Below are 48119 nucleotides of genomic sequence, written 5' to 3'. Positions count from 1 at the left end.
GATCTGTCGAAGCGCATCGACGCCGTTGGGCCTACTGTCGGCTTGGGGCACGCAAATCCTCCGAACGGCGAACGCGAATTCGCTTCCGGAGCCTTGTCCCGAACGCGGTGCACCGCTACCTTCGCCGCGATGTGAAGCGCTTCGATAGTTCGTCCGCATCGACTCGCCAACCGGAAGGACGACACGTGAAGGACACCGGGAACACGAGACAGAGCGTGCACCGGCACATACGAAGTTCCTGGCAGCCGGCCGCGCTGCTGCTGGCGCTGCTCGTCGTCCTGGGGCTGCCGGGCGGCGCCGCGTTCGCCACGGCCCCGGGCGCCACGCACCCGGTCCGGTCGGCGGTCGCCGTACCGGCCGGCGCGGCGGACGCCGTCGCCGCCATGCAGCCCGGCTGGAACGTCGGGAACACGCTCGACGCCATTCCGGACGAGACGTCCTGGGGCAACCCGCCCATCACCAAGGCACTGTTCGACACCGTCCGCGACAAGGGCTTTCGCAGTGTCCGCATCCCGGTGACATGGACCGACCATCAGTCCGCCGCCTCGCCGTACACCATCGACGCCGCCTTCATGACCCGCGTCAGGCAGGTGGTCGACTGGGCGCTCGCCGACGGTCTCTACGTCGTGCTCAACGCCCACCACGACTCGTGGCAGTGGATCGCGAACATGCCCACCGACCACGACCAGGTCCTCGCCCGCTTCAGGGCGACCTGGTCGCAGATCTCCACTACGTTCCGGGACGAGCCGCGCACCCTGTTGTTCGAGAGCGTCAACGAGCCGCAGTTCAACAACGCCACGGACACACAGAAGTCCGAGCTCCTGAACGAGCTGAACACCTCTTTCCACGGCATCGTCCGCTCCTCGGGCGGCGGGAACGCCAACCGTCTGCTGGTCCTGCCCACGCTGGGCACCACGCCCTCGCAGGACCTGATGGACGACCTGGCCGGCACGATGAGTTCGCTCCACGACGGCAACCTGGTCGCCACCGTGCACTACTACGGCTACTGGCCGTTCAGCGTGAACATCGCCGGCGGCACCACGTACGACGCCACCTCGCAGAAGGACATGGCCGACGCCTTCACGCGCATGCACGACACGTTCGTCGCCAAGGGCATCTCCGTCTACCTCGGCGAGTACGGCCTGCTCAGCTATCCCGACTACACGCACACCGACTCCGTCGAGCGGGGTGAGGCGCTGAAGTACTTCGAGGACCTCGGCCATCAGGCCCGCTGCAACGGCGTCACCACCGCTCTGTGGGACGCGGGCTCCTTCCTGAACCGCACCACGCTTCAGTGGCGGGACCCCGGCATGATGGACCTGATCAAGGCGAGTTGGACCACCCGCTCGGGCACGGCCTCCTCCGACACCCTCTACGTGCTTCGGTCCGTCCCGATCACCGCCCAGTCGCTCACACTGAACCCCAACGGGACCGGTTTCCTGGGCCTGTGGAAGGGCAGCACTCCTCTGGTCGGCGGCAAGGACTACACCCTCTCGGGCAACCGGCTGACCCTGACGGCGGACGCTCTCACCCGACTGGCCGGCGATAGGGCGTACGGGGTGAACGCTGTGATGCAGGCACGGTTCTCGCGAGGCACCCCCTGGCAGATCAGCGTCATCAGCTACGACTCACCGGTGCTCTCGGACGCGACCGGTACGGCGGCCTCCCTCACCGTCCCGACGCGGTTCCGCGGCGACCGGCTGGCGACCATGGAGGCCAAATACGCCGACGGCAGCAACGCGGGCCCGGCGAGCTGGACTCCCTACCAGGAGTTCAACAGTTCCTTCACGCCCGACTACCAGGGCGGCTCCATCGTCCTGACGTCCGCCTTCCTGGGCTCGCTCACCGACGGTGCCCCGGTGACGCTCACCCTCCACTTCTGGAGCGGCACCACCGTCACGTATCACGTCACGAAGTCGGGCACTTCGGTCACCGGGACGGCCTCCTGACCGGCCTGCTCTCGCCCTGGCCACTTACCGGAGCGCGGACAGATCGATGGCGTTGGCCATGGCCTGCATCCCGGCGTCGTTGGGATGCAGGTGGTCGTCGCTGCCGTAGGCGGGGAGCACCTGGGCGGGGTTGTTCGGGCCCCGCAAGACGGCGTCGAAGTCGACGACCGCGTCGAACGCGCCACTCGTGCGGATCCAGTCGTTCACCGCGGTCCGGATGCCGGACTGGGTGCTGTTCAGCAGGGAGTACGGCAGCATGGTGCCGGCGATGATCCGCACGCCGGCCGCGTGCGCCTGCGCGATGATGTCCTGGTACCCGGCGATCAGCTGGTCAGCGGTGAGGGAGGGATCGTTGTTGATGTCGTTGATGCCCTCCATGAAGATCACATCTGGTACGCCCGGCTGCCCGAGGGCGTCATGGGCGAACCAAGTTCTGGCGGCCAGTCCCTGGGGTGCCCAGCCGGCGTCCCAGCGCACCATGTTGCCCCCTATGCTCGCGTTGACGACGGAGAGCCGCTGGCCGCCGCTTGCCGACTGAAGCCGGGCGGCCAGACGGTCCGGCCAGCGCCGGTTGGCGTCGAAGGTGGTGTTGTAACCGTCGGTGATGGAGTCGCCGAAGGTCACCACGGTTCCGGTGGTGACGGCGGCCGGGACGACGTCGACGCCGGACAGGTAGTACCAACTCCACATGGAGGTGGTGAAGTTGGCGGCGGTGTCCTCGCCCGCGTGGTTGCCGGAGCCGGCTGCCGACTCGTACGAGGTCTGGTAGGCGTCCCGGTGGAAGGTGGAGGCGCCGGTCGCGCCGGGCAGGTACTGGCTCGCCAGGAGGTCCTGCCCAGCTGAACAGACATCGGGAGGACATCGCTGGTGAGTTCCGCACCGGCGCCGACGGTCGGATTACCGACGCCACCGAAGGTCACCGAGTGGTGGGTGCCGGGTACAGCGGCAGCGCCGCCGGACCGGACGGCGACGTCCACCGCACCGACGGACAGCGCGGTGGTGCTGCGCAGGTTGGACACACGGATCCGCACCCCGGAACCGGCAGCGCTGGTGTGGACGACCATGCGCAGCGCCTGCTCGGAGAAGCTGTCACCACCGGCGGTCACGGCAGGGGCGAAAGCTCCCACCCGAGGGCGTTCGGTGAGGCTCCACTGCTGGTTCTTGCCCGTGCCGCAGGGCCACTGGATGAGCGGTGCGTCGTCACCGCTGGAGCCGCCGTACACGTCGAGGCACAAGCCGCTGTTGACGGAGGTGATGGCCGAGCCGTTGAAGGTCCAGCGCTGGTTGGGCCTGCCGCTGCAGGGCCACTGGATGACGGGCTCCCCCGCCGAGGCAGAGGCGCCCCTGACGTCCATGCACTTGCCGCTGTTGATGTTCACCAGCGAGAACGAGCCGTCTTGCTGGGCGACGGCCTGCCACAACTGGTTCGGGTCGTCAGCGGGAGCGTTCTGCACCACGTCCGCCGCGTCGGCCGACGAGGCCGACTCGACCTGTGCGTTCTTGCCGCTGTGCGCCGCGGTCAGCGCCTACCCGTGGCCGTCCTGCGGTCCGGTGGCGGCGGTGGCCGCCGCCACCGGTACGAGCGACAGCCCCAGAAGTGCGAGAGCCACGGCTGCCATGGCGGCCGCTCTGTTCCGAGCCCCTCTCATGAGCCCTTGGTTCATGTGGTCCTGCTCCTCTGCGTCGGGGTGGACATCGAACCCGGGGCCGTGGTGACACGGTCCCGGCAGCTGGGGGGGGCGGATCAGCTGCGCGTCCACTGCTGGTTGGCACCGGTGCCGCACGTGTAGAGCTGAAGCCCGGTGCCGTTGGCGGTGCGTCCGTCGACCGCGTCGAGGCAGAGGCCGGACTCGACGCCGACAATGGTGCCGTTCGCGTTGAGGGTCCACTGCTGGTCGCCGCCGCCGTTGCAGGACCAGATCTCCACGGGCGTGCCGTTGTAGGTGCCGTGGCCCGTCGCGTCCAGGCACTTGTCGCCGTACACCCGCAGTTCCCTGGCCGAGGTCAGGGTCCACTGCTGGTTGACGCCGGCGTTGCAGTCCCAGATCTCCGTCGGGGTGCCGTTGCTCTCGTTGAGGCCCGGCACGTCCAGGCAGCGGCCGGAGCCGGCGCTGACGACCTTCGTGGTCGACCCGATCGACAGGTTGTCGAACTGTCCCGTCTCTCCCTGGCTGTTGCCGATGCCGGCCTGCCCCGCGGAGTAGGTGCTGCCGTGGACCGACCCCGCCTTCACACCGTCGATCCACGCCGAGATCGTGTCGCCGTAGAAGCCCAGCCTCAGGTTGTTCCAGGAGTTGGTGCCCAGAGCGGTGACCGTACCGCTGGCCAGCGTCACGAAGGTGTCGTCGGTGTTGTTGCGCTGAATGGACCAGGCACCGGTGTCGCTGACCCGCAGGTAGTAGGCGTCCAGGCCCTCCGGCCCGAAGGAGTGCTGCCAGGTCGCACGGCCGATGAGTTCCGTGTAGCCCGCGCTCTCCAGCAGGACGCCGCTGGAGACCTGGTAGTCCTTCCAACCCACGTCACCGACGAGAGCGTAGGGGTGCGACAGCGGGGCCCAGGTGATCGGCGCCTGTGCCGACATCTGGCGCACGCACTGTCCGCCACGCCCCCCTCCGCAGCCGACGACCTCGTACGCGCCCTGCTGGTCCTGGAGTTACTTGGCCTCACGGCCGGTGGCGTAGCTGTCGTAGGAGTCGGCGTACGACAGTGTGAGGGAGCCCTTGACGGGGCTGACAGCGGTGCCCTTGCCCTGCCCTGTCGTCGTGGTGACGGTGTAGACGTATCCGGGCTGGACGGTGAGCGAGTAGGTGCCCCCGGAAGGTGTGATGTCGGTGGCGTGCACCATGCCAGTCGCCGAGTCGGTCGAGTTGACGTTGGTCGACCAGACGTGCACGGCCCCGGTGGACAGTCCGCCGGTCACCGAGAAGGTGAGTGTCTGCGCGGACGAGGCCTGAGTGGTCTGGATGACGGTGCTGTAGTCGCTGTTGTTGGCCGACTTCAAAGTCACGTGGCTGCCGTGGAGGCGCTGCCGCCGATGTATCCGGTGGAGCGGTCGAGGTAGCGCCAGCCGGGTGCGGTGAACTGGGTGGTCTGGGCGGTGACCCACAGGCTCTGTCCCAGGGAGTACGCGCCGGACCACGGCTGGTCGGCGACGACCAGGCCGGCCGTCGGCCAGGGGAGGTTGGGCGTCATGGCCGCCACCACGGGCCAGTTGATGGTCGCCGTCATCTTGCCGTCGATGTAGTCACGGTTGTTGGCGCGGGCCATCGCCGCGGCGCCGTCGTTGTAGTCCTGCGAGCCGTTCTCGCTGGCCCACAACTGGCTACCGGTGGCCAGGGCGTTGGGGGTGCTAGGTGTGCTGTCCGGGCAGGTTGGTGACACGACTGGCTGGGGGTTGACCGCCGAGGCCGGTGTGGGGTCGGTGGTAGTTGTACCAGTCCAGCCAGTCGGGAAACGCCGCCTGGCGTTCGGCTTCTGAGGTGTAGGGCCGCTGGTAGGCCCACTCGTCGAGCAGGGTGCGGTGGAAGCGTTCGACCTTGCCGTTCGTCTGAGGCCGCCAGGGCCGCGTCCAGCGCGGGCTGATGCCCAGGTCGCGGCGAAGGAGGAGTCCTTCACCATGTCGTCGACGATCCCCCAGCCGCCGTCGGCCCCCACGATCTTGATCATGGAGTAGCCGTTGCTGTTCAGTGCGGACCGCAGGCCCTTGTACCAGGAGGCGCTGTAGCCGCGTTCGTTCCAGCCGCCGAGATAGCTGATGGTCAGCCCGTGCGTCTTGGCGCAACCGAGCAAGGAGAGCAGGTAGTTGGTCATGTCGTCGGACCAGAAGTTGCCGTTGCCGATCCAGCCCGGCGCGCCCCAGGCCAGGCCGTAGAGCTTGATGTTCGGATTGCGGGCTACGGCCTGCTCCATCAGCCACCACTCGTAGCCTCTGTTGCAATTGAGGTCGCCGCGTGTGTGCTGGTGGCTCGGCTCGGCCCCGCTGGTGGAGTTGGTGTCGCCGCCTATCTCCGCCTTGAGGATCTGAAGGGCGGCTCCGTAGCCGGGCTTGAAGAGGTAGTCCAGGATCTGGCTGCGCTGCGGCTCGGGGTAGTCGATCAGGAGTCTGCTGTTCCTGCCGCCACCGCTGATGGCGCCGACGCCTCGTAGGTGCGGCCGGACGAGGTGCCGTCGAGGGTGATCGACGTCGTCGCCTGGGCCGGGGCGGCGACGAGCAGGGATCCCATCATTGCGAAGACGAGTGCACACACCGCGGAAAAGATCCGATGTATAGCTGCGGAGCGATGTGGCGGCACAGGCTCCCGGTGACGGATTCCCCACCCGGCGGGCGGGTGTCTGTGGATCAGCATCCTGTTCTCCTGGCTTGTTGGAGGATGATGGATCCGTTGAGGAAGGGTGAGGGGCAACTCGGTGGACGGACAAAGTCAACATGTGAACCGAGCTGGGCAGTTATCGCATTCACCGGATCGTTTGATCCGTCACCCGGACGCTGTTTCAGCGCTTCGACGCTTGAAGGTATGTGCGACTCTGTTCGGCGTCAATGGTTCTGACGCACCGGTGAGCGGTTGATCGGCGTCGGGCGGGCTTCGGGACGAGCGAGCAGGACGGGCGCTGGCTCACCGGACTCGCACCTGACGATACATCCCACCTATGTCAAAGTGAGCAGTCCGCGCGGACCACGCGGATGTGCTGGTCCAGGAGCAGCGTCAGGACTCGGCGCCCCTGGCCGGAGCCGTGGTCGAGGATGACGGTGCCGGTGAGGGCGATAGCCGTGGCGCTGGTGGCGACCACGGCGTCGGCGGGACCAGCGAGCGTGCTCCGGTGCGTGGCAGCAGCCCGGGCGGCCGGAAGGCGGACCACCATGGCGCCGTATTCGGCGGTGCGTTCACCGAAGAGCGCGACGACATCCGGGCCCGAGTACCGTCGTACCGTCTGCTGTGGTGTCCACGGCCTTCGTGCGGCCACCACGCGCACAGTGACTCCCGCGCTTGGTGCGGGTGTCCCGGGTGGCGGTCCAGCGGGTCACCCGGCGACCCGCACGCAGCCGCCGCGGGGGGCGGTCGCCGACGCGCAGCATGCGCAGCGAGTGGCAGGTCGGGTGGTAGGTCACGCGGCGCGGGAAGTAGGCGCCGACGTAGGTGACGCCGAGGACGCCTGTCCCCGTACCGGGCGGCGATGACCCCGTGGTCGTCGCGTACCATGCCCGCGACGACGGCATCTTAGCCCGCGAAGGCCTCCGCGAAGCGGCGCACCGCCGGCAGGGAGTCGGGCCGGTAGCCTGTGTTGCAGTGCACCTGGCCGCAGCACGTCTGAGCCTGGGGGAACTCCACGGTGCGGCCCAGCGTTCGAGCAGTGCGGTGACCGCCTTGCCGGTGTCCGGGAACCGCGCTATGTGCATGCCTGGTTCCCGGTCGACGCTGCCTGGGCGGTGGGGGTCGGGCTGTCCGGGGTGAGCAGTCCCTCGGCGCGCAGGTCGTCCCACATGGCTGTCGGGAGCGGGTGCCGTAGCTGCTCCACTGTGTCGCGCACCTCGTCGGCGCTGCGCGCGCCGGTCAGGACGCTCGCGACCTCCGAGTGGCCGAAGGGGTAGTGCAGGGCGGCGGCGCGCAGCGGGACGCCGTTGCGTTCGGTGACACTTTTCAGTCGCAGGGCGCGGTCCAGGACCGGGCGCGGGGTGGGTGCGTAGTCGTACGTCGCTCCGGGGCTGGGGTCCGTCAGCAGTCCGGATTCACTCCAGGAGTAGCGGCTCAGGCGTTGTTCGGGTTCGGTCCTATGGCCCGAACTAACACCTCCCGAAAATGCAACGCTGACGAGGCAGCGCCCAGGAACTGCTCAGCTTGGCGTTTATGCTCGGCGGGCTTGGTGTTCCTTGATCGACTCAGCACGTTTGACCGTCTGATCGTCTCTGCGGCGGGGGCGGTGGGCGTGGTCATCTGGTGGTCTTCCGGTTCCGACGGGCTCCCGGGGTGAAGCGCGTCATTTCTCGGCTGGAGTGGGGGCTCGGGGGAGGCGTAGTTGGAAGCATGCTCCGAGGGTCCGGGGGGTGAGGGTGAGGGTGCCTTGGTGGCGGTGGGCCAGGTCGCGGGCGATGGCGAGCCCCAGGCCGGTGCCGCCCCGATCGCGGGAGCGGGCGTCGTCGAGCCGGACGAAGCGTTCGAAGATGCGCTCGGCGTCCTTGGGCGGCACGCCCGGTCCGTCGTCGTGCACCGTGAGGACGACCCGGTCGTCCTCGTTCCGGACGGTGATCTGGATGCGGTGTGCGGCGTGCCGGGCGGCGTTGTCGAGGAGGTTGCGCAGCAGCCGTTCGAGTTCGTCGTGGTTCCCGTGGACGAGTGCGGGTGTGGTGCCGTCGCAGGTGAAAGTCAACGGCCTTTCACCGAGCGGGTATTGCTCGGTCAGCCGAGCGCCCAGGGCGGTCAGGTCGACGGTTTCGGGGTCCGCTGCCGGGGCGCGGGTGTCGAGGCGGGCGAGGAGCAGGAGGTCTTCGGCGAGTGCCTGGAGACGGCGGGTCTGCCGTGCGGCGGTGGTGGCCGTGGCGGGCCAGTCCGTGCGGTCCGGGTAGGCGAGCGCGACCTCCAGGCTGGCCAGCAGGGTGGTGAGGGGGCTGCGCAGTTCGTGGGCGGCGTCCGCGACGAAGCGGCGCTGCTGGGCGGCGGCGTCGTCGAGACGCTGGAGGGTGGTGTTGATGGTGGTGGCCAGGGCGGTGATCTCGTGTCCCGTGGCGGGGACGGTGACGCGTTGGCGCGGATCGCTCGGCGTGACCGAGGCGGTGAGGACACGGATGGCCTCGACCGGCCGCAGTGCGATGCGGACGGTGACGTAGGCGATGGCGGCGATCAGCACAAGGCCTACGAGACCGGCCCGCAGCAGCAAGTCGTCGGTGGTGCCGGCGATCTCCTCCGCGGTGTCCGGGAGCACCAGCACATAGGCCCGCAGCGTGGCGTCCACGGTGACGCCCAGGGCAGCGGCCTTGTCCTTGCCCAGTTCACCGGCCCAGATGTCGTTGTACAGGACCGTGTAGGTCTTGCCGGCCAGGTCGTATCCGTACTGGGGTTTGTAGTCGCGGCGCTCCGGTATGCGCAGGGGCCGCATCGTATAACCGAAGCCGTCACCGTCATGTGGTGTCGGGGTGGAGAGCGCGGGTGGGGCAGGCAGGACATGGCGGTGGCGGGGGTCGAAGTCCTGCATGGCTCCGCCGGTGGCGACGGCGGTGCGTCGGCCGGTCGCGACGACTTCGTACGGCGCGGCGCTTCTGGGACCGGGAACCGAACCGTCCCGCAGTTGATCGACGAGAGCGGCGAGGTTCCGTTCGGCACGTTGTTCGGCGATGGACATGCTCTGGCGGTAGACCTCCTGGTGCATCCACCAGCCGATGCCGACCAGGACAACGGCGGCGGCCAGGGCGGCCGCCAGGGCCGTGCGGGCTCGTACCGAACGCGGCCACCAGCGCCGTCGCCACTCAGTCGCGTTCACGGTCATCCACCAGTCGGTAGCCGGTGCCCCGCACGGTCTGCAGAGACTGCCGGCCGAACGCGGCGTCCACCTTCTTGCGAAGGGAACTGACGCGCGCTTCCACCAGGTTGGGGTCCTCGGCCTCGTCGGGCCACGCGTGATAGAGCAGATCCGTCTTGGACACCGCCTGGCCCGCCCGGCGGGCCAGCAGTTCCAGCACGGCGAACTCCCGGGGTGTGAGATCCACCCGGGTCCCGGCCCGGCGGCAGACCCGGCCGGCGACGTCCAACGAGAGATCGCCCACGGCGAGGACGGGCGGGGCGATCGTGGCGGCGCGTCTGACCAGGGCCCGCAGCCGTGCGACGAGCACCGTGTAGGAAAAGGGCTTGGCCAGGTAGTCGTCAGCCCCTGTGTCCAGGGCCTCGGCCTGGTCCCAGTCCCCGTCCTTGGCGGTGAGGACCAGGATGGGGGTCGCGTTGCCCTCCCGACGCAACTGGGAGCAGACCTTGTAGCCGTTGAGTCCGGGCAGCATCAAGTCCAGTACGACGAGGGCGTATTCGCCGGTCCGGGCCATCCACAGTCCCTGTCGCCCGTCGTGGGCGAGGTCGACGCTGTAGCCCTCGGCGGTCAGCCCGGTGTGCAGGGTGTGGGCGAGGTCCGCCTCGTCTTCGATCACCAGGATGCGCATGGGGTGCAGCCTGGCACAGCGCCGGCCCGGTTTCCTGATCGGCCGGTCAGGTTGGATCAGCAACCGGTCAACGGGGTCTCGGCACGCTGGCGGAGGAGTTCTCTTCGCCGCTGCTGAAAGGTCCTGCCGCCGATGTCCGTTGATGAACGCGCCCTCGCCGTCGCCAGGACGCTCTCCCCTCGCGCACCGGTCCTGCACCCCTCACCGGGCCCGGCCCGATCCGTTGTCGTCGTCGCGCCCTTGATGCTGGCCATCGCTGTGGGGCTCTGGGGCATCCGCCGGCAGAACACCATGTGGGGGGACGAGTCCGTCACCTATCAGCTCGCGCACCGCGACCTTTCGCAGATATGGCACACCGCCCAGCGCGTCGATCTGGTCCATGCCCTGTACTACACCGTGATGCACGAGATCTTCGGTCTCTTCGGCAGGGGACTGCTGACGCTGCGGCTGCCGTCCGTGCTGGCCATGTCCGCGGCGGCAAGCGGAGTCGGGCTCTTGGGGCTGCGCCTGGCGGGGCCGCGTGCCGGGCTGCTGGCCGGGCTGGTGTTCCCGCTCCTACCCCAGGTGCAGAAGTACGCGCAGGAAGGCCGCTCGTACGCCATGGTTTGTGCCCTGGTCACCTGGGCCACCTATCTGCTCGTGGTCAGCGTCCCGCAGCGAGCCCGGTGGCGGTGGGCGGTCTACGGCTCCACCATGCTGCTGGCCTGTCTGCTGCATGAGTTCGCGGTCCTCGCCCTGGTCGCACACGGCGTCACACTGGTCGTCTCCCGTGTTCCACGGCCGGTGCTGAGGGCGTGGAGTGTGGCTGCCGCGGGCGTGGTGGGTGGACTGCTGCCGCTGGCGATCTGTAGTGCGGGGCAGTCGGAGCAGGTGTCCTGGATCGGCGCACCGGTGCGGCTTCGCTATTTCCTGGTTGCGGCGGTCGTGGGCGTGGCGTGCGCCCGAGCGCCCCTGGCGGGGAGGGGGCCCGTGCGGCTTGCCGCGCTGGCTGTGCCGATTCTTGTGCTTCCGGGCCTTCTGCTGCTGATCGCCTCACTGGTCAAGCCACTTTTCGTCGACCGGTACGTGCTGTTCAGCAATATCGGGATCGCCTTGCTGCTGGGCGCCTGGATGGACCGTTTCCACCGGCGGCGGCCGTCTTCCCGCATCGTGTGGATCGCGGCGGTCGCGGCACTGGCCGCGCTCGTCCAGCCGAGTCTTTCGCTGCGAACGCCCCAGAGCCGGAGCAATGACGCCACCGCCATCGGCGCCGCCGTCGGCGAGGAAGGCCGTCCGGGCGACGGGCTGCTCTACCTCGCGGGCCAGCACCGGATCTTGACCGCGGCGTACCCCGAGGACACCCGACTCCTGACCGATCTCGCCCTGGCGCAGGATCCCGTTTCGTCGGACACACTGGCGGGTATCGAGCTTCCCGCCCGGGACATAGCGGCACGCATGCTGGACTTCGACCGGATCGTCGTGGTCAGCGCCGAGGGTGCGCACTCGCCGGCCGACCCGCAGGAGGAAGCGAAAACAAGCACCCTGCGGCGCTACTTCCGCGAGTACGGAACAACCCATGTCAACGGGGCGCGAGTCACCGTCTATGTCCGAGACCACGGCCCGTCTCCGAAGGCCGTCCTGGATCCAGCAGGCCGGGGGCGAGTGGTGGGGCGCTGAGGTGACCGCAGCCGGTACCGGCCCGGCCGACACCACCGGGTTGGTGCCGCCGACCGTGGCGCGGCTTGGCGGTGGGCCGCCAAACCGCGTGGGGCATGCCGCCCTGTATAGCCTGAATCCATCCTGGTCAGCGGTGCTGGCATGAGACGCTATCCGCTTATCGATCACGGGGCTGGGCTGGTCGAACAGGGTTGCTGATCGGGTGATGGTGTGAGAGTCGAGGCATGGCAGCAGGGCCTCTTGGTAGTTCGGGGGTGCGATCCCAACCGAGTACCAGGAGGCCCTGTTGCCGCAGTCTTTCGCGTCCGCGTGCGTGGAGTCCAACTCGGTGCCACCGTCGTCTGACTGCCTCGCGCACAGGTTCGGCAACGCGGCGGACGGGCCGGACCGCAGCGCGAGTTATGGCTGCGACATGACGGAGGCGGAGTGGCGGGTCGTGCGGCCACTGCTGCTTGTTCCGGCCTGGCTGGAGGAGCGGGGCGGGCGGCCGGAGGGCTATTGCCACCGCGTGATGCTCGACGCGGTGCGCTATGTCGTGGACAACGGCGTGAAGTGGGCCAACCTCCCGCGGACTTTCCGCCGTATCGGCGCGTGCATGCCTTCGCCTGCCGCTGGCAGGTCACGGGGTTGCTCGCTGAACTTAACGACCGGCTGCGCGACCGCGTCCGGGAGAAGGAGGGCCGAACGGTGGACCCGACGGCCGCGATCGTGGACTCCCAGTCGGTGCGGGCGGCGGTGAACATCCCGCGGTCGACGTCCGGCTGGGACGGCGGGAAGAAGGTGGGCAGCCGCAAGCGTCACCTGGTGGTGGACTGCCTCGGCCTGGTTCTGGCCGTGCCGGTGAGTGCGGCGAGCGTGCAGGACCGCGACGCCGCCGTGCCTCTGCTCGAGCGGCTACGACGCCAGTACTTCTCCGTCGGTCTCGTCCGGGCGGACGGCGGATACGCCGGGAGCCTGGTCGGCTGGGCCCGCGAGAAACTCCCGCTCACCCTTCAGATCGTCAAACGGCCTGATGACGTGACGGGGTTCGTGGTGCTGCCGCGCAGGTGGGTGGTGAGCGCACCCTGAGCTGGCTGATGCGCTCGCGTCGCCTGGTGCGCGGCTACGAGACGCTGCCGGCCATGCACGAGGCCATGGTGCTGTGGTCGATGACCATGCTCATGATCGGTCGCCTGGCCGGACGCCGGCCGGCCTGCGTCAGAGGGCCTACACCGAGGAAGCGATGAATACTCCTGGCCGCACCTGGAGTGCCCACCCTCGTTCCGCCAGGCGTTTCGCCTCGATCGCAGTCCCTCGACCTTCGCCGGGATGACCTCCAGTCCCAGCGCGAGGGCCAGTTGCTGGCAGCGCATGCCCTCCCGGCCCGCTTCCGACTCCAGCACCGCCAGGATCCGCTGGTAGTCCGGCGCGAGGGCGGTCGCCGCCATGCCCGTCTCCCGCCGGGGCACCATCGAACCGGGCACCGCCGTGCCCGGCGGCTCCGCCATCACCGAAGGCGGACCGGCCGGCACCTCGGTCACCGTCACCAGGGCATCCACCAGGCGCTGAAGCACGGCTTCGGCCTCGCTGAGCGCGGCCTGCACCCGCTCGGCCTCCTTCCGCGATCTCCTCCCGGACCCTCTTCTCCCTGGCCTCCAGCAGACCGAGCGCCGACGCCACCAACGACCTCCACGAGCCAGACGAGCGGACCAACCACGTCCATCTCTCCCGCCCCGAAAGAGAGTTATGCCCACCCGTCCCGAACCAAGCGATCACGTTCGGAAAGCGGAGGGCATCTTAGGCGCGAGTGCGCGTGGGGTTGAGCGTGATGCTGTCGATCGCCGCGTCAGCGATGCGGTTCAGCGTCGTCGTGTCCATCCCCGCCTTGAGTAGGGCCTCGAGTCCGCGATGCGTAGCAAGGACGAGCCCGCCGAGTGCCGTCGGGTCGGCGGCCGGATCGATCTGTCCGGCGCGCTGTGCCTGCTCGACGAGCAGGCGGCAGCTCTCGAGCAGCGTTTGGTAGGCCGCAAGCGATCGGGCCGCGATGGCCTCGTCCTCCCACGCCAGCTCGGCGGTGGTCTTGGCCAGCAGGCAGCCGCGCCGGTCGGGGCAGCCCTCCGGCGCGGTAAGCCAGGCGCGCAAGCGGTCGAGCGCCTGTTCCTGTGGGCCTTCGACTCGAGCCGCGGCGCTCTGGTCGGAGCTTTCGCAGTACTCCTCGAAAACTCGCCGGAACAGGGCCTCTTTGTCGCCGAAGGCGCCGTAGAGGCTGCCTTTGCTGAGTCCTGTCACGCGGGAGAGGTCATCGACCGAGGTGCCGTGGTAGCCGGTTTCGTTGAACTGTCGGCGCACGGCGACCAGCACTTCGTGTTCATCGAACTTTCGTGGGCGCCCCATGTCTCCAGGATACGCGGTTTTGAACGGAAGTTCCAAAACGTTCTGGACGTTCGGTCCAGAACATGTATTGTGGACCGCATGTTCAAAACTCCTGCCTCTCCCGATCCCACCGAGTTCGCCGGCAAGCGCGCGATCGTCACCGGCGGCTCCCGCGGCATCGGCGCCGCCATCGCGCAGCGGCTGCTCGACGGCGGTGCGACCGTCGTCGCCATCGCACGCAGCGCCACCGACCAGACGCCGCAGGCCGCGACCTTCCTCCCGGGCGACGTCAGCACGCCGGACGGCGTGCAGACCGTGACCACCACCGCGCTCGAGGCCCTCGGCGGCGTCGACATCGTGGTCAACAACGCCGGCGCCGCCCGCACCCACCTCGGCGGGATCGGCTCGATCCCCGACGAGGAGTGGATCGATGCCCTCGACGTCAACTACCTGTCCACCGTGCGGGTCACCGGTGCGCTGCTGCCGGCGCTGCGCGCCTCCGGTGCCGGCAGCGTCGTGGTCAACATCTCCTCCGGGTCGGCCGTTCTGCCGGCGCCACCGTTGGCCCATTACGCCGCCGCCAAGGCCGCGCTCAACGCCTACGGCAAAGCGCTCGCCGCCGAGCTCGCCCCGGCCGGAATCCGCGTCGCCACCATCATGCCCGGCAACGTCCTCACCCCCGGCGCCGACGCGGTCCGCCAGACCTTCGCCGACGCCCTGGGCGTTCCCCTGCAAGCAACGACCTCAGCCGTCCCCCTCGGCCGACCGGGAGACCCGCGCGACGTCGCCGAAGCCGTCGCCTACCTCGCCTCCGACCGCGCCCAGTGGATCACCGGAGTGAACCTCGTCGTCGACGGCGGCGAACTCCCCACCTTCTAGCCCCACAGTCGCCCTATTCGGCCGGCTGTGGCAACGGCGCGGCGCGGCGCGCCTGCCGCGCCGCGTCGAGCCCCCTCCCGGCTGCTGACCGGGGCGGGGCTTGGGGCCCGGGCGACACTGACCAACGCCTGCGCAAACAGTCCTGACGAACAGCGCCGCCGAGCTGCACGACGCGCTGGCAACGATCTATGACGGCATCCTGGTCGAGGATGGTCGGGACGCCGGAGTCCTCACCGCCATCCAAGCGTTGGAGCACTGGCACAGCTACCTGGAGAAGAACCGACGCGGCGAGTTCTACGAACTCGCTATCCGTTCCATCGAGGACATCGACCACAAGGTCACCGCCAACCTCGACGACATCCTCGCCACCCCGGAGATGGCCGAAGAGTACAAGCGCATCCGCCGACTGCTGGACCCCGGCACGGGGCAGGAACGCGGGACCGACTGACCACTCACTGCCGCTCGGCTTCCGCGGGGATACCCAAGCCACCCCGGCAGAAGTCCGGCGTGCGTCCGACGGGAGCCGAGTGTCGGGCAAGGCTGATGCGATCGGTCGCGGCCCGGAGCCGGGCGGCACATTGGCGGCCCCGGGGCTTTCGGCGTGTGGCTCGCTACAGGGTGAGCCAGGCTGCCTGGTCCGGGGCAGTCGGTTGTCTTCGACGGGACCGCTGGTCACCAGGGTCGAAGTGTTCGAGCAGTTGGTACGGCTCGTTCGAGAGGCTGACCACGCACAGGAAGCCAGCTTTGCGGTGGAAGACGAGGACTCCAGTGCGGGTGTCGTCCAGCCAGGTCAGGGGGCCATCGCCGAGGGCGGGGTGCTCCCGGCGCAGGCGGAGGGCGGCGTGGTAGAGCTCCCACATGGAGTCCGGGCCGTCGGCCTGGGCTTCCACAGGAGCCGGGCGGCCGTCAGCATCCTGGAAGCCCGAATTTCCGGACGCCCCTGCCCACCCCCAGTACGCGGCGGCCGCGACTGAGCCCGCCACAACCGCACACGTCACGCGATGCCGCTGGCCTTCCTACCCGGCCGTAGTGCACTCACCCACGAGCGTCTCCCTCGTCCCGGCCGGTATCACGCCGGGTGGGCGCCCGGGGCCCAGCAAAGGGCCAGGAACCGGTAGCACCAGGTAAACCGGGTTGTTCTGGTTCTTCGGAACAGCACGCTGCCGAGCCAAGCTCATCCCCTGCCCCACCAGATGCTGCGGCCAACGAGCGGCAAGGACGGATAGGCCAATAGCGGGAAGCGGAACCTGTCGGCCCCCGGGCGGGCCGCTCGACGATGGCGCTGTGCTCGGCGGACGGGCCAAGGGTTCCCGAAGCCTTGACGCCGGAAGGTGGTGATCCTACGGTCCCTACACCGCCCACGATCGGTTACAGCATCGAAATATTCGACGAAGGAGGGAGCGCTCCCACTACATCCGGCACGTCAGATTTAGTCAGATTGCACTGCAGTCCGCCTCCGCGAATCCGTTGCACCTCGCTCCTAGGCGTGCCTCATCAAGTCGTGTCTCGAAAGTTTCGGTGCTGGGCGGACACCCCCGGCGAGGTGCTAGCTGCCCATGTCGGTGACGCATGGTCTGCGACGCCCAGCCGGGGGTCACGCAAGTGGAATGACGTCGGAGCAACGAAGCACAGACGAGGAAGCCCACATCAGCGTCACGTCCAGATGGAGGAGCAATGTCGTCGCACCGTAGCGAGTCCGGCAACACAGGTCCGATGCTTCTCAGTCGCCGGGCCGTCCTGGCGACCATGAGCGCCCTGCCGGTCCTCGCGGCCGCGGCACCGGCAGTGGGAGCGCCTCGCGCCGCGTCCCTGGCAGCCGCCGTCACCATCGACCCTTCGGCGACCCGGCAGACGATCCGGGGATTCGGAGGCATGAACCATCCGCTGTGGATCGGCGACCTGACAGCTGCCCAGCGCGAGACGGCATTCGGCAACGGCGAAGGACAGCTCGGCTTCTCCATGCTGAGAATCTTCGTCTCGGAGGACAAGGCGAACTGGAGCCGTGAGGTCGCGACGGCGAAGCGGGCGATCGAGCTCGGGGCCACGGTCTTCGCCTCGCCCTGGAATCCCCCCGCTCAGATGGTGGAGACCTTCGTTCACGGCCAGCAGACCGACGCGAAGCGCCTCCGGTACGACATGTACGGCGCCTACGCGCAGCACCTCAACGATTTCGTCACCTTCATGCGGAGCAACGGCGTGAACTTGTACGCCATCTCCGTGCAGAACGAGCCCGACTACGCATACGACTGGACCTGGTGGACTCCGACCGAGATGACCAGGTTCCTGCGGGAGAACGCCGGCTCGATCACCACCAAGGTCATTGCTCCGGAGTCCTTCCAGTACGTCAAGAGCTTCTCCGACCCGATCCTCAACGACCCCGCGGCCCTCGCCAACCTCGACATTCTCGGGGCGCACCTCTACGGCACCTCGTTCCAGGACTTCCCCTACCCCCTCTTCAAGCAGAAGGGCGCGGGCAAGGAGCTGTGGATGACCGAGGTCTACTACCCCAACAGCAGCGATTCGGCCGACCTTTGGCCGCAGGCTCTGGACGTGGGGGAACACGTCCACCGCGCGATGGTGGATGCGGAGTTCCAGGCGTACGTGTGGTGGTACATCCGGCGCAGCTACGGGCCCATGCGCGAGGACGGGCGGATCAGCAAACGCGGTGCCGCTATGGCGCACTTCTCGAAGTACGTCCGTCCAGGGCACGTGCGGATCGCCGTGACCGCGAATCCGCAGTCAAACGTCTACGTCTCGGCGTACAAGGGGAGCGGCTCCCAGGTGGTCATCGTCGCCGTCAACAAGGGGACCTCGCAGGTGAGTCAGCAGTTCGTCCTGCAGAACAACGCCTCGTCCGGCGTGTCTTGGTGGCTGACGGACGCCAGCAGGACCCTCGCGTCACAGAGCAGGATCAGTGTGTCGAACGGCTCTTTCACCGCGCAGTTGCCCGCGCAGAGCCTGGCCACGTTCGTGACCGGGTAAGGCTCGCACCCACACTGCGCCGCCCGGGTACCGAGGGGCCCGGACGGCGGGGTGCTGTCAGGCCAGGGTGGCGGCTGCCGAAGCGAGATGTACCTGAGGTCGACGGACGCCCCGCCTGAACTCGCAACTTTCAGGTGCTGTGCAGCGGTTGTGCGGAGGCGTTTCACCGCGAAGGTCCGGTCGACGTTGGCGGCGGAGCCTCCGCCTGGATTGAGCAGGCAGTGGACGGTAGCCATTGCGGCCGCGCGGTCGACGGTCGGGTCGCTGGGGAGTTCTGAGCGTTGATGCGGTTTCGATCGGTCGGCCATGTCAACTACCGCCCCACATGCTCCCGTCTTCGGACATCGAGCGTTGTCCTGCACCTCTGTCCGAGGTGCAGGACAACGGCGGTTCCGGGACGGGGAGGGGGTGACAGCCAGGGGGCCGTCGGTCCGGCGGCGCGGGCGGCGCCACGAAGGTCTGGTAGGCGCGGGGGTGCAGGCAGGACATGACGCGTCAGCCCCTGACGCTGCCCGCGGTGAGACCGCCGACGATGAAGCGCTGGAAGACGGCGAAGACGCAGACCACGGGGAGGCTGATGAGGGTGGCGGTGGCCATCAGGGCACCCCACGAGGTCCCGTGCTGCCCGACGAAGGAGTTGAGCAGGACGGTGACGGGCTGGACGTCGGGTCCCCCGGCGAGCGTGAGCCCGAACAGGAACTCCCCCCAGCCGATCAGGAACGACAGTGCGGCCGCCGCGACCACGCCGGGCACCATGAGCGGCAGGACCACGCGCAGCAGTACGCCCGGCAGGCCGCAGCCGTCGATCTGGGCGGCTTCCTCCAACTCCGGTGGCACGGTGCGCAGTACGGGCCGCAGCACGATCACTGTGAAGGGCAGGGTGAGGGTCGTGTCGGCGGCGATCAGGCCCACGTAGGTGTCGGTGAGCCCGGCCCGGCGTTCGAGGATGAACAGCGGTGCCGCCAGCACGATGGCGGGCGGCAACTGGGCGACCAGCAGCGCGAGCACCATCGTTCCCGAACCCCGCATCCGCACGCGGGCGAGCGCGTAGGCGAGCGGGACGCCGAGGAGCAGGGTGAGCGCCACCACTCCGCAGGAGATGACCAGGCTGTTGAGCAGGGCCCTGGTCAGTCCCGTGTAGCCCAGTGCCTGCGTGTAGTTCCGGCCGGTGACCGGGGCGGGTGCCCACTGCGGGGTCGGGGCCAGGATACGGTCGGGGCGCGTGAGGCTGGTCTTCGCCATCCAGTACACCGGCAGCAGGAAGGCCGCGGTGACGGCGGTGGCGATCGCGGTGAGCAGCCAGGGGTGGCGGGGCCGTTTCATACCGTGCCTCCGGCCGGTGTCTCTTCCTCGCGCCGCAGCCGTCGTACGTACCACACGCCCGCGAGCAGCGGCACGACGAGCAGGAGAAGACCGGCCGCGGCGCCCTCGCCGAAGCGGAAGGAGGTGAAGAAGACCTCGTAGACGTAGAGGGAGAGCACGCGGCTCGCGTCGACGGGGCCGCCGCCCGTCATCACGAAGACGATGTCGAAGACCTTGAAGGTGTAGACGAGGCCGAGGAGGAGGACCGTCACCGAGACCGGCCGCATCAGCGGGAGAGTGATGTGGCGGAAGCGCTGCCAGGCGCCGGCGCCGTCGAGGGCGGCGGCCTCGTGCAGTTGGGGGTCGATGGTGTGCAGGCCGACCAGGAGCAGCAGCATGTTGAAGGGCACGCCCACCCAGACGTTGGCGAAGACCACCCCGGCCAGGGAGGTGGAGGGGTCGGTGAGCCAGTCGTGCGAGAGGGTGCCCAGGCCGACGGCGCCGAGCAGGGCGTTGTACGCGCCCGATTCCGCGTCCAGCATCCAGCGGAAGAGGGTGCCGCTGACCACCGGGGGCAGCAGCCAGGCCACCAGCAGCAGCGAGCGCAGCAGGCCGCCCAGGGGGAAGGGGTGGGCGAAGAGCAGGGCGAGGGCGAAGCCGATCGTGAACTGCAGCAGCAGCGAGCCCAGGGTGAACAGCAGTGACAGGCGTGCGGAGTGCCAGAAGGCGGGGTCGTCGAGAACGGCCCGGTAGTTTTCCAGGCCGTTGAACCGCTGGTGGCCGCCGAGGAGTTGGCCCAGTTCGACGTCGTGGACGGATGTCCAGACGTTGTAGCAGAGCGGGTAGGCCAGGAAGAACGCGAGGAAGGTCATCCCTGGCAGGCAGAACAGGTAGCCGGCGCGGCGACGGCGTGCGGACGGAGAGGGGCCGGCTTTCATTTGTTGCCCAGCGCTTTGTCGATCTTGGCGGCAGCCGTGCGTGCGGCATCGGTCGAGGAGGCGGACCCGGTGAGCACGGCCTGCTCCGCCTCGGCGACGGCCTGGGAGGCGTCGGCGTAGTGGCGGCCGTACTGACGGGGACGGGCCACGCCCAGCTGGCTGAGGAAGAGGCGCAGGGCCGGGTCGGACGCCCAGATGCCCTGGCCGGCGAGGTCCTTGCGGGAGGGGAGGTCGCCGAAGGACAGCAGGTAGGGCACCAGCACCGACGGGCGCTGAGTGTACTTGAGGACCTCCCAGGCCTTGTCGATGTGTTTGCTGCTCGCCATGACCACCCAGTTCTCCCCGCCCAGGCAGGAGGCGGCGGCCTTGTCGCGGGGCAGGGCGACGACGTTCCAGTCGAAGTTCGCCTTCTTCAGGGTGGGGATCTGCCAGGGGCCGTTGATCTGCATGGCGGCGCGCTGGTTGAGGAAGCGGGTGTTGGCGTCCTGCTGCGTCCAGCCCACGCACTGCTCGGACAGGGACCCCTTGGCGATCAGGTCATGGAGGAAGGACAGGGCGGTGGCGCCGTCAGTGGCGAAGGTGTTCAGGTCGCCGCCCGCCTGCCACAGGAACGGCAGGAACTGGAAGACGCCTTCCTCGGTCTTGATGGCGCTCAGGGCCAGGCCGTAGCGGTCCCCGCTGGTCAGCCGGTGGGCGACGGAGGCCAGCTCGTCCCAGGTGGTGGGGGGCCCGACTCCGGCGGTCTTCAGCATCCGGGTGTTGTAGTACAGGGCGAGGCAGTTGCTGTTGTTGGGGATGCCAAGGGTCTTTCCGCCGACCTGGCAGCCGCCCCAGGGGCCCTTGAAGTAGTGGCCGGCCTGGCCCCACTTCTCGACCCGGCTCGTGAGGTCGGCGAGCAGGTTGTTGCCACCGAGGGTGTTCATGGCGACGTTGTCGACGATGGCGATGTCGGGCAGGTCGCCGGAGATCGCCGCCAGGGCGAGCTGACGATCGAGCTCGGCGAACGGGAAGGTCCGCCGATGAATCTTCACGTGTGGGACTCCGGCCTCGATGTCGCTGATCAGGCGTCTCATTCCGGGCTGGAAGTTGTCCAGGGTGAAATAGTCCCACCAGGTCAGGGTGGTCGGGCCCGAGGCGGACGAGCCGCAGGAGCTCAGGGCGCCACCGAGGCCGAGGGCGGCGGTGGCGCCCGCGGTGCGCAGGAAGCCGCGGCGGTCGACGGGGTACGACATGTGCTGCTCCTGGGGTGGGCCATCGGGGTGCGGAGACCGGCGTATCAGAAATCGATGTCGAAATCGGGGAATTCGGGCTCGGGTTCCGAGCCGGGCGCCGGTTGGCAGCGGCCCGTGCTTGCCCGCAGGGTGATCAGGGGTCTCAGCAGGACGTGGCGGGCGGGTGTGTCGGGTGAGTGCAGGCGCCGCATCATCAGGTCGACAGCGACCCGGGTCATCTCCTTGGCGGGTATCTCGGCGGCGGTCAGCGGCGGGTTCACCTGTTCGGCCCAGGGGCTGGCGGCCACGCCGACGACCGAGAAGTCGCGCGGGACGCGGCGGCCGTGCCGGATCAGCCCGCGGTAGATGCCCTCCAGCGCGGCCTCGTTCTGGGTGACCAGGGAGGTGGTCGCCGGGTCGTCCCGCAGGATGCGCTCCACGACCTCCTCCCCCGAGGCGAGGTCGTCGCCGCACACGTAGGCGCGGGGGGTGAGCAGCAGCTTCTTCATCGCCTCGGTGTAGCCTTCGTCGCCGAGCCGGGCGAAGCCGTAGCCGCTGCTGAACAGCTGCTCGGAACGGTTGACGAAGGCGATCCTGGTGTGGCCGAGGTCCGCGAGGTGCTGGACACAGCGGGCGGCCAGGCCGGCGAAGTCCAGGTCGACCCAGCCGGTCTCGTCGGCGCGGCGGTTGCGGCCGATGGTGACGTAGGGAAAGCCCGTCTCGGCCAGGTACTCGACCCGGTCGTCCTCCCGGCGGATCTCCATGACGATCACGCCGTCCACCCGCCGGTCGGTGACCATCCGCAGGAACGAGGGGGTCTCGTGCGAGCCGTCGGGCGAGAGCAGCAAGTCGTAGCCGTGCCGGGCGGCCGACTCGGCGGCCCCGCCGACGAAGGCGAGCTGCATGGCCGTGTACTCGCGGTTGCGGCCGGCCGGCGGGTAGAGCAGGCCGAGCGTGCGGGTGCCGTCGCCGGCGCCGGGGGTGTTGCTGCGCTCTGCCATGTCAGCCGGCCGGGAGGGGTTGTTCGGCCCAGATGGTCTTGCCCTCGGCGCTCTGGCGGGTGCCCCAGCCCTGGGTGAGCTGGGCGACCATGTGCAGCCCACGCCCGCCCTCGTCATACGTGCGGGCCCGGCGCAGATGGGGGGCGGTGTTGCTGGCGTCGGACACCTCGCAGATCAAGGTCCGGTCCCGGATCAGGCGCAGTCCGATGGGTACGGCCCCGTAACGGATGGCGTTGGTGACCAGCTCGCTGACTACCAGCTCGGTGACGAACGCGGCTTCCTCCAGCCCCCAGGCGGCCAGCTGGCGGGATGCCTGGGCGCGGGCGTCGGCCACGATCGCCGGGTCGCCCGGCAGGGACCAGGCGGCGACCTGGTCGGCGTGCAGGGCGCGGGTGCGCGCCAGGAGCAGGGCGACGTCGTCAGAGGGCGTCTGGGGCAGCAGGGCGTTCAGGACGGTGTCGCAGATGACCTCCAGTGACGGCAGCGGGCTCGTCAGGACCTGGCAGAGCCGTTCCAGCCCGACGCCGATGTCACCGTCGCGTGTCTCGATCAGCCCGTCGGTGCAGAAGGCGAGCAGGCTGCCCTCGGGCAGCTCCACCTCGGTGCACTCGAAGGGCAGCCCACCCACGCCCAGGAGCGGACCGGGGCTGAGCGCGACCACGCTGGCCGTACCGTCGGGCAGCACGACGACGGGCGGAACGTGGCCGGCGCTGGCGAGGGTGCAGATACGGGAGACGGGGTCGTAGACGGCGTAGAGACAGGTCGCGCCGATCTCGCCGGTGACGAGGTAGGGCTCGTCCGGGACGCTCTCGTCGTCCCGGTCCGTGGAGAGGTGGATGACCAGGTCGTCGAGGTGGGTGAGGAGCTCGTCCGGGGGCAGGTCGACGTCGGCGAGGGTGCGCACCGCGGTGCGCAGCCGGCCCATGGTGGCGGAGGCGTGGACGCCGTGTCCGACGACGTCCCCCACGACCAGTGCGACGCGGGTGCCGGACAGCGGGACGACGTCGAACCAGTCACCGCCGACACCCGCGCCCGTGCCGGCCGGCAGATAGCGGTGGGCCACCTCGACAGCGGCCTGCTTGGGCAGCTCCCGGGGCAGCAGACTGCGCTGGAGGGTGAGGGCTGTGGTGCGCTCGCGGGTGTAGCGGCGGGCGTTGTCGACACCGACTGCGGCCCGGCCGGCAAGTTCCCTGGCCAGGATCAGGTCGTCCGGCTCGAAGGGCGGGGAGCCCGTCCCGCGCACAAAGACCGCGACGCCGAGGGTGCTGCCGCGGGCGCGCAACGGAGTGGCCATGAGGGAGTGGAAGCCGTACTCCTCGACGGCGGCCGTGCGCCTGTCGTGCCCGGCGATCCAGCGGACGAAGTCGGGGTCGTCCGCCCCGGTGAGCACCGGGCGGCCGGTGGCCAGACAGCGGGCGGGGGCGGAGAACGGGGGGTAGGTGTCCCTCCCGCCCAGATCGATGGCGGCCTCCGGCACTCCCTCGGCGCGGGACTGGTGGGCGACCCGGCGCAGGACCACGGCCGCGTCGACCGGGCCGGGTTCCGGCTCCTCGCCGCGCAGCACCGAGTCGAGCAGGTCCACGCTGACGAAGTCGGCGAGCCGGGAGACGGCGAGATCGGCCAGTTCCTGCGCGGTGCGGGACACGTTCAAGGTGGTGCCGATGCTGGCGCCCGCCTCCTGGAGCAGGGCCAGCCGCTGGCGGGCGGCGTGCTGGTCGGTGCTGTCGAACGCGGCGGTGCCCACGCCGACGACCTCGCCGGTGCCGGGATCCCACACCGGCCACAGCTCGATGACCGAGGACCGCTGCCGGGCGGAGGCGGCAGCGGAGGGCGGCTCGGGGGCGAAGGTCTCGTAGCGCATGGGGACGGCCTGCTCGGCGACCGTGCGGACGCACTGGAGGAAGTCGTCATCGGCCGGGGCGGCCGCGTGCCCGTCGTCCCCGGCCCCGGCCCCGGAGAGTCGCCCCGCGATGCGCGTGGCGGGATTGAGCCGCGCCGCGCCGGACGCCGTGGTGTGGAAGGAGAGCGCGATCGGGGCCTGGGAGAACGCCCACTCCAGCATGCGCAGCTCACGCTCCGAGCGTGCGGTGCCGGTGGTGAGGATCACGACGAATCCCTGGGGCGTGCCGTCACCACCGAGTGTCGGCTGAGCGTGCAGCGTCGCCTCGACGCCGTGTCCGTCCCGGTGTCGTAGTACCGCCGTACCGCTCCATTCCTGCGAGTCGGCGAGGGTGACGCCGGGGATACCGGGTGCCGTCCGGTCGAGGAGAAGATCGGTCGCGGCACGCCCCACGACCTCCGGCGCCCGGTGGCCGAGCAGCCGTCGAGCCCCCTCGCTCCAGCCGGTGACCAAGCCGTTCACACCGACGATGACCGTTGCGGCCTCAGTTGACCACCCACAGTGACCGGTCTCCTGATCGAAAGTGGCCATTCCTGCGCTCTCTTCACGCGGTGAGAGTCCTCAGAGACCAGCGTGCGCGCCCCAAAGACATCGGACAAGTCGGATCGAACAGGCCCCGCGCAACGGCCACGAACTCCTCCCATAAGCATCCCGCCCTCGCGAGATTCCGCCCCGCCCACTGGCCGGCTCTCCGCCTGCCGTCACGACCAGCTCCCGCGAAACTGCGGGCGGCCGGCCTCGGCGCCATCACCGATCTGGGCTTCGTCGGCCTCGACGACAGCGGACGCTGTCGCGGCGGTGATCACCGGTTACAAGGCCGCCGTAACCACCCTGACGCACGGCCAGAAGCTGTCCGACAAGGCACTGGCCGCAGTCCGGACGCCAGTCGAGTACGGCTTGGTTCGAGCGACTCCCCCACCAGGGCTGTCACTCCACCGACCGTAGGCGTGGCACACCCGCTACTCGTCGTGCGGTCCTTTGTCACCCGCTCATTGGCGGCGCAAATGCAAAGCTCCCTGCAGGCGGTCTGATCGGTTCTCCGCAGGCGGACACGGGATGTCCCCGCTGATGGAGGCGTGATCCCTCTTGCCCGTCCAGACCACACAGCCTGTTTGTCTTGGACGGTGTGGAGAGCAAAAAGGAGATCATGGAGATTCTTGAGGCGTACGACCTCACGGGCCGTTGCCGTACGGCGGCCGAGCCGGCCGGGTGCGACCACTGAGCAGCGATCGCCTGCGGACGGCGCTGCTGGTCACCGACGCCGTCACGCTGGCCATCGCCGCCTTGGAGCGGGCTCCTGGGGACGCGGAGGGATGCGCAGCTGGGTGTCGGTGCTGGCGCATGCCGAGATGGACTGCGGCCATCGGACATCCCCCCACTTGGGCGGTGCAGATCGACATCTCTGGGCGGATCGACGGCACCGCAGAGGTTCACCGAATGATCGGGCTGCTGCTTGAGCATGAAGGCGTGGCAACGGACGACTACACCACCCACCCATGGACCCTGCCGGACATCATGTCTGGAGCGGTGATCGACGGCCTGCGCTTCTTCGACTTTCGCGGCTACCACGAACTCAACCGCGAACACGGGCGCTCCTTACTCGATCAACTCACGAGCGCAAGTTCACAGAAGCCCGCATCCGATGCTCCCTTCTCCGCCCGAACCCTGCCCAACAGGCGGCACCCTGGACAAACTCGCCTTGCTCCATACCGAACCACCCCACACACAGCAGACCGTCAACCGTCTTCTCCGACACCGCGCTTGCGGACTCGGCACCCTCGGACTCGGACACGTTCTCACTGGTCATCGACGCATCTTCCATGATCGGGAGTTACACCGAACGTCTGGGTCTGGCCCGTGGTCGGTGGTGACGTGGAGTAGCCGCCCTTGAACATGATCTTGTGGTGGATATCAACTCCCTTATGGGGACAGTGTTTTCCGCGCTTTCAGCACTGGTCGTCGAGGGCGTGACGGACGGCGGCGACGAGGTGGTCGGCGCGGTCGCCCGGGACACCGTGGATCTCCTGGGCCACGCCGACTCCGCGCGGGTGAAAGGGCGCCAGCACCCCGACTGCACGCGGCTCTTCCTGGATCTGTCCCGGGCCACCGCCCGGCGCTGGTGCGGCATGACCACGTGCGGGAACCGGCGGACGGCTCAGGTCGCCGCCCGCGGAGTCGGCGTACACCCGGTCACGCACGCCCGCGCCCCCTCAAGGGTGAGGTCGAGGATCGGAGCGAGGGTCCCTCCGAACCGGGCTCTCGCCTCCGGCGCTCGCAGCTGCCTGGGGTCGCTGCCGTCGTTGCCGAGGTAGTTGACGAAGCCGACGACGCGGAGATCGTTCAGAACGAGCCAGGCATAAGCCTGGTCCGGTTGCTCGACAGGATTCCGAAGGACGAGTCCGGAGCCGTTGAGCGGCTCGTAAGGCCCCGTCAGGTGGGATGCCACAAAGCCGTAGAGTCCCGTTGGCGCGCACCCCGGAGGGTGGAACGCGTGGCGGGTGGTGGCGAAGAAGAGGTAGTACCGCGACCGGTGGACGACGATGTGCGGCCGTTCGATCTCGTGGTTGATGCCCTCGGCCACGACGAGGGGTGGGAGAAGGATCCAGCCGTTGGATGTCGCCCGGGCGAGCGCGACGGCTCCCATGAAGTGATCGCGCCATGGGACAGAGGCGGCGACCAAAAGGTGCTCGTGCCCGTCGGCAGGGTCGCGGAACCAGCCGGGGTCGCGAAAGGCCCTGATCCGGCCTGGTCCGCCGTCCGTATCGTCGGCGGGCAGGTAGGTGTGACTGTCCGAGCGCAGGATCACGCGATGTTCGACGTGTCGTTCAAGGCGGACGGCGCCTTGACCGGTGACCAGCCTCGGTCGCGCCTCGACGACTTGCTGGCGGAACGTCCGGCGGGTTTCACCCCGGTCGCCGGCGGCGGTGTAGAAGACCGACACGGTGCCGTCGGGTCGCCGCACCGCCGACCCGGACCATTCCCGGCTGCCCGGTGATGTGCCGTCGGCGAACACGTTCCCGAGATCCGTCCAGCATCGGTCGGCCTTGCCGAGCAGCCGGATACGGGCGTGGTCGTGGCGGTGTTCGGGGTGGCCGAGGGCGGGTGCGGACAGTGCCATCCACAGTTCGCTGCCATGGATGACGGCGGTGGAGCCGTCCGCCTCCTGCACCGGCCACAGGTCCCAGATGTCGTGATCAGGCAGCACCCGGGGCGGCGGGCCGCCGACGACGGGTGCGGTGGCCGGGTGCGCGCCGTTGAGCTGGTCGAGGTGGTGCCGCGACCATCGTGCGGGGCCCGTGCGTGTCACGCCTCACCTGCCATGACCCGGGCCATGGCCATCGACGGGCTGAGCGGTTCGGCGCCGGCGGTGCGAGCGCGTGCCGCGGCACCGGGGCGGACCGCCTCGTGGACCGGCGCGGCGCTGGTCCCAGCACGTCTTCGGGAACGACCCGGAACGCCCCGGCTCGTGTCGTGGTGGAGGAACGGCATGTGGGTCACCCCTTCAACGAGCCCTGCAGCAAGGCGGATACGAACCGGCGTTGGAAGACGAGGAAGACGATCAGCGTGGGGGCCAGGATCAACAGCGATCCGGCGCACAGCAACGGTATGTCCGTTCCCCACTGGCCCTGGAAGGCGCCGAGCGCACCGGCCATGGTCCGCTTCGCGGGATCGTCCACCAGGACGACCGCCAGGAGGAACTGGTTCCAGGTCCACAGGAACAGCAGGATCGCCAAGGACGAGATCGCCGGCATGGCCAGCGGGACGTGGATACGCCAGAACAGCTGCCATACGTTCGCACCGTCGATCTGGGCGGCCTCTGACAGGTCGTCGGGCAGATTGATGAAGTGGGCGCGCATCCAGAACACGGCGAAGGGCATGAACAGGCCGATGAGCGGCAGGATGATGGCCCACCGGGTGTTGAGGACGCCCATGTCGCGCATCAGCTGGTACAGCGGCGTGATGACGCCCTCGAAGGGCAGCGTCAGACCGAGCACGAACAGCAGGAACACCACGCGGCGCCCCGCCATCCGCAAGTGCCCCAGGGCGAACCCGGCCAGCGTGCCCAGCAGCAGCGCGGCCGGCACCACACCGAGCACGATGAGTACGCTCGACCACAGCAGGTCGGCCATGTGGGCCGCCCGGAACGCGTCGGCGAAATTGCCCCACTGCGGCTTGCTCGGCCAGTCCAGGCCCGGCGGATAGGTGCCGGAGGGGTGCAGGGCGGTGACGAACAGGCTGACGAACGGCACCAGCGTGACTGCCATCAACAGGACGAGGAACAGCCGACCGGTCCACGCTTCGCGACGGCCCAGGATCACAGCTCCTCCTTCGTCAGCCGCTGGACGGGGAGGATGCAGACGAGGACGAGGGCCATGAGCACCACCGCCAGCGCGGAGGCCACGCCCACCTGCCGGTCGGAGAAGGCCTGGTAGTAGATCTCCAGGCCGGGAACCATCGTCGCGTTCCCCGGACCACCCTGGGTGGCGATGTAGATGATGTCGAAGCTGGCGAGGGCCGCGATCACGGTGACGGTGACGCAGACACCGATCTCCTGGCGCAGACTCGGCACCGTGATGGAGAAGAACTCGCGCACCGGGCCGGCGCCGTCGATCCGCGCGGCCTCGTAGAGCGCCGGATCGATCTTGCTCATGCCGGCGAGGAGCAGCAGCGTGCACAGACCCAGCAGCACCCAGGCGCCGATCACCCCGACCGCCGGCAGGGCGGTGGTGAAGTCGCCGAGCCAGGCCCGGGCCACGCCGTCCAGGCCGACGTACCCGAGGAACTGGTTGACCAGGCCGGTCGAGGACAGCAGCCAGCTCCACGCGATCCCTGCGGCGACGAGCGGGATGACTTGCGGGATGAACAGCACGGTCCGAGCGACGAGCGCCAGCCGGCTGGTGGCGATGCGCCGGATCGTCGAGGCGATCGCCAGCCCCAGAAGCACCGGGATCGCGCTGAAGAAGAGGATCAGCTTGAACGCGTTGAGGATCGTGCCAAAGAGCTTGGCATCGGTGAAGACCGTCGTGTAGTTGTCCACTCCCACCCAGGTGGAGGGCCCGACGCCGTCCCACTGGTAGAGCGAGTACTCGAACGTGAGGACGATCGGCCACAGCACGAACACCGCATACGCCGCGAGGGCGGGGGCGACGAACAGCCAGCCGACCCACCAACGGGTGCGCAGCCCGGGCCGCCGGGTCGGATCTGCCGCCCCCGGTGCGGCGGACAGACCGGCGCCGGCCCGAACACCGGCGGATCCCACGGGCGAGTCCAGTATCTGGTGTGCCACCGGCTCAGCCCCCGACCTGGCTCTCGTAGTCACCCTGCACCGTCTCCAGCAAGCGCTCGGGAGACTGCTTGCCCGCGAACAGCCTCTGCAGTTGCGGAGTCCAACTCTTGGCATAGATCGACCCGGTGGCATTGGCGATGAAGTCCATGGCGCCGTTGTCCTTCGATATCCGGGCGCCCGCCGCGAGTGTCTGAGCGGTGACCGTGCTCTTCTTCACCTCGGGCATGTAGGCATCCGGGAGACCCATGGGGTGGGAACCACCGACCTCCACGGCGATCTTGCGGGCACGCTTGTCGGTCGCCACCCAGTCGAGGAAGTACGCCGCGTAGTCGGCGTGCTTCGCGCGCGCACTGATGCCGAAGGTCAGCGGGGCCGACATCCCGGCGAGCTTGCCGCCCTTCTCCGCCGACGGCATGAGGAAGAAGCCGGCCTTGCCGGGCATGTGCTGGTCGAGGTTCCCGGACTCCCAGTCACCGTTGAACATCAGAAGTGCGCTGCCGGCCAGGAACTTGCTCATCATCTTCGCGTAGTCCATGGCGTTGGCGTCCTTGTCGAAGTAGCCCGCCCGGATCCACCGTTCGAGGTGCCGCGCCGCCTTCAGGTTCGACGGGGTGTCGATCGTGGCCCCGGACTTCTGGAAGATCCAGTCGTTGATCGGACCGGCCGGCCCGTACGCCGCCATCAGGTTCTGCAGCGGAAACGCGAACCCGCCGGTGGCCCCGCCGTTGAACTGCACGATCGGGGTGATGCCGGCGCGTTTCGCCCTGGCGAGGAGGTCGTCGAGTTCGGCGAGCGTGGCCGGCGGGGCCGCCATCCCGATGCGGTCGGCGAGCGTCTTGTTGTAGAAGATGCCGGTCATGCTGAAATTCAGACCCATCGCATACAGTGCGCCCTCGCCGCGCGGACGCCCGCCCGGCCCCATGCGGAGCTGCTCCAGTTGGGAGGGCGGCCAGCGGTCCCATCCGAAGGCCTTCGCGTACCCGTCGAGGTTCAGCAGCAGGTCGTCCTTCACCAGCTCGGAGAGCTGAGGCAGCCGCATGAGGTCCGGTGGGTCGTCGGCCAGCACGCGGGGAGCGTTCTGGGTGATCACCGCGAACTGGTCCTCGCGAATGTCCCAGGTGACGTTCGGGTGCTGGCGCGTGAACTCGTCCGTGAGCTTCTTCGGCATGGGAAAGCCGGTCTCGAAGTAGGCCTTCATCGTCACCGGCTTGCTGCCGATGACAGGCGCCTTGGTCGAGGCGGTGCCGCCACCCGACGCCTTCGGACCACTGCCACCCGGGCCGCCACAGCCGGCAGCCGCTGTCCCGGCCAGGGCAAGCAGCCCGGCCACCGCTTCACGACGGGTGATAGAACGCGTCATTGCGTACCTCTGTAGTTCGGGGACGACCGGTGGACACCCGATCCGAGACGTTTGCTAACTCGTGTTAGCTCCGGTAGTGTCACGCCCGCCCCAGACTGTGTCAAGGCTCTTCACCCGACTCGAAACCGATGGAGGTCTCAGGTGAGCCCACGACGGGTCACGATGGCCGATGTCGCCCGGCATGCCGGTGTCTCACGCACCACGGCCTCCCTGGTGCTCTCCGGACGAGGCCGTGAGTTGCGGATCTCCCAGAGCGTCGAGCAGCGCGTCCTCAAGGCCGCCGAGGAGCTGGAGTACCGGCCCGACATCGTCTCAGTCGGCCTGCGCACGGGCATGACCCGCACCATCGGGTTCGTCTCCGACACAGTCGCCACCTCGCGACTGGCCGGCGACATGATCAAGGGTGCGCTGGAGGCCGCGCGGGAGCGCGGCGTGATGCTGTTCATCGGCGAGACCGAAGGGGAACCCGACCTGGAACGCGGTCTGCTGCAGGCCATGCAGGACCGCCGGGTCGACGGCATCATCCTCGCCTCGATGTTCACCCGGACCCTCAAGGTGCCCGCGGCCCTCACCGACGGCCCCGCCGTGCTGCTCAACGCGCTGCCCAAGCACCCTTCTGCGCTCCCCTCAGTCGTTCCCGACGAGGTCGAGGCCGGCCGCGCTGCCGCCCGGGTACTGCTCGACTGCGGCCACCGCACGGGCATCCACCTCATCGGCGCCGGTCCCCGCAAGCGCGACGTGCCCCCCGGGGCCCTCGCCGGAGTCGAGCGGCTCACCGGCATCCGCGAAGCGTTCGGCCAGGCAGGGGTCAAGATCGCCGGCTGCCACGTCTGCCCCGACTGGCAGCCGGAGTACGGCTACGACGCCACACACCAAGTCCTGCAACAGACCAGGCCGCAGGCACTGATCTGCCTCAACGACCGGATCGCCCTCGGCGCCTACCAGGCCCTCGACAGCTTCGGGCTGAAGGTACCCGACGACGTATCCGTCGTCTCCTTCGACGACCACCCCATCGCCTCCTGGATCCGGCCCAAGCTCACCACCATCGCCCTCCCGCACTACGAACTCGGCCGCACGGCCGTCGACGTGCTGTTCACCGAGATCGGCCGGCAGCATGCAGAACCCGACCGTGAGCACTCCGTGTACCGGGTGCCCATGCCGGTGCGCATCCGCGACTCCGTCGCCTCGCCTGACGCCTGAACACCCGGCCCGGCAAGCACGGGGAGCACGCCTCCAAAGGAGCTGTTGCGCGCCCTCCATGCGGAACTGCCGCCCTACATGGTGCCTCGCCATGCCGCTCTTCTGGACGAACTGCCGCCGAAGTCGACCGGGAACCGATCGGCAAGCCGTCGCCACGCTGCTCACCCATCGGCCCCGCAGGCCGCTTCGATCATGGTGTCCCCTCCTGGTCCTTCCCGGGTGACCGCGACGGCGTCATGGATGCCCGGTTGCCCGCGCAGGGCGGCTTGGACTCATCGGTGAGCCCCGGCCGGCCTCGGCGGGGCTCACCTGGCTTCGGTGGCGTTTTCCCGCCGTCGCTCGTAGGTCCACACCGCCAGCCGGGACCGGGAGGGCAGGCCGAGTTTGGTGAGGATGCGTTCGACGTGGTTCTCGGCGGTGCGCTGGGCGATCACGAGGCGGGCGGCGATCTGCTTGTTGGTCAGGCCCTCCGCGACCAGGTCCGCGACCTGCCATTCCCGCCGGGTGAGCGGCGGGACCGAGCCGAGGCTCCTGACCGCGGGCGGCGATTCGTCGAGTACGTGCGCCAGCGCTTGGGCGACCGTGGCGTCGGCGCCCCGCCGGAAGACCCGGTCGAAGTCGGCGGGACCGAGCCGCGCGCGCACCCGTTCCTCGAACCGGCGACGCTCGTCCCGCATGAACGGCGCGGTGCTGAGCGTGCCTCCGATCGACTCCCACAGCAGGTGCAGGACACCGAGCAGCCGGGCCGCGTGCCGGGGTTCGTCGGCTGTGGTCCAGGCGAGGACCTCCACACACATGGCGATGTCCCACCAGTCCTGGAAGGGCTGGATGAGGCGGATGGCCCGGCGGGCCAGCGCGGCCGCCTCCCGGGTGTCACCGGTCCGTCGGGCCAGCAGGCTGCCGGCGAACAGGGCCATCCCCCGCAGCCAGGACTCGCCGTGCGCTTCGGCAACCGCCTCCATCTCCTGCCACAGCCGTGCGGCCCGCTGTGTGTCGCCCGCGTGGGCGTGGACGATGGCGAGTTTGACCGTGCACTCCACAGCCGCGTCGAGATGGCCCGTCGTACGGAACGCGGTGGACGCCTCCTCGAACAGCTCGGCGGCGCGCGTGTAGTCCTCCTGCCAGGTGGCGAGTACGGCACGGTGGTGCTGGACCCAGGAGGCCGCGTACACATCGCCGCGGCGCCCGGCGGCCGTCGCGGACTCGTCCAGGGTGGTGAGTGTCGCGGCGTCCACCTGGCCCTGCAGGATGCCCAGGTAGGCGTAGGTGCCCAGGGCCAGCGCGTAGAGGGGGGCGGTGTCGGCGTCCGCGGCAGCCAGCAGGCGGGCCAGCCAGCGGCGGCCCTCGGTGAGGGAGCCGGCCGTGATCCAGTAGTGCCGCGGCACGGCCGCGAGGGCCAGCCCGGCGGCCGTCTCGCCGGGCTGCTCCAGGCAGTACTCCAACGCTTCCCGCAGATTGGCGTGGTCGAGCCGCAGCCGGGTGAACCACTCCACCTGCTGGGGGCCGAACCACTCGTCCCGGGCCCGTGCGGTCAAGCCGAGGCAGTGGTCGCGATGCCGGCGGCGCAACACGGCCAGCTGCCCTGACGCGGCGAGGCATTCGCGCCCGTACTCCCGTACGGTCTCCAGCATCTGGTAGCGGGAGCGGCCGTCGGACTGGCGGTGGATCAGCACCGACTTCTCCACCAGCCCGTCGAGGGCGTCGAGCAGCGCGGCCCGCGGCAGGGAGGCGTCGGTGCAGACTCCCTCGACGCCTTCCAGGTCGAAGCCTCCGCGGAACACCGAGGCCCGCGCCCACAGGGTGCGTTCTTCGGGGCTGCACAGGGCGTGGCTCCAGCCGATCAGTTCCCGCAGGGTGCGCTGCCGGGGTACGGCGGTGCGGCTGCCCGTGGTCAGGAGGGCGAAGCGGTCGGTGAGCCGGTCGAGGATCTCCTGGGGGGTGAGGGTGCGCAGCCGGGCGGCGGCCAGTTCGATCGCGAACGGCAGCCCGTCCAGGCGGTGCACGAGCCGGGCGACCGTCTCGGCGTTCGCCTCGGTGACGGTGAACCCCGGGGACACGGCGGCGCCGCGTTCGGCGAAGAGGACGACGGCCGGGCAGGCGAGGAGGTCGCCGAGGGGGCGCCGGTCGTCGGGGGCCACGACGGGCAGCGGCTCGACGGGGAAGACCTGTTCACCGGTGACACCGAGCACCTGACGGCTGGTCGCCAGGACGCGCAGCCTGGGTGCGGCGCGCAGCAGCACGTCGGCGAGTCGGGCGCAGGAGTCGACGAGGTGTTCGCAGTTGTCGAGGACCAGCAGCGCCTGTCTGTCGCGCAGATGGGCCGCCAGCGCGTGCGTCGCGCCGGCCGGGTCCCGGCCGGGGTTGGCCAGGCCGAGCCCGGTGCCGACGCTCTGCGCCAGCAGGTCGGCCTCCCGCAGGTCCGCGAGTTCGACGATGTGGACGCCGTCGGGGAAATCCCGGGCCGTGTCGCGAGCGGCCCGCAGCGCGAGCCGTGTCTTGCCCACGCCGCCGACACCGGTCAGCGTGACCAGCCGAGCTCTCGACAGCAGCCGTACGATCCGGGCGGTCTCGGCGCGCCGGCCTACCAGCGTGGTCAGTTCGGCGCTCAGGCCCCCTGCCGTCGTCACGACTGCTCCCCGTCCCATGTTCGATCACTGTATCGGCTGGTGGTTTGAGTATTCCTCCCCTGTTCCCGCCGCGAGGCCGCGCCGAGACTCGTCGCCAGACAGTGCTGCGGATCTTGCGAGGTGGGTGTGTCGACAGGGCCTGAACAGGCGGAACGGCTGGGCGGACTGGTGCGGTCCTACCGGGGTGGTCCGGCCCGGCGCCCGCTGGGGGCCATGACCTTCGCGGTCATCGTCTTCGTCGTGCTGTGCACCATGTGGGGCGACTACTCCTCGGACGGGGGGTTCCTGACCGCGTTCGCCGTCGTCATCGTGGTCATGGCGGTGTGCGTGACGCTCATCGTGCGCAACGTCCGGACCTGGGTCCATCTGTACGAGGAGGGCTTCCGGATCGAGCGGCCGGGGCGGCGGCCCCTCGACCTGGCCTGGCGGGAGATCGCCTCGGTCGGAACCCAGCGGACCCGGGTCTTCACGAACTTCTCCCACTCGCACGACGTGCTCAAGACGGTGTTCGTGCCCTACGCGGGCAAGCGGATCCGGTTCCGGGCGATGGACTTCTTCGTCGTCACGCCGGGCAGGAGCCTGTGGCGTTCGCAGGCCACCGCCGAGGGCTTCGTCGACGTGGCCACCCGGCGCGTCGGCGCCGACCGGGCCGCACGCTATCTCGCCGAGTTGCGCGACGGCGGTGAAGTGCACGTGGGGCCGCTGGTGTTCACCCCGTCCGGCCTGACGGTCACCCCGTTCACCGACGTCGTCCCCTGGTCCCGGTTCAGGCTCGTCGAGGCCGGCCCGCAGGAGGGTGTGCGGCTGCGGGTGGCCGGTCTGGCCGAGCTCGTCGGCAGCACCGCCCTGTCGTCGCGGGCCGCCAAGGCGGGCTACTCCACCAAGGGCGACCTGCTCACGGTCTGGGACCTGATGCACCGTCCCGGTACGGACTATGTCGCGCTGCGCATCCTGCTCGCCCAGGCGCCGGGTCTGCCGGCCTGAGCCCAGGGGAGTTCTCGTGCCGAAAGCGGGTTCCCCGCTCGCCGCCGTGGCTCTGGTCGTGGGCCTGACCGTGGGGCTCGTCGGCTGCGGCAAGGCGGGCGGCCATGCGGCATGGCCGTCACCGGCCCTCGACACCCCCAGTCCCACGGCGACCGCTTCGGTCACCGTGGGCGCGAACTGGTGTGACGGCAAGGATCCGTACCACACCGCCGCGCACTACACCGGCCAGGGACCGCACCCGGCGGTCCTCATCCAACTGGACGACTCCAGCGGCCGATTCACCCAGAGAGCCTTCCTCGATGACTTTCCCTCTCCCTGGGCACCGCACGTGCGCAACGGCGGGGAAGACACCCAACTGGTCATCTGCACGCGCCCCCACAGGACCAGGCGCACCGTCGGCCGGTGCGCCTATGGCGTGGGGCTCCACGCGCTTCGGCGCATCGACGTCGTCGACACCTCGTATGAAGTGACCGTACGGGCGGCTGACACAGGGCGCGTCGTCACCGTCTTCGAAATGAAGGGGGACGCGAGCGCCCCGTACTCGTGCCCGTTCCTCATGCCCGAAGGGGCGGACGGCGTCCTGCGGGCACTGACCCGCACCGCGATCGTGGCCAAGCTCAGGCCGGTCCTCGCCGGCCCGGCCCGTTGATCTGCGTCGACGACGGTTGTTGAGTATTTCCCCCGTACCCGGGCATCGCGGCGACGTCCAGGATGGCTCGCATGGACCAGCAAGTACCGCCGGCCGTCCGAAGGGCCGCCGAACGCAAGGAACTCGGCCCGCCGCTCGCGGCACACCACCCGATCGTCCGCGACGTGGGCAAGTACGCCGTCGGGTGCGTGGTCTGCTGGGCGGCGGTGGTCGTGGTGATCGTCTCGTGGGCGAGCGGCGACGTGTTCCTGTGGAACGGCGGGCAGGTGTCGCCGGTGCTCGTCCTCGCCCTCATGGTGCTGATCGCCGCCGGCGTGAGCCTGCAACTGGCGTCGGCCGTGCGGGAGCGCCGGTCCGCCCCGTCGGCGTACGTCTTCGCGGGCGGGCTTGTCGTCTGGGGCAGTGCCGTGGGACTGGTGCTGAACGTGCGCTGGGAGGAGCTGTCCGGCATCCGGGTGATCGAGGAGTCGGCACCGAACCTGGCCGGTGTCACCTCGGTCGCGCGACGTAGCTATGTGCTGTACGGCCAGGACGGAAAGGATGGAGAGGACTGGCTGATCCGGCACGAGTTCCGGCACAGCGCCGACTTCGTCGACCTGGTGAACGCGGCGCTGGACGACTTCCCGGCCGAGCCCTGACCCGCGACGCCGACCGAAGAGGAGCCCACGACGCGCCGTGCCACGCCCTGTCCGGCGGCACCCGGCCCACGTACCGCCGTCTGGCCCGGGGTGCCCGTGCGAACCGGTGCGGCGGACGGGCTCCTACGCGTCCGCGGTGGGCCGGGAGGAACCGGCGGGCCCACCGCTCAGGTACTGGTGCGCAGCGTCGAGTACATCCCGGGACAGGGCGGCGTCGTCGGCTGCGCGGGCGAGGAGGACGGCGCCGACGAGAGTGGACAGTTCGGCGAGCGCGGTGGCCCGGCCCGCGCCGGGGTCGTCCGAGGGGCCGTCCAGCCGCTGAAGTCCTTCGACGAGATCGCGCAGGCCCGCCGTGAACGCGGCGCGTACCGGGCTGCCGGGCTCGGCGCGCACCGCGTCGGCGGCGAGAGCCGCCGCGGGACAGCCGTCGGCCGGGTTGTCGCGGTGCAGGTCGGAGAGGTACGCCGTGAGGAAGGCGTCCCGGGCCGAGTGGCCGGCCCGGTCCGCGCCGGCGGTTGGGGACCGGTCGGTGAACTGGTCCATGGCCTGTCGACGCTCGGTGAACGCCGCCGCGAGCGCCTGGGCGACCAGGTCCTCCTTGGAGGAGAAGTGCCGGTAGAAGCCGCCGTGGGTCAGTCCGGCGGCGGCCATGGCCTGCGGGACGCTGACCTGGTCGGCGCCTTTCTCGCGGATCAGCCGGGCGGTGCTGTCGATCACCTGCTTCCGGTGCTGCTCGGCCACGGCTCGTGACATACGGGGCATGGGCTGCCCTCTCCTTTCTTCCGGCCTGCGAGGACTGCCGGGCTGGTGGCGCCGGGAACTGCTCGCTCCACCTTCCCACTGCCGCGCTTTCTGTTTCCCCATCCGTTTAGATGATGATAATAATCTAAACGCTGGTCGCCCGAACACAGCGAGAGGGACACGCATGACCACCATCAAAGGTTCTGTCGCCCTGGTCACCGGAGGCAGGCGAGGCATCGGCAAGGCGTATGTCGAAGAACTGCTGGCCAGAGGCGCGAAGAAGGTCTACGCCACCAGCCGCGAGCCCACCCCGAGTCACCACGCGCGGGTCGAGGTCCTGCCACTCGACGTCACCGACGACGACTCGGTGGCAACCCTCGCCGAACGCGCCGGGGACGTGAACCTGGTCGTCAACAACGCAGGTGTCCTGTACCCGGCCCCGCTGCTCACCGCCGATCTGCGGCAGGTCATGGCCATGTTCGACACCAACGTCTTCGGCCCGCTGCGGATCGCCCAGGCATTCGCCCCGGTGCTGGCCCGCCACGGCGGCGGCGTGCTGGTCGACATGCATTCACTGCTGTCCTGGGGCGCCGGGGGCGCCGCCTACGGCGCCTCCAAGGCCGCCCTGTGGTCCCTGACGAACTCCCTGCGCATCGAACTCGCCGCGCAGCGCACCCGGGTCGTCGGCGTGCACCTGGGCTTCGCCGACACCGACATGGTCGCCGCCCTCCCCGTTCCCAAGATGTCCGCCTCCGATGTCGCCCGTATCGCTCTGGACGGCGTCGAGCGGGGCGACAACGAGGTCCTCGTGGACGACGCCACCCGCGAGATCAAGGCCGCTCTCGCCGGTCCGGTCGAGGGCCTCACCATCCCCATCGGCCACTGACCCTCCGCGCCTTCATCCCTTCCCACCCGGCTTGGAGAACCACATGCCGCTCTGGCACATCCACCACCCGCCCGGCGCCTACACGCCGCAGCAGAAGCAGCAACTCGCCGAAGACGTCACCGGCTTCTACACCCGCATCGGGTTGCCGAAGTTCTACGTCATCACCCTCTTCCACGAGATCGACGAGAACTCCTTCTACGTCGGCGGCGAGCCCTCGCGGACGTCCGTACGCATCGTGATCGAGCACATCGCCCGGCACTCCAAGGACCCGGCCATCCGCAGGCTGACCGGCGAAAACCTCGCCCGCCTGCTCGCCCCCCACACCACCGAACGCGGCCTGTACTGCGAGTTCCACATCGACGAAACACCCCAGGACCTGTGGATGATGGACGGCATGGCGCCACCGCCCGCACAGAGCGAGACCGAACGACTCTGGGCCCGGGAGAACCGCCCGATCCCCTACTGACGGGCACGGCTCACCCGCACAGCGGCCGACCGTCGCAGTCCCGGCAGCGTGAAAGTGAGCCAATGCCTGCTTCGGCTTGGGGATAGCTCAACCTGAGCGACCGGTCGCGATGATGTGCCTGACGCACATCGCTGTGGCAGCTGAGCTGGAGCTTTGGGCGTCCGCAGGCTGTGGCAGAGCAGTCACTCGGTGGAAGCCACACCTTGCCTGACCGCGGCGGTGGCGTCGCCAGTGCTGTGACCGGGAGGGTTCACGGTGATCGAAGGCGGCTCGCGGGACGGGCGCCCGCGAAACGGCTGGTATTACTGGGACATGCAGGAAGAGATTGCACGCTCCGCGATCGACACGTTCATCTCCGCGTTCAACGCCTCGGACGACAGCTATGTGACTGCTCTGCTCTCCCAGGCTCTGACCTCGGACGTGGTCTTCTGGGGGCCGTTGGGTCGCAGCGAAGGAATCGCGGCGGTCGAGCGGTTCGTGCTGGACATCCGGCGCCACCCAGCGGGGACCGGCACGATGGTGCGCTGCTCGGCGGTGGACATGCCTGACGAGTGGGCCCGGTACCAGTGGGTCTTCACCACGCCGGATGGAGGTCCCCGTCTGGCGGGAACGGACGTCGTCCATCTGCGGCGGAGCCTCATCGACCAAGTCATCGTCTTTGCAGGGGAGATCGAACCGTCCGCCTCCTGAGACATCCCTCCGTCGCCGTCCTTCTGCTGACCTTGCCCCCTCGCCGACCAAGTAGCAGCCAGGGAAGTAGCGCACTCCCTGGGTCCGGTGACAGGTGGCGGGCAGCCGGTCGGGACGCCCCTGCTCAGCCCGGCCCGAACCCGCGCTGGGACGGATGCCGAGCGGGCCGAACTCGTCGAAGACGAAGACCCGCTCCGGGAAGCGGTGGATGACGCCCCGCACGGTGTCCTCGTCGGCCTGCACCAACTGGGCAATCACCAGCACCCGGTTACCGCCGACCGAGGCCAGCAGCATCATCGCGCGCCGATAACCCACCGAATCAGCACTACCCCGGCGCACGATCTGCTGCAGCTTCTACCCCTCCTGACCGGTCAAGCTGCGCACACAGACAGGCTCAGCCACCGCGCCTCCGGCGGTCGGATCGGACGTCACCGCACATCCAACCGCCACGACCACCAACCCGGTGAGCCTTCTCGGTCAGAGCAATGACATGTAGGAGCGGTCTGTCAAGGGTCAGTGTTCAGCGGCGTCCGGGGCAGGGGTCGCGGGCGCTGTTGGTGTGCCTGGGTCCGGTCGGTGCCTGGTGACGCGCGTGTGGTCTCGACGCGTGGTCCATGCTGATCAACGCGGGTTGGGTACCGCAGGACGGGCGGTTCGGCGTGCATGGGCGAGGGCGCCTGCCACCCCACGTGTCTCCCCGCTCTACCCGCCCTGGCCCGTCGCCTTGCCCGCCACGGCGGCGGCCGCGCGGACGAAGGCGGCCAGGGCTGGGGAGGTGGCGTGCTCGGGCCAGGCGAGGACGAGCGTGGTGGGCTCGGCATCATCGACTGGGACAGCGACCAGGTCGTCGCGAAGCTGGCCGCGGATGGAGGAGGGGAGGACGGCGACCATGCGGCGCAAGGCGATGAGGTGGAGAAGCTGCCCAAGGTCGTGGACCTCGGGTCCGTGTGAGCCACCCTCAGATGCGCCCGGCCAGCGCGGCAGGGGCTCCCCGGCGAGGTCGTTCAGGCAGACCCGGGTACGGCCCGCGAGGCGATGCGAACGCGACATCACGAGAAGTTGAGTCTCGGTCAGGAGGTCCTGGGTGTCCAGGCCGGTGAGGTCGTGGTGGGGGCAGTGAAGCAGGGCGGCGTCGGCACGACCCTCCCGCAGGAGGATCTCACGCTCGCCGAAGCTGCACACCAGCTCGACCGGCAGCGCACCCGGCTCAGCCTGATAGGCGTCGAGGATCGCGGGCAGCAGGCCACCGTCGCCGCCCGGCTTGATGACCAGGACCAGACGCGGGTCGGCTCGGCCGGCCCGCCGGGTGCGGCGCGCCGCGGCCGACGCGGCGTCGAGCACCGTACGGCTCTCGCGGAGCAGGACGGCCCCCGCCTCGGTCAGTGCGAGCCGGCGACTGCCACGTTCCAACAGGGCTACGCCCAGCCGTCGTTCGAGCTGCTGAATGGCGCGGGAGAGCGGCGGTTGGGCCATCCCCAGCCGGGCGGCCGCCCGACCGAAGTGCAGTTCTTCGGCGACAGCGGTGAAGTAGACGAGCTCGCGGACCTCCAGTCTTTCCATACCCGCACGGTATCGCTGCCTACCTGATCGGTGTTGGAACTCCCGGCCACCCCCGTGGTGGGCTGAACGCATGACAGAAACCACGACCGCCCTGGTCACCGGTGCCAACAAGGGCATCGGGCGCGAGGTCGCAGCCCGGCTCGCCTCGCTCGGCATGAACGTCCTGCTGGCCTCGCGCGACCCGCACCGCGGTGCGGCAGCCGCAGCCGACCTGGGCCCGCGGGTGTACCCGGTCACCCTGGACGTCACCGACCGCGCCAGCGTCCTATCCGCCGCCCGCTGGATCGAGGAGCGCTTTGGCCGGCTGGACATCCTGGTCAACAACGCCGGCATCTCTGGCGACCTCGCCGCCCAGAGCCCTGGCAGTGTCGAACTGCCCGCTGTACGCGAGGTGTTCGAGACCAACGTGTTCGGCGTGATCAGCGTGACCACCACGATGCTGCCGCTGCTCGCCCGCTCCCCCGCCGCCCGGATCGTCAATGTCAGCAGTGGACTGGGTTCCATCGCCCGGATGACCGATCCCGAGGACTACTTCGCAACCCGGCCCCCGTTGGCCGCGTACGTCCCGTCCAAGACCGCACTCAACTCGCTGACCGTGCAGTACGCCAAGGAACTGCGCAGCCGCAACATCCTGGTCAACGCCGCCGATCCGGGGCCGTGTGCGACCGACCTCACCACCGCGTTCCCCGGCCTCACCCGCACCGCGGCCGACGGCGCGGTCGTGGTCGTCCGGCTCGCCACGCTGCCCGATGACGGGCCGACCGGCGGCTTCTTCGACGAGCACGGCCCGGTTCCCTGGTGAGCTGCCTGTCCGGGAACCGACGGACGGGGTGGTCGGGGTCAGCCCGGACGGGATGGGCGAGCCGAAGACCGCGTCGGCGCCCGACGGGCCGCAGCGCCCGGGTTACCCGCCGGACCGCCCCGGCAACAGCCGACGGAAGGGTGGCGGACCGTCAGGCAGCCTTGGCCGGGTACTCGGTCCAGGTGCGGATGGGTGAGTCGGGGGCAAAGCTGCTCCTCGGTTCGGCGCGGGCATTTCGCCGACGCACGCAGGCGCCGATGGCGGCGTTCTGTCCGCCATGGCTGCGGTGGTCGGTGCCGTTGAGGGTGAAGTAGCGCAGGGCGGCGAACTCGGACTCGATCCCCGTCGGCCACGGTCCGTAGGTCGGCAGGAAGACCAGCTCAATGTCGTTCGCCGCGGCCCACACGCAGACGTTCGGGTGCTTGTGAGGGGAGAAGCTGTCCCGGACGACGCAGAGCTTCTCGCCGGGCCAGCGGATGCGCAGGGACTTGAATAGGGACAGGTACTCGCACCACCGTTTGCGGGGCCGGACGCGGTAGCACACATGTTGCCGGTGGCCAGGTCGAGGACGGCAAGCATGTGCATCACGCCGTCGTAGCGGTTGTAGGTGGCCCGCAGACGACGTGGTGAGCGGTGCGGGCGCCATGCCTTGCTTTTGCGGGGCATGAGGCTGAGCGGCCCGAACTCGTCCACACAGACCACCCGGCCGTCGGTCGGCGGGGAGCCGCAGAGCGCCAGGATCCGGTGCGTCTTGGCGATGAAGTCTGAGCCGTTCGAGGACTTCCAGGTCGTGCTGGTCTGCCAGGAGACCCTGCCCTCGCGCAGTAGTCGTCGCAGTGTCTCGCGGCTGACGGCGGGGACCACGTTCTGCTTGACCAGGTGTTCGCCGAGCTTGGTCGGGCTCCAGGTGGAGAACGCGGAGATCTTCCGGTCGGCGGGGGACGTCCGGGCGATCAGGCAGATGTGCTCACGCACCTGGCTGCTGATCATCCTGGGGCGACCCCCGCTCCATTTGGGTCCAGCGCCTCGAACCCCTGCTCGTTGAAGGCGTGGATGACGTCTCGCACATAGTCGGCGCTGACCTGCCTCAACGAGGTGATGTCCGGAACCGACTGCCCCTGCGCGGACATCATCACCACCATCGCCCGCCACAGCCGCACCGCATCCTTCGCGGTCCGGCTGCTCCGCTGTAGCCGCGCCCTTCCTCCATGCTTACCGGCCGGACGCCCCCCGGACGACGTCCCACGGCCACCTCCACCATCACAACGCGGAAGCAGCCTGCCGCGCAACGAACGGAAGATCAATGACCCGACCAAGGATCCGAGCCAAGCCACTAGATTGCGGTGAATCCGCCGTCAGCGGCGACCACGGCTCCCGTGACGAAACTGGACCGGGGCGAGGCGAGGAAGCACAGGACCTCGGCGATCTCCTCGGGCTGCGCCACTCGTCCCAGGGGCTGCGCGGCGGCGAAGGACGCCAAGTAGGCACGACTGTCGGGGCGGATCGTGTCGAGGAAGTCCGTTTCGATGACGCCCGCGGCCACGAGGTTGGCGCGGATGCCCAGCGGGCCGCCCTCGACGGCGAGCACTTTGGTCAGCTGGGCCAGAGCGCCCTTCGACGCACTGTAGGCGACACCTTCGGGCAGGGCGACGGTGGAGGCGTACGAGCCGGTGCTGACGATGGCGCCGCCGCCGCGGCTCTTCATGGCCCGGAACGCCTCGCGGGCGCAGAAGAAGGAGCCGCGGGCGTTGACCGCCATCACGGTGTCCCAGTCCTCTGCCGTGGTTTCGGTGACGAGCTTGTTCTGGGTGCGCCCGGCATTGTTCACGAGGATGTCCAGTCCGCCGAAGGCGTCCAGGGCCGTTGCCACCGCGCGGTGGGCGGTCTCCTCCTGGGTGATGTCACCGTTCGTCGCGACGACGCCGGGGAACTCTTCCGCCAGGTTCGTGACGTCGGGGCGAAGGTCGAGGGCGACGACCCGAGCCCCGCGGGCGTGAAGGAGCGCCACGGTCTCCCGGCCCACCCCTCGCGCGGCTCCGGTGACGAGGGCGATCTTCCCAGCGAACTCGGTGGATTCGGATGTTGCGGCGGATGCGATGGCAGGTGTCATGGTGCAGTCCCGGGAGAAGGTGAGGGTGAGTGCAGGCGGCCGGTGCAGGGCCTTCTGGAGTGCCGCGCAGTGGTGTGGTGTGCTGATCTGGTGGGCCGCGCCCTTGACGCATCCACGGCAGGCGGCACGTGGACGTCGTACGGCTGGGTTGTTCAGTGCGCGGTGAGCCCGCCGTCGACCACCAGTTCCGCGCCGGTGATGAACGAGGATTCGCCGCTGGCCAGGAAGAGGATCGCGGGTGCGATCTCCTCGGCGCGGCCGGCTCGCCGCATGGGGGTGCGCTGGATGTCCGGCTGCTGGTCGCCCTGGTCGTCCAGAAGATCTTGGATCATGGGGGTAGCGATCACCCCAGGGTGCAGTGAGTTGATCCGTACTCCCTGCCGGGCGTACTCGACTGCGGCGGTCTTGCTCAACAGGCGCACGGCTCCCTTGGACGCCTGGTAGGCCGCAGCCGCACCGCTTCCCACCAGGCCGAGTACGGACGACGTATTGATCACCGACGCGTTGCCGCTCGCACGCAGGAGCGGCATCGCCGCCTTCATGCCAAGCCATGTGCCTTTCTGGTTCACGTCGATGACGCGGTCCCAGTCCTCTTCCCGCGTGTCTTCGATACCTGGCCAGTCGAGGATGCCGGCGAGGTTCACGAGCACGTCCAGCGTTCCGAACCGGTCGCGTACGACGGCGATCACTTCGTCCCACTCCCGCGCGGAGGAGACATCGAGGCGGGCGGCAACGACGTCCGCGCCGCGTGCCCCGATCCGGTGGGACAGCTCCCTCAGGGGGCCTTCGGCGATATCGGTGATCACGAGCCGGGCGCCTTCGCGGGCGAAGAGTTCGGCGGTCGCTGTGCCGAGGCCGCCGGTCGCGCCCGTGATCAGCGCGACCTTCCCGTCAAGTCGTCGTCCTGTCATGGATATGCTCCTCAATTCTCGTTGCTGTCGACTGACTGGCTGCTGTATCGGGCCCTCTTCGTCGGCCGAGGGCGGATTCGCCTTCCGGCGCCAGGACAGCCGTGGCCCGGCCTTCTCTACGACCGGTTTCGCTCCCGGTAGAGCACGAGGTGCTCGTGATAGAGCACTCCGTCCCGGATGTCGCCCGTGGCGGTGAAGCCCGTGTCGTCGACGTAGTCCAGGTGGCTGCCGGTCACCGTGTACCGGCCGGTGTACGCGCTGGCCCGCTCGCCGCGGGCCTCGTCGTAGCGGCCGTCCGGCAGCAGTTCCTGCCGGATGTGACCATCCGCGGTCACCCACATCCCGACGACGTCGACGTGGTCGTCCTCAACGCTCCCGGCCATGGCGGGCTCCTTTCCTCGAACGGTGCGGTCCTTCCCGCACCACCGAGTCTGCGCAGGTCAGCGGCCATCAACCAGGACGTGTGCTGCCGGGGTGCAGCACACCCAGGCACCACACCGAGCCGCCGCCTAGCCTGCATACATGGACGACAACCACCTGGGAGACTTCCTGCGCACATGCCGCGCCGGCCTGCGGCCGGAGGACGTCGGCATGACGAGTTACGGGGCCCGCAGAGTCGCCGGACTGCGCCGCGAGGAGGTCGCCGTCCTGGCCGGAGTGAACGCCGACTACTACGCCCGCCTGGAACAGGGCCGCGAGCGCAACCCCTCACCACAGGTGATCGACGCACTCAGCCGCGCGCTGCGCCTCGACGCGGACGCACGCGCGCACCTGTACCGGCTAGCCGGGGCCACGCCGAACGACCGGCCCTCCGCTCACGCCGTCGAACGAGTCAGCTCTTCACTGCGACAGCTGATGGACGGCTACCCGAACACTCCAGCGTTCGTCATGAGCCGGACCCTGGACCTCCTCGCCGTCAACGCCCTGGCCGACGCCCTCTACGCCCCGTTCGAGCCGGCGGACAACTTGGCCCGCATGACCTTCCTCGACACCGCGGGCCACAGCTTCTACACGGACTGGGACCGGGCAGCACAGGCCACCGTCGCCAACCTTCGCGAGGCAACCGGATTCGACCCGGACAACCCACGGCTACGTGAACTCGTCCGCACCCTCACTGAGCACAGCGCGGACTTCACCCGCCTCTGGAACGCCCACACCGTGCGCGGCAAGACTCAGGACGCCAAACGCTTCCTCCACCCGGACGTCGGCCCCCTCACCCTCACCTACCAGGCTTTCGACGTACGCGACGCCCCCGGCCAGCAGCTCGTCATCTACCACGCCGAACCAGGCAGCCCCAGTGCCCAGTCCCTCAATCTGCTCGGTTCCATCCACGCCACCCGGCACCGGCCCGCCCCCCGGCCGCACCGCTGATCAGCCGACGGAACACGGAGAGAGGTCGGCCACAGTGCCCGGTCGACTTCGCCCCCCGAGTAGCAGCGGCAGTACGAGTTCTCCGGTGCTGCGGTTGCGTCGGATCAGCAACTGCTGGCTTCCGGGCCGGGGGTCGGTGACGTCGATGACGGCCCGGTCGTAGAAGCGGTGGCCTTTGGCTCCGACCCCTGCGGACAGCTTCTGCCAGGCCCTCTTGGGCACCTTCCTGGCCAGCGTGTCCGCGCGGTCCCGGCGCTTGTGCTGGCTTCGGGCGAGCAGGATGTTGCCGGTGCCGCGTTCCTCCAGCGCGGCCGCAGCCTCGGGTTGCCGCCGTAGACCTCGTCTCCCGCGCCCCATGCGGCCCGGTGGCCGGCGTCCAGGAATCGGGTGACCATGCAGGCGGCCGGCTCTGGCTTGGTCGCGAACTCCCTCTTGTCACCGAGTCCGGCGGCCCGGCAGCGGTCGGGGTCGCAGGTCCGGGAACGCGGAACATAGGGTTCCCCGTCGATCGCCGCGTGCCCCTTGCGGGGTCGAGTAGGCGGGGTAAACGGCTACCTGGCTGTTCTCGACGCGTCCGGCGGTGCCGGTGTACTGGCGCTGGACACCGACAGTGCCGGTGGCCTTCTTCACGTCGCCGGTCTCGTCGACCACCAGCACAGCCTCGTCGTCGTGCAGATGCTCCACCACGTAGTCACGCACGTCGTCGCGTGCCACTTGGCCCGCCCGAGCAGGTGCTGCATGCCGTCCGGGGTCCTGCCCCCGGCCCACTCGGCGATGGTCCAGCAGTTCTTGCGCGGCAGGTCCGACAGCAGGCCGAGTACCAACTTCCGGGCTCGGCGCCGGAATTCGGCCCCCTGCCAGTGGGCAGGGTTTACGCTGTGACCTGCGGCCACCGCGTGATCTTCAGTCTTCACACACCGATGAACAACAGTGGCCGCACCTGTCTCCACAGCGCGTCGGGCTCGCGCAGCGCCTGTCTGCCGTCCTGTGTCTGGAGGACTTGTGCAACGTGGCGAAGTCTGGTGGGTCCAGTTCGACGAGCGGAGGCTGGTCGTACTGCTGTCGGGAGACGACACGTCCGGGATCCGGGTGATGCAGGTCGTCGCTCCGGCGGGCGTCGACATTAGCGGTCTGGGCATCGAAGTGATGGTGGGCGCCGGTGACGGAGTGCCGTTCGAAGGCGTGCTGCGGCTCGCGTTCCCGCGTCCAGGCTTCACCCCTTGCACGTGGCTGACCACTGTGTCACGGGACGACCTGATAGAGCGGGCGGCCGTCCTTTCCTCGGCGAAGCTCAGCGAGATCGACGATGCCCTCCGTCTCGGTGAACTCGGGTAGAGGAGCCGACGGCGTGGGCGGTCTCGGCCAGATGGTCGACGCTGTCCAACTGTCGCCTCGGCGCCCCTCACCATCGAGATCACGATCTACAGCTGGAGTACTATTACTCCAGCCGGACTTCTGTATTTCTGCTGGTCAACGGCCTAGCGGTGGGGAGTGTAGCGGGAGTTCGGCATGGGTGTGGCGGTATTGGGC

Annotated in this window: 45 protein-coding genes and 8 pseudogenes; 18 read left to right on the top strand and 35 right to left on the bottom strand. The window is 69.3% G+C overall.

Going from position 1 to position 48119, the window contains the following annotated elements:
- The first annotated feature begins 185 nt into the window (after positions 1-185).
- Positions 186-1949: a cellulase family glycosylhydrolase gene (locus ACYF6T_RS38045; protein ID WP_461702389.1), complete on the top strand. Its 1764-nt coding sequence runs from the start codon at positions 186-188 to the stop codon at positions 1947-1949.
- 24 nt (positions 1950-1973) lie between these two features.
- Here the strand turns inward: ACYF6T_RS38045 and ACYF6T_RS38040 are convergent, their stop codons facing one another.
- The 12 genes and pseudogenes from ACYF6T_RS38040 to ACYF6T_RS37985 all read right to left on the bottom strand — a co-directional run bounded on the left by ACYF6T_RS38040 (position 1974) and on the right by ACYF6T_RS37985 (position 10086).
- Positions 1974-2639 carry an SGNH/GDSL hydrolase family protein gene (locus tag ACYF6T_RS38040; RefSeq protein ID WP_461702387.1) on the bottom strand — a complete coding sequence of 222 codons (666 nt, stop codon included), beginning with the start codon at positions 2637-2639 and terminating at the stop codon, positions 1974-1976.
- Positions 2570-3472: an RICIN domain-containing protein gene (locus ACYF6T_RS38035; protein ID WP_461702396.1), complete on the bottom strand. Its 903-nt coding sequence runs from the start codon at positions 3470-3472 to the stop codon at positions 2570-2572. Before ACYF6T_RS38035 ends, ACYF6T_RS38040 begins: the two co-directional genes overlap by 70 nt.
- A 221-nt stretch (positions 3473-3693) precedes the next feature.
- A complete protein-coding gene (locus ACYF6T_RS38030; RefSeq protein ID WP_461702385.1) occupies positions 3694-4539 on the bottom strand; it encodes an RICIN domain-containing protein in 846 nt (281 codons plus the stop codon).
- Between the two features lie 63 nt (positions 4540-4602).
- A complete protein-coding gene (locus tag ACYF6T_RS38025; RefSeq protein WP_461702383.1) occupies positions 4603-4956 on the bottom strand; it encodes a hypothetical protein in 354 nt (117 codons plus the stop codon).
- Positions 4953-5330: a hypothetical protein gene (locus ACYF6T_RS38020; RefSeq protein WP_461702394.1), complete on the bottom strand. Its 378-nt coding sequence runs from the start codon at positions 5328-5330 to the stop codon at positions 4953-4955. The genes ACYF6T_RS38025 and ACYF6T_RS38020 overlap by 4 nt, the downstream gene beginning before the upstream one ends.
- Positions 5299-5532: pseudogene (locus ACYF6T_RS38015) on the bottom strand (integrase core domain-containing protein); the annotation flags it as partial. The gene ACYF6T_RS38020 and the pseudogene ACYF6T_RS38015, both read right to left, overlap by 32 nt.
- A gap of 71 nt (positions 5533-5603) precedes the next feature.
- Positions 5604-6377 (bottom strand): annotated as a pseudogene (locus tag ACYF6T_RS38010) (glycoside hydrolase family 30 protein); the annotation flags it as partial.
- A 222-nt stretch (positions 6378-6599) separates the two neighbouring features.
- Positions 6600-6911: an LUD domain-containing protein gene (locus tag ACYF6T_RS38005; RefSeq protein WP_461702381.1), complete on the bottom strand. Its 312-nt coding sequence runs from the start codon at positions 6909-6911 to the stop codon at positions 6600-6602.
- 70 nt (positions 6912-6981) lie between these two features.
- A pseudogene (locus tag ACYF6T_RS38000) lies at positions 6982-7344 on the bottom strand (heterodisulfide reductase-related iron-sulfur binding cluster); the annotation flags it as partial.
- Positions 7335-7673, bottom strand: a pseudogene (locus tag ACYF6T_RS37995) (aldo/keto reductase); the annotation flags it as partial. The pseudogenes ACYF6T_RS37995 and ACYF6T_RS38000, both read right to left, overlap by 10 nt.
- A gap of 249 nt (positions 7674-7922) precedes the next feature.
- Positions 7923-9419, bottom strand: coding sequence for a sensor histidine kinase (locus ACYF6T_RS37990; RefSeq protein ID WP_461702379.1), 1497 nt, complete (start codon positions 9417-9419; stop codon positions 7923-7925).
- On the bottom strand, positions 9406-10086 hold the full coding sequence (locus ACYF6T_RS37985; protein WP_461702377.1) for a response regulator transcription factor: 681 nt from the start codon (positions 10084-10086) through the stop codon (positions 9406-9408). The genes ACYF6T_RS37990 and ACYF6T_RS37985 overlap by 14 nt, the downstream gene beginning before the upstream one ends.
- A 132-nt stretch (positions 10087-10218) precedes the next feature.
- Here ACYF6T_RS37985 and ACYF6T_RS37980 point away from each other — a divergent pair, with 132 nt between their 5' ends.
- From ACYF6T_RS37980 to ACYF6T_RS37970, 3 genes are all read left to right on the top strand, one after another.
- A complete protein-coding gene (locus ACYF6T_RS37980) occupies positions 10219-11742 on the top strand; it encodes a glycosyltransferase family 39 protein (protein ID WP_461702376.1) in 1524 nt (507 codons plus the stop codon).
- Positions 11743-12154: 412 nt separating this feature from the next.
- Positions 12155-12481: a transposase gene (locus tag ACYF6T_RS37975; RefSeq protein WP_461702393.1), complete on the top strand. Its 327-nt coding sequence runs from the start codon at positions 12155-12157 to the stop codon at positions 12479-12481.
- Positions 12370-12810, top strand: coding sequence for a transposase (locus ACYF6T_RS37970; protein ID WP_461702392.1), 441 nt, complete (start codon positions 12370-12372; stop codon positions 12808-12810). Before ACYF6T_RS37975 ends, ACYF6T_RS37970 begins: the two co-directional genes overlap by 112 nt.
- Here the strand turns inward: ACYF6T_RS37970 and ACYF6T_RS37965 are convergent.
- Positions 12735-13325 (bottom strand): hypothetical protein, encoded by a 591-nt coding sequence (locus ACYF6T_RS37965; protein ID WP_461702375.1) that lies wholly within the window; start codon positions 13323-13325, stop codon positions 12735-12737. The two genes, ACYF6T_RS37970 and ACYF6T_RS37965, sit on opposite strands and share 76 nt — an antisense overlap.
- Before the next feature lie 193 nt (positions 13326-13518).
- The gene (locus ACYF6T_RS37960) at positions 13519-14115 is read right to left on the bottom strand and encodes a TetR/AcrR family transcriptional regulator (protein ID WP_461702373.1); all 597 of its coding nucleotides are present in this window, start codon (positions 14113-14115) and stop codon (positions 13519-13521) included.
- Between the two features lie 78 nt (positions 14116-14193).
- Between ACYF6T_RS37960 and ACYF6T_RS37955 the strand changes: the two genes are divergently transcribed.
- Both ACYF6T_RS37955 and ACYF6T_RS37950 read left to right on the top strand, forming a co-directional pair.
- On the top strand, positions 14194-14973 hold the full coding sequence (locus ACYF6T_RS37955) for an oxidoreductase (protein ID WP_461702372.1): 780 nt from the start codon (positions 14194-14196) through the stop codon (positions 14971-14973).
- Between the two features lie 247 nt (positions 14974-15220).
- Entirely contained in the window at positions 15221-15421 is a 201-nt protein-coding gene (locus ACYF6T_RS37950) for a hypothetical protein (protein ID WP_461702371.1), read from the top strand.
- 163 nt (positions 15422-15584) lie between these two features.
- Here ACYF6T_RS37950 and ACYF6T_RS37945 read toward each other — a convergent pair whose 3' ends face one another.
- Positions 15585-15863 carry a hypothetical protein gene (locus ACYF6T_RS37945; RefSeq protein ID WP_461702369.1) on the bottom strand — a complete coding sequence of 93 codons (279 nt, stop codon included), beginning with the start codon at positions 15861-15863 and terminating at the stop codon, positions 15585-15587.
- Between the two features lie 823 nt (positions 15864-16686).
- Here ACYF6T_RS37945 and xynC point away from each other — a divergent pair.
- Entirely contained in the window at positions 16687-17955 is a 1269-nt protein-coding gene (gene xynC, locus ACYF6T_RS37940) for a glucuronoarabinoxylan endo-1,4-beta-xylanase XynC (protein ID WP_461702368.1), read from the top strand.
- Positions 17956-18450: 495 nt separating this feature from the next.
- Here the strand turns inward: xynC and ACYF6T_RS37935 are convergent, their stop codons facing one another.
- From ACYF6T_RS37935 to ACYF6T_RS37915, 5 genes are all read right to left on the bottom strand, one after another.
- Entirely contained in the window at positions 18451-19278 is an 828-nt protein-coding gene (locus tag ACYF6T_RS37935; RefSeq protein WP_461702367.1) for a carbohydrate ABC transporter permease, read from the bottom strand.
- Positions 19275-20129 carry a carbohydrate ABC transporter permease gene (locus tag ACYF6T_RS37930; protein WP_461702366.1) on the bottom strand — a complete coding sequence of 285 codons (855 nt, stop codon included), beginning with the start codon at positions 20127-20129 and terminating at the stop codon, positions 19275-19277. Before ACYF6T_RS37930 ends, ACYF6T_RS37935 begins: the two co-directional genes overlap by 4 nt.
- A gap of 62 nt (positions 20130-20191) precedes the next feature.
- The gene (locus ACYF6T_RS37925; protein ID WP_461702365.1) at positions 20192-21427 is read right to left on the bottom strand and encodes a sugar ABC transporter substrate-binding protein; all 1236 of its coding nucleotides are present in this window, start codon (positions 21425-21427) and stop codon (positions 20192-20194) included.
- Between the two features lie 44 nt (positions 21428-21471).
- Positions 21472-22407 carry a LacI family DNA-binding transcriptional regulator gene (locus ACYF6T_RS37920; RefSeq protein ID WP_461702364.1) on the bottom strand — a complete coding sequence of 312 codons (936 nt, stop codon included), beginning with the start codon at positions 22405-22407 and terminating at the stop codon, positions 21472-21474.
- A gap of 1 nt (position 22408) precedes the next feature.
- On the bottom strand, positions 22409-24838 hold the full coding sequence (locus ACYF6T_RS37915; RefSeq protein WP_461702363.1) for an ATP-binding SpoIIE family protein phosphatase: 2430 nt from the start codon (positions 24836-24838) through the stop codon (positions 22409-22411).
- A gap of 1484 nt (positions 24839-26322) precedes the next feature.
- Between ACYF6T_RS37915 and ACYF6T_RS37910 the strand changes: the two genes are divergently transcribed.
- On the top strand, positions 26323-26619 hold the full coding sequence (locus tag ACYF6T_RS37910; RefSeq protein ID WP_461702390.1) for a CGNR zinc finger domain-containing protein: 297 nt from the start codon (positions 26323-26325) through the stop codon (positions 26617-26619).
- On the opposite strand, the pseudogene ACYF6T_RS37905 reads toward ACYF6T_RS37910, so the two are convergent.
- From ACYF6T_RS37905 to ACYF6T_RS37890, 4 genes and pseudogenes are all read right to left on the bottom strand, one after another.
- Positions 26508-27614 (bottom strand): annotated as a pseudogene (locus ACYF6T_RS37905) (glycoside hydrolase family 68 protein); the annotation flags it as partial. The gene ACYF6T_RS37910 and the pseudogene ACYF6T_RS37905 sit on opposite strands and share 112 nt — an antisense overlap.
- A gap of 187 nt (positions 27615-27801) precedes the next feature.
- Positions 27802-28626, bottom strand: a complete 825-nt coding sequence (locus tag ACYF6T_RS37900; RefSeq protein ID WP_461702361.1) for a carbohydrate ABC transporter permease — start codon at positions 28624-28626, stop codon at positions 27802-27804.
- Positions 28623-29594 (bottom strand): carbohydrate ABC transporter permease, encoded by a 972-nt coding sequence (locus tag ACYF6T_RS37895; RefSeq protein WP_461702360.1) that lies wholly within the window; start codon positions 29592-29594, stop codon positions 28623-28625. The genes ACYF6T_RS37900 and ACYF6T_RS37895 overlap by 4 nt, the downstream gene beginning before the upstream one ends.
- A gap of 4 nt (positions 29595-29598) precedes the next feature.
- Entirely contained in the window at positions 29599-30954 is a 1356-nt protein-coding gene (locus tag ACYF6T_RS37890; RefSeq protein WP_461702359.1) for an ABC transporter substrate-binding protein, read from the bottom strand.
- A 141-nt stretch (positions 30955-31095) separates the two neighbouring features.
- On the opposite strand from ACYF6T_RS37890, the gene ACYF6T_RS37885 reads away from it, so the two are divergent.
- Positions 31096-32154, top strand: coding sequence for a LacI family DNA-binding transcriptional regulator (locus tag ACYF6T_RS37885; protein WP_461702358.1), 1059 nt, complete (start codon positions 31096-31098; stop codon positions 32152-32154).
- 305 nt (positions 32155-32459) lie between these two features.
- Here the strand turns inward: ACYF6T_RS37885 and ACYF6T_RS37880 are convergent, their stop codons facing one another.
- Positions 32460-34781: an ATP-binding protein gene (locus ACYF6T_RS37880; RefSeq protein WP_461702357.1), complete on the bottom strand. Its 2322-nt coding sequence runs from the start codon at positions 34779-34781 to the stop codon at positions 32460-32462.
- Positions 34782-34907: 126 nt separating this feature from the next.
- Here ACYF6T_RS37880 and ACYF6T_RS37875 point away from each other — a divergent pair, with 126 nt between their 5' ends.
- The 3 genes from ACYF6T_RS37875 to ACYF6T_RS37865 all read left to right on the top strand — a co-directional run bounded on the left by ACYF6T_RS37875 (position 34908) and on the right by ACYF6T_RS37865 (position 37052).
- Positions 34908-35765, top strand: a complete 858-nt coding sequence (locus ACYF6T_RS37875) for a hypothetical protein (protein ID WP_461702355.1) — start codon at positions 34908-34910, stop codon at positions 35763-35765.
- A 16-nt stretch (positions 35766-35781) separates the two neighbouring features.
- Entirely contained in the window at positions 35782-36414 is a 633-nt protein-coding gene (locus ACYF6T_RS37870) for a hypothetical protein (protein WP_461702354.1), read from the top strand.
- Between the two features lie 71 nt (positions 36415-36485).
- Positions 36486-37052, top strand: coding sequence for a hypothetical protein (locus ACYF6T_RS37865; RefSeq protein ID WP_461702353.1), 567 nt, complete (start codon positions 36486-36488; stop codon positions 37050-37052).
- 123 nt (positions 37053-37175) lie between these two features.
- Here ACYF6T_RS37865 and ACYF6T_RS37860 read toward each other — a convergent pair whose 3' ends face one another.
- Entirely contained in the window at positions 37176-37814 is a 639-nt protein-coding gene (locus ACYF6T_RS37860) for a TetR/AcrR family transcriptional regulator (protein ID WP_461702352.1), read from the bottom strand.
- A 163-nt stretch (positions 37815-37977) separates the two neighbouring features.
- Here ACYF6T_RS37860 and ACYF6T_RS37855 point away from each other — a divergent pair, with 163 nt between their 5' ends.
- The 3 genes from ACYF6T_RS37855 (at position 37978) to ACYF6T_RS37845 (ending at position 39835) form a co-directional block, all read left to right on the top strand.
- Positions 37978-38679 (top strand): SDR family oxidoreductase, encoded by a 702-nt coding sequence (locus ACYF6T_RS37855; RefSeq protein ID WP_461702350.1) that lies wholly within the window; start codon positions 37978-37980, stop codon positions 38677-38679.
- A 43-nt stretch (positions 38680-38722) separates the two neighbouring features.
- Complete coding sequence (locus ACYF6T_RS37850) at positions 38723-39145, top strand: tautomerase family protein (protein WP_461702348.1); 423 nt, start codon at positions 38723-38725, stop codon at positions 39143-39145.
- Positions 39146-39457: 312 nt separating this feature from the next.
- Entirely contained in the window at positions 39458-39835 is a 378-nt protein-coding gene (locus tag ACYF6T_RS37845; RefSeq protein WP_030825962.1) for a hypothetical protein, read from the top strand.
- Between the two features lie 6 nt (positions 39836-39841).
- Here the strand turns inward: ACYF6T_RS37845 and ACYF6T_RS37840 are convergent.
- Together ACYF6T_RS37840 and ACYF6T_RS37835 are read right to left on the bottom strand one after the other, a co-directional pair.
- A pseudogene (locus tag ACYF6T_RS37840) lies at positions 39842-40186 on the bottom strand (hypothetical protein); the annotation flags it as partial.
- 351 nt (positions 40187-40537) lie between these two features.
- Positions 40538-41395: a LysR family transcriptional regulator gene (locus ACYF6T_RS37835; RefSeq protein ID WP_461702347.1), complete on the bottom strand. Its 858-nt coding sequence runs from the start codon at positions 41393-41395 to the stop codon at positions 40538-40540.
- A 70-nt stretch (positions 41396-41465) separates the two neighbouring features.
- Between ACYF6T_RS37835 and ACYF6T_RS37830 the strand changes: the two genes are divergently transcribed.
- A complete protein-coding gene (locus tag ACYF6T_RS37830) occupies positions 41466-42197 on the top strand; it encodes an SDR family oxidoreductase (protein WP_461702346.1) in 732 nt (243 codons plus the stop codon).
- Between the two features lie 151 nt (positions 42198-42348).
- Here ACYF6T_RS37830 and ACYF6T_RS37825 read toward each other — a convergent pair whose 3' ends face one another.
- The 6 genes and pseudogenes from ACYF6T_RS37825 to ACYF6T_RS37800 all read right to left on the bottom strand — a co-directional run bounded on the left by ACYF6T_RS37825 (position 42349) and on the right by ACYF6T_RS37800 (position 45601).
- Positions 42349-42741 (bottom strand): hypothetical protein, encoded by a 393-nt coding sequence (locus ACYF6T_RS37825; protein ID WP_461702397.1) that lies wholly within the window; start codon positions 42739-42741, stop codon positions 42349-42351.
- A 338-nt stretch (positions 42742-43079) separates the two neighbouring features.
- Positions 43080-43187: pseudogene (locus ACYF6T_RS37820) on the bottom strand (hypothetical protein); the annotation flags it as partial.
- On the bottom strand, positions 43184-43357 hold the full coding sequence (locus tag ACYF6T_RS37815) for a helix-turn-helix domain-containing protein (RefSeq protein ID WP_461702345.1): 174 nt from the start codon (positions 43355-43357) through the stop codon (positions 43184-43186). The pseudogene ACYF6T_RS37820 and the gene ACYF6T_RS37815, both read right to left, overlap by 4 nt.
- Positions 43358-43530: 173 nt before the next feature.
- The gene (locus ACYF6T_RS37810; protein WP_461702344.1) at positions 43531-44307 is read right to left on the bottom strand and encodes an SDR family NAD(P)-dependent oxidoreductase; all 777 of its coding nucleotides are present in this window, start codon (positions 44305-44307) and stop codon (positions 43531-43533) included.
- A gap of 152 nt (positions 44308-44459) precedes the next feature.
- Positions 44460-45218, bottom strand: coding sequence for an SDR family NAD(P)-dependent oxidoreductase (locus ACYF6T_RS37805; protein ID WP_461702342.1), 759 nt, complete (start codon positions 45216-45218; stop codon positions 44460-44462).
- A 116-nt stretch (positions 45219-45334) separates the two neighbouring features.
- A complete protein-coding gene (locus ACYF6T_RS37800; protein WP_461702341.1) occupies positions 45335-45601 on the bottom strand; it encodes an Atu4866 domain-containing protein in 267 nt (88 codons plus the stop codon).
- A gap of 139 nt (positions 45602-45740) precedes the next feature.
- Between ACYF6T_RS37800 and ACYF6T_RS37795 the strand changes: the two genes are divergently transcribed.
- Complete coding sequence (locus ACYF6T_RS37795; RefSeq protein ID WP_461702340.1) at positions 45741-46589, top strand: helix-turn-helix transcriptional regulator; 849 nt, start codon at positions 45741-45743, stop codon at positions 46587-46589.
- A gap of 44 nt (positions 46590-46633) precedes the next feature.
- Here the strand turns inward: ACYF6T_RS37795 and ACYF6T_RS37790 are convergent.
- Positions 46634-47482, bottom strand: a pseudogene (locus ACYF6T_RS37790) (IS701 family transposase); the annotation flags it as partial.
- A 109-nt stretch (positions 47483-47591) separates the two neighbouring features.
- Between ACYF6T_RS37790 and ACYF6T_RS37785 the strand changes: the two are divergent.
- Positions 47592-47924: a type II toxin-antitoxin system PemK/MazF family toxin gene (locus ACYF6T_RS37785; protein WP_461702339.1), complete on the top strand. Its 333-nt coding sequence runs from the start codon at positions 47592-47594 to the stop codon at positions 47922-47924.
- Positions 47925-48119 lie beyond the last annotated feature (195 nt).

The organism is Streptomyces sp. 7R007, assembly GCF_054850255.1.
This window is presented reverse-complemented; position numbering and strand designations above follow the sequence as displayed.

What these genes read in the sequence shown, in the direction of transcription:
- ACYF6T_RS38040 (WP_461702387.1), bottom strand. Translation starts at nt 2,639, where the DNA reads ATGTGGAGTTGGTACTACCTGTCCGGCGTCGACGTCGTCCCGGCCGCC.
- ACYF6T_RS37985 (WP_461702377.1), bottom strand. Translation starts at nt 10,086, where the DNA reads ATGCGCATCCTGGTGATCGAAGACGAGGCGGACCTCGCCCACACCCTG.
- ACYF6T_RS37980 (WP_461702376.1), top strand. Translation starts at nt 10,219, where the DNA reads ATGTCCGTTGATGAACGCGCCCTCGCCGTCGCCAGGACGCTCTCCCCT.
- ACYF6T_RS37975 (WP_461702393.1), top strand. Translation starts at nt 12,155, where the DNA reads ATGACGGAGGCGGAGTGGCGGGTCGTGCGGCCACTGCTGCTTGTTCCG.
- ACYF6T_RS37960 (WP_461702373.1), bottom strand. Translation starts at nt 14,115, where the DNA reads ATGGGGCGCCCACGAAAGTTCGATGAACACGAAGTGCTGGTCGCCGTG.
- ACYF6T_RS37955 (WP_461702372.1), top strand. Translation starts at nt 14,194, where the DNA reads ATGTTCAAAACTCCTGCCTCTCCCGATCCCACCGAGTTCGCCGGCAAG.
- xynC (WP_461702368.1), top strand. Translation starts at nt 16,687, where the DNA reads ATGCTTCTCAGTCGCCGGGCCGTCCTGGCGACCATGAGCGCCCTGCCG.
- ACYF6T_RS37935 (WP_461702367.1), bottom strand. Translation starts at nt 19,278, where the DNA reads ATGAAACGGCCCCGCCACCCCTGGCTGCTCACCGCGATCGCCACCGCC.
- ACYF6T_RS37930 (WP_461702366.1), bottom strand. Translation starts at nt 20,129, where the DNA reads ATGACCTTCCTCGCGTTCTTCCTGGCCTACCCGCTCTGCTACAACGTC.
- ACYF6T_RS37925 (WP_461702365.1), bottom strand. Translation starts at nt 21,427, where the DNA reads ATGTCGTACCCCGTCGACCGCCGCGGCTTCCTGCGCACCGCGGGCGCC.
- ACYF6T_RS37920 (WP_461702364.1), bottom strand. Translation starts at nt 22,407, where the DNA reads ATGGCAGAGCGCAGCAACACCCCCGGCGCCGGCGACGGCACCCGCACG.
- ACYF6T_RS37915 (WP_461702363.1), bottom strand. Translation starts at nt 24,838, where the DNA reads ATGGCCACTTTCGATCAGGAGACCGGTCACTGTGGGTGGTCAACTGAG.
- ACYF6T_RS37890 (WP_461702359.1), bottom strand. Translation starts at nt 30,954, where the DNA reads ATGACGCGTTCTATCACCCGTCGTGAAGCGGTGGCCGGGCTGCTTGCC.
- ACYF6T_RS37865 (WP_461702353.1), top strand. Translation starts at nt 36,486, where the DNA reads ATGGACCAGCAAGTACCGCCGGCCGTCCGAAGGGCCGCCGAACGCAAG.
- ACYF6T_RS37860 (WP_461702352.1), bottom strand. Translation starts at nt 37,814, where the DNA reads ATGCCCCGTATGTCACGAGCCGTGGCCGAGCAGCACCGGAAGCAGGTG.
- ACYF6T_RS37855 (WP_461702350.1), top strand. Translation starts at nt 37,978, where the DNA reads ATGACCACCATCAAAGGTTCTGTCGCCCTGGTCACCGGAGGCAGGCGA.
- ACYF6T_RS37850 (WP_461702348.1), top strand. Translation starts at nt 38,723, where the DNA reads ATGCCGCTCTGGCACATCCACCACCCGCCCGGCGCCTACACGCCGCAG.
- ACYF6T_RS37845 (WP_030825962.1), top strand. Translation starts at nt 39,458, where the DNA reads ATGCAGGAAGAGATTGCACGCTCCGCGATCGACACGTTCATCTCCGCG.
- ACYF6T_RS37835 (WP_461702347.1), bottom strand. Translation starts at nt 41,395, where the DNA reads ATGGAAAGACTGGAGGTCCGCGAGCTCGTCTACTTCACCGCTGTCGCC.
- ACYF6T_RS37830 (WP_461702346.1), top strand. Translation starts at nt 41,466, where the DNA reads ATGACAGAAACCACGACCGCCCTGGTCACCGGTGCCAACAAGGGCATC.
- ACYF6T_RS37810 (WP_461702344.1), bottom strand. Translation starts at nt 44,307, where the DNA reads ATGACACCTGCCATCGCATCCGCCGCAACATCCGAATCCACCGAGTTC.
- ACYF6T_RS37805 (WP_461702342.1), bottom strand. Translation starts at nt 45,218, where the DNA reads ATGACAGGACGACGACTTGACGGGAAGGTCGCGCTGATCACGGGCGCG.
- ACYF6T_RS37800 (WP_461702341.1), bottom strand. Translation starts at nt 45,601, where the DNA reads ATGGCCGGGAGCGTTGAGGACGACCACGTCGACGTCGTCGGGATGTGG.
- ACYF6T_RS37795 (WP_461702340.1), top strand. Translation starts at nt 45,741, where the DNA reads ATGGACGACAACCACCTGGGAGACTTCCTGCGCACATGCCGCGCCGGC.